The 57671-nt window shown below is 42.9% G+C and carries 55 protein-coding genes and 1 other RNA gene (2 of these 56 only partly in view); 47 read left to right on the forward strand and 9 right to left on the reverse strand.

Features of this window, described 5'->3' with window-relative positions:
- From aroA to MHZ92_RS02815, 9 genes are all read left to right on the forward strand, one after another.
- A protein-coding gene (aroA, locus tag MHZ92_RS02775; RefSeq protein WP_239429990.1) for a 3-phosphoshikimate 1-carboxyvinyltransferase crosses the window boundary here: on the forward strand, positions 1-843 show its 3' portion. The gene continues 456 nt to the left of window position 1, outside the view; only the last 843 of its 1299 coding nucleotides appear in the window; the start codon falls outside the window, past its left edge; its stop codon occupies positions 841-843.
- 42 nt (positions 844-885) lie between these two features.
- Positions 886-2148, forward strand: a complete 1263-nt coding sequence (locus MHZ92_RS02780) for a tetratricopeptide repeat protein (protein ID WP_239429991.1) — start codon at positions 886-888, stop codon at positions 2146-2148.
- Position 2149: 1 nt separating this feature from the next.
- A complete protein-coding gene (locus MHZ92_RS02785; protein ID WP_239429992.1) occupies positions 2150-2701 on the forward strand; it encodes a ReoY family proteolytic degradation factor in 552 nt (183 codons plus the stop codon).
- A gap of 57 nt (positions 2702-2758) precedes the next feature.
- Entirely contained in the window at positions 2759-3208 is a 450-nt protein-coding gene (locus tag MHZ92_RS02790) for a DUF2487 family protein (RefSeq protein ID WP_239429993.1), read from the forward strand.
- Positions 3209-3424: 216 nt separating this feature from the next.
- The gene (locus MHZ92_RS02795; RefSeq protein WP_304649556.1) at positions 3425-3931 is read left to right on the forward strand and encodes a ubiquinol-cytochrome c reductase iron-sulfur subunit; all 507 of its coding nucleotides are present in this window, start codon (positions 3425-3427) and stop codon (positions 3929-3931) included.
- A gap of 22 nt (positions 3932-3953) precedes the next feature.
- Positions 3954-4628, forward strand: coding sequence for a menaquinol-cytochrome c reductase cytochrome b subunit (gene qcrB / locus MHZ92_RS02800; protein WP_239429995.1), 675 nt, complete (start codon positions 3954-3956; stop codon positions 4626-4628).
- 49 nt (positions 4629-4677) lie between these two features.
- Positions 4678-5448, forward strand: coding sequence for a menaquinol-cytochrome c reductase cytochrome b/c subunit (locus MHZ92_RS02805; protein WP_239429996.1), 771 nt, complete (start codon positions 4678-4680; stop codon positions 5446-5448).
- Between the two features lie 88 nt (positions 5449-5536).
- On the forward strand, positions 5537-6148 hold the full coding sequence (locus MHZ92_RS02810) for a DUF1405 domain-containing protein (RefSeq protein ID WP_239429997.1): 612 nt from the start codon (positions 5537-5539) through the stop codon (positions 6146-6148).
- A gap of 70 nt (positions 6149-6218) precedes the next feature.
- Positions 6219-6887, forward strand: a complete 669-nt coding sequence (locus tag MHZ92_RS02815; protein WP_239429998.1) for a zinc metallopeptidase — start codon at positions 6219-6221, stop codon at positions 6885-6887.
- A 53-nt stretch (positions 6888-6940) separates the two neighbouring features.
- Here MHZ92_RS02815 and MHZ92_RS02820 read toward each other — a convergent pair whose 3' ends face one another.
- Positions 6941-7813 (reverse strand): YitT family protein, encoded by an 873-nt coding sequence (locus MHZ92_RS02820; RefSeq protein WP_239429999.1) that lies wholly within the window; start codon positions 7811-7813, stop codon positions 6941-6943.
- Between the two features lie 89 nt (positions 7814-7902).
- On the opposite strand from MHZ92_RS02820, the gene MHZ92_RS02825 reads away from it, so the two are divergent.
- The 15 genes from MHZ92_RS02825 (at position 7903) to MHZ92_RS02895 (ending at position 23255) form a co-directional block, all read left to right on the forward strand.
- Complete coding sequence (locus MHZ92_RS02825; protein WP_239430000.1) at positions 7903-8247, forward strand: nucleotide pyrophosphohydrolase; 345 nt, start codon at positions 7903-7905, stop codon at positions 8245-8247.
- Positions 8237-9037 (forward strand): 4-hydroxy-tetrahydrodipicolinate reductase, encoded by an 801-nt coding sequence (gene dapB, locus MHZ92_RS02830; protein ID WP_304649553.1) that lies wholly within the window; start codon positions 8237-8239, stop codon positions 9035-9037. Before MHZ92_RS02825 ends, dapB begins: the two co-directional genes overlap by 11 nt.
- 24 nt (positions 9038-9061) lie before the next feature.
- On the forward strand, positions 9062-10204 hold the full coding sequence (bshA, locus tag MHZ92_RS02835) for an N-acetyl-alpha-D-glucosaminyl L-malate synthase BshA (RefSeq protein ID WP_239430002.1): 1143 nt from the start codon (positions 9062-9064) through the stop codon (positions 10202-10204).
- Entirely contained in the window at positions 10201-11394 is a 1194-nt protein-coding gene (locus MHZ92_RS02840) for a CCA tRNA nucleotidyltransferase (protein ID WP_239430003.1), read from the forward strand. The genes bshA and MHZ92_RS02840 overlap by 4 nt, the downstream gene beginning before the upstream one ends.
- Positions 11369-12355 (forward strand): biotin--[acetyl-CoA-carboxylase] ligase, encoded by a 987-nt coding sequence (locus tag MHZ92_RS02845; protein ID WP_239430004.1) that lies wholly within the window; start codon positions 11369-11371, stop codon positions 12353-12355. The genes MHZ92_RS02840 and MHZ92_RS02845 overlap by 26 nt, the downstream gene beginning before the upstream one ends.
- Before the next feature lie 239 nt (positions 12356-12594).
- Complete coding sequence (gene panB, locus MHZ92_RS02850; RefSeq protein WP_239430005.1) at positions 12595-13440, forward strand: 3-methyl-2-oxobutanoate hydroxymethyltransferase; 846 nt, start codon at positions 12595-12597, stop codon at positions 13438-13440.
- The gene (panC, locus tag MHZ92_RS02855; RefSeq protein ID WP_239430006.1) at positions 13430-14329 is read left to right on the forward strand and encodes a pantoate--beta-alanine ligase; all 900 of its coding nucleotides are present in this window, start codon (positions 13430-13432) and stop codon (positions 14327-14329) included. The genes panB and panC overlap by 11 nt, the downstream gene beginning before the upstream one ends.
- Positions 14304-14684, forward strand: a complete 381-nt coding sequence (panD, locus tag MHZ92_RS02860) for an aspartate 1-decarboxylase (RefSeq protein WP_239430007.1) — start codon at positions 14304-14306, stop codon at positions 14682-14684. Before panC ends, panD begins: the two co-directional genes overlap by 26 nt.
- Positions 14685-15640: 956 nt before the next feature.
- A complete protein-coding gene (gene dinG, locus MHZ92_RS02865) occupies positions 15641-18418 on the forward strand; it encodes an ATP-dependent DNA helicase DinG (RefSeq protein ID WP_239430008.1) in 2778 nt (925 codons plus the stop codon).
- 69 nt (positions 18419-18487) lie between these two features.
- Entirely contained in the window at positions 18488-18964 is a 477-nt protein-coding gene (locus MHZ92_RS02870) for a cell wall elongation regulator TseB-like domain-containing protein (protein ID WP_239430009.1), read from the forward strand.
- A 36-nt stretch (positions 18965-19000) separates the two neighbouring features.
- Entirely contained in the window at positions 19001-20194 is a 1194-nt protein-coding gene (locus MHZ92_RS02875; protein ID WP_239430010.1) for a pyridoxal phosphate-dependent aminotransferase, read from the forward strand.
- A 23-nt stretch (positions 20195-20217) separates the two neighbouring features.
- Positions 20218-21513, forward strand: coding sequence for an asparagine--tRNA ligase (gene asnS / locus MHZ92_RS02880; protein WP_239430011.1), 1296 nt, complete (start codon positions 20218-20220; stop codon positions 21511-21513).
- Between the two features lie 36 nt (positions 21514-21549).
- A complete protein-coding gene (locus MHZ92_RS02885) occupies positions 21550-22257 on the forward strand; it encodes a DnaD domain-containing protein (protein ID WP_239430012.1) in 708 nt (235 codons plus the stop codon).
- A 10-nt stretch (positions 22258-22267) separates the two neighbouring features.
- Complete coding sequence (gene nth, locus MHZ92_RS02890) at positions 22268-22918, forward strand: endonuclease III (RefSeq protein ID WP_239430013.1); 651 nt, start codon at positions 22268-22270, stop codon at positions 22916-22918.
- A gap of 7 nt (positions 22919-22925) precedes the next feature.
- Positions 22926-23255 carry a YpoC family protein gene (locus tag MHZ92_RS02895; protein ID WP_239430014.1) on the forward strand — a complete coding sequence of 110 codons (330 nt, stop codon included), beginning with the start codon at positions 22926-22928 and terminating at the stop codon, positions 23253-23255.
- Between the two features lie 42 nt (positions 23256-23297).
- Here the strand turns inward: MHZ92_RS02895 and MHZ92_RS02900 are convergent, their stop codons facing one another.
- Together MHZ92_RS02900 and recU are read right to left on the reverse strand one after the other, a co-directional pair.
- Positions 23298-25958, reverse strand: coding sequence for a PBP1A family penicillin-binding protein (locus tag MHZ92_RS02900; protein WP_239430015.1), 2661 nt, complete (start codon positions 25956-25958; stop codon positions 23298-23300).
- A gap of 22 nt (positions 25959-25980) precedes the next feature.
- Positions 25981-26589, reverse strand: a complete 609-nt coding sequence (gene recU / locus MHZ92_RS02905; RefSeq protein WP_239430016.1) for a Holliday junction resolvase RecU — start codon at positions 26587-26589, stop codon at positions 25981-25983.
- A 174-nt stretch (positions 26590-26763) separates the two neighbouring features.
- On the opposite strand from recU, the gene MHZ92_RS02910 reads away from it, so the two are divergent.
- The 10 genes from MHZ92_RS02910 (at position 26764) to MHZ92_RS02955 (ending at position 40280) form a co-directional block, all read left to right on the forward strand.
- A complete protein-coding gene (locus MHZ92_RS02910) occupies positions 26764-27132 on the forward strand; it encodes a YppE family protein (protein WP_239430017.1) in 369 nt (122 codons plus the stop codon).
- Positions 27132-29411: a DEAD/DEAH box helicase gene (locus tag MHZ92_RS02915; RefSeq protein ID WP_239430018.1), complete on the forward strand. Its 2280-nt coding sequence runs from the start codon at positions 27132-27134 to the stop codon at positions 29409-29411. Before MHZ92_RS02910 ends, MHZ92_RS02915 begins: the two co-directional genes overlap by 1 nt.
- A complete protein-coding gene (locus tag MHZ92_RS02920) occupies positions 29401-30669 on the forward strand; it encodes a ribonuclease H-like domain-containing protein (RefSeq protein ID WP_239430019.1) in 1269 nt (422 codons plus the stop codon). Before MHZ92_RS02915 ends, MHZ92_RS02920 begins: the two co-directional genes overlap by 11 nt.
- A gap of 98 nt (positions 30670-30767) precedes the next feature.
- Positions 30768-31064: a cell division regulator GpsB gene (gene gpsB / locus MHZ92_RS02925; RefSeq protein ID WP_239430020.1), complete on the forward strand. Its 297-nt coding sequence runs from the start codon at positions 30768-30770 to the stop codon at positions 31062-31064.
- Between the two features lie 75 nt (positions 31065-31139).
- Positions 31140-31525: RNase P RNA component class B (gene rnpB / locus MHZ92_RS02930), an RNA gene on the forward strand.
- Positions 31526-31952: 427 nt separating this feature from the next.
- Positions 31953-33080, forward strand: a complete 1128-nt coding sequence (locus MHZ92_RS02935; RefSeq protein ID WP_239430021.1) for a THUMP domain-containing class I SAM-dependent RNA methyltransferase — start codon at positions 31953-31955, stop codon at positions 33078-33080.
- 67 nt (positions 33081-33147) lie between these two features.
- A complete protein-coding gene (locus tag MHZ92_RS02940) occupies positions 33148-35064 on the forward strand; it encodes an ATP-dependent DNA helicase (protein WP_239430022.1) in 1917 nt (638 codons plus the stop codon).
- Between the two features lie 174 nt (positions 35065-35238).
- On the forward strand, positions 35239-38847 hold the full coding sequence (locus MHZ92_RS02945; protein ID WP_239430023.1) for a dynamin family protein: 3609 nt from the start codon (positions 35239-35241) through the stop codon (positions 38845-38847).
- Complete coding sequence (locus tag MHZ92_RS02950; RefSeq protein ID WP_239430024.1) at positions 38844-39665, forward strand: sulfurtransferase; 822 nt, start codon at positions 38844-38846, stop codon at positions 39663-39665. The genes MHZ92_RS02945 and MHZ92_RS02950 overlap by 4 nt, the downstream gene beginning before the upstream one ends.
- 21 nt (positions 39666-39686) lie before the next feature.
- Entirely contained in the window at positions 39687-40280 is a 594-nt protein-coding gene (locus MHZ92_RS02955; RefSeq protein WP_239430025.1) for a metallophosphoesterase family protein, read from the forward strand.
- 31 nt (positions 40281-40311) lie between these two features.
- Here MHZ92_RS02955 and MHZ92_RS02960 read toward each other — a convergent pair whose 3' ends face one another.
- Complete coding sequence (locus MHZ92_RS02960; protein ID WP_239430026.1) at positions 40312-40725, reverse strand: ribonuclease HI family protein; 414 nt, start codon at positions 40723-40725, stop codon at positions 40312-40314.
- A gap of 74 nt (positions 40726-40799) precedes the next feature.
- Here MHZ92_RS02960 and MHZ92_RS02965 point away from each other — a divergent pair, with 74 nt between their 5' ends.
- Positions 40800-40988, forward strand: coding sequence for a zinc-finger domain-containing protein (locus MHZ92_RS02965; protein ID WP_239430027.1), 189 nt, complete (start codon positions 40800-40802; stop codon positions 40986-40988).
- 52 nt (positions 40989-41040) lie between these two features.
- Here MHZ92_RS02965 and MHZ92_RS02970 read toward each other — a convergent pair whose 3' ends face one another.
- Complete coding sequence (locus tag MHZ92_RS02970; RefSeq protein WP_239430028.1) at positions 41041-41244, reverse strand: cold-shock protein; 204 nt, start codon at positions 41242-41244, stop codon at positions 41041-41043.
- 145 nt (positions 41245-41389) lie between these two features.
- Between MHZ92_RS02970 and MHZ92_RS02975 the strand changes: the two genes are divergently transcribed.
- A complete protein-coding gene (locus tag MHZ92_RS02975) occupies positions 41390-42034 on the forward strand; it encodes an HD domain-containing protein (RefSeq protein WP_239430029.1) in 645 nt (214 codons plus the stop codon).
- Between the two features lie 56 nt (positions 42035-42090).
- On the opposite strand, the gene MHZ92_RS02980 is transcribed toward MHZ92_RS02975, so the two are convergent.
- The 3 genes from MHZ92_RS02980 to MHZ92_RS02990 form a co-directional block, all read right to left on the reverse strand.
- Positions 42091-42474 carry a YmaF family protein gene (locus MHZ92_RS02980; RefSeq protein WP_239430030.1) on the reverse strand — a complete coding sequence of 128 codons (384 nt, stop codon included), beginning with the start codon at positions 42472-42474 and terminating at the stop codon, positions 42091-42093.
- A 204-nt stretch (positions 42475-42678) separates the two neighbouring features.
- Positions 42679-44097, reverse strand: coding sequence for a PQQ-dependent sugar dehydrogenase (locus tag MHZ92_RS02985; RefSeq protein WP_239430031.1), 1419 nt, complete (start codon positions 44095-44097; stop codon positions 42679-42681).
- A 195-nt stretch (positions 44098-44292) separates the two neighbouring features.
- Positions 44293-44832, reverse strand: a complete 540-nt coding sequence (locus MHZ92_RS02990) for a transcription repressor NadR (protein WP_239430032.1) — start codon at positions 44830-44832, stop codon at positions 44293-44295.
- Between the two features lie 89 nt (positions 44833-44921).
- On the opposite strand from MHZ92_RS02990, the gene MHZ92_RS02995 reads away from it, so the two are divergent.
- From MHZ92_RS02995 to MHZ92_RS03030, 8 genes are all read left to right on the forward strand, one after another.
- Positions 44922-45998 (forward strand): branched-chain amino acid aminotransferase, encoded by a 1077-nt coding sequence (locus MHZ92_RS02995; RefSeq protein ID WP_239430033.1) that lies wholly within the window; start codon positions 44922-44924, stop codon positions 45996-45998.
- Between the two features lie 75 nt (positions 45999-46073).
- Positions 46074-47186, forward strand: coding sequence for an o-succinylbenzoate synthase (gene menC / locus MHZ92_RS03000; protein WP_239430078.1), 1113 nt, complete (start codon positions 46074-46076; stop codon positions 47184-47186).
- A gap of 115 nt (positions 47187-47301) precedes the next feature.
- Complete coding sequence (locus tag MHZ92_RS03005) at positions 47302-48102, forward strand: DUF6612 family protein (protein ID WP_239430034.1); 801 nt, start codon at positions 47302-47304, stop codon at positions 48100-48102.
- 350 nt (positions 48103-48452) lie between these two features.
- Positions 48453-49055 (forward strand): TetR/AcrR family transcriptional regulator, encoded by a 603-nt coding sequence (locus tag MHZ92_RS03010; RefSeq protein ID WP_239430035.1) that lies wholly within the window; start codon positions 48453-48455, stop codon positions 49053-49055.
- 54 nt (positions 49056-49109) lie between these two features.
- On the forward strand, positions 49110-49982 hold the full coding sequence (locus MHZ92_RS03015) for an alpha/beta hydrolase (protein ID WP_239430036.1): 873 nt from the start codon (positions 49110-49112) through the stop codon (positions 49980-49982).
- Positions 49969-51363: a dihydrolipoyl dehydrogenase gene (gene lpdA, locus MHZ92_RS03020; protein ID WP_239430037.1), complete on the forward strand. Its 1395-nt coding sequence runs from the start codon at positions 49969-49971 to the stop codon at positions 51361-51363. The genes MHZ92_RS03015 and lpdA overlap by 14 nt, the downstream gene beginning before the upstream one ends.
- An 80-nt stretch (positions 51364-51443) precedes the next feature.
- Positions 51444-51878 carry a lipocalin-like domain-containing protein gene (locus tag MHZ92_RS03025; RefSeq protein WP_239430038.1) on the forward strand — a complete coding sequence of 145 codons (435 nt, stop codon included), beginning with the start codon at positions 51444-51446 and terminating at the stop codon, positions 51876-51878.
- Between the two features lie 352 nt (positions 51879-52230).
- Positions 52231-53412: an acetyl-CoA C-acetyltransferase gene (locus tag MHZ92_RS03030; protein WP_239430079.1), complete on the forward strand. Its 1182-nt coding sequence runs from the start codon at positions 52231-52233 to the stop codon at positions 53410-53412.
- 40 nt (positions 53413-53452) lie between these two features.
- Here MHZ92_RS03030 and MHZ92_RS21545 read toward each other — a convergent pair whose 3' ends face one another.
- Positions 53453-53845 (reverse strand): DinB/UmuC family translesion DNA polymerase, encoded by a 393-nt coding sequence (locus tag MHZ92_RS21545; protein WP_370644598.1) that lies wholly within the window; start codon positions 53843-53845, stop codon positions 53453-53455.
- A 488-nt stretch (positions 53846-54333) separates the two neighbouring features.
- Between MHZ92_RS21545 and MHZ92_RS03035 the strand changes: the two genes are divergently transcribed.
- The 3 genes from MHZ92_RS03035 to MHZ92_RS03045 form a co-directional block, all read left to right on the forward strand.
- Positions 54334-55587 carry a Y-family DNA polymerase gene (locus MHZ92_RS03035; protein ID WP_239430039.1) on the forward strand — a complete coding sequence of 418 codons (1254 nt, stop codon included), beginning with the start codon at positions 54334-54336 and terminating at the stop codon, positions 55585-55587.
- Positions 55588-55755: 168 nt separating this feature from the next.
- Positions 55756-56088, forward strand: coding sequence for a YolD-like family protein (locus MHZ92_RS03040; protein ID WP_239430040.1), 333 nt, complete (start codon positions 55756-55758; stop codon positions 56086-56088).
- Positions 56089-56163: 75 nt separating this feature from the next.
- Positions 56164-57671, forward strand: partial view of an ABC transporter ATP-binding protein gene (locus MHZ92_RS03045; RefSeq protein ID WP_239430041.1) — the 5' portion only. Its footprint extends 247 nt past the window's final position; the window shows 1508 of its 1755 coding nt (coding positions 1-1508); its start codon is at positions 56164-56166; its stop codon lies beyond the right edge, outside the window.

Below are 57671 nucleotides of genomic sequence, written 5' to 3' on the forward strand. Positions count from 1 at the left end.
TCAATGCTTAAAGGGATTGACTATACGATGCCTGTAGCAAGTGCACAAGTGAAATCTGCCATCCTGTTTGCAGGGCTTGGCGCAGATGGGAAGACCTCCGTTAGGGAAACTGCCGTTTCGAGGGATCATACTGAACGGATGCTTAAACAGTTTGGAGCAACGGTTGAGCAGGATAAAGGCACTGTCAGCATACAAGGCGGGCAAGTTCTTAAGGGAACAAACGTCACAGTTCCAGGTGACATTTCCTCTGCTGCATTTTTTATGGCAGCCGCTGCAATGATTGAAGGAAGCGAAGTCGAATTTGTAGATGTCGGTCTAAATCCAACGAGAACAGGAATTATTGAAGTACTGAGAAAAATGGGTGCTAAAGTGGAGATTGTTGAACAAAACGGTGAAATAGGCGAACCTTATGGCATCGTTAAAGTATCGCATGCACCGTTGAAGGGAATTGAGATTAGCGGGGATATCATCCCGACGCTTATCGATGAAATTCCAATCATCGCACTGCTAGCTACACAAGCGAAAGGAACGACAATAATTAAGGATGCTGAGGAACTTCGTGTCAAGGAAACCGACCGTATTGCGGCTGTCACGGAAGAATTGACGAAACTTGGAGCCGATGTGGAAGCAACGGAAGATGGAATGATTATTAAGGGACCTACGGTTTTATCAGGTGCAGAACTGAAATCGTATGGTGACCACAGAATAGGTATGATGGCTGCCATTGCAGCTTTGCTTACGGATGGTCCAGTCCAAGTTGAAGACACTTCATGCATCGCCATTTCCTATCCAAACTTTTTTGATCATTTGACAAAACTCGTTCTCAATGGCGATCAAGAATAATTTTCCTAGTGTATACAACATGAAGGATCAGGTGAAAATATGATGCAGTTACATGAATTTGAAAAAGCAGTACTCGATGGGGATATCGGCCAAGTGAACGATTTGATTGATCGAGCGGAAAAGGCCGGGGATTTCGATCTCTTATATGAAGCTGCAAGTTTTTTGGTCGATTTTGGGTATGTTGGTCAAGCAGATCATATTTACGAGACATTAATCTCCTATATGCCTGATGAGCCCCAATTAAAAATTGACCGTGCAAGTACATTAATGGAGCTAGGCGATGAGGACGATGCATTGCTGTTGCTCTCGGAAGTGACGCCCGACCAAGAGGAATATACCCAAGCACTTTTAGCCCTTGCCGATTATTATCAGATGATCGGCATGGCGGAGGCGGCTCTTGGAAAAGTGAAAGAAGCGCTTGCAAGATCGCCTCACGAGCCAGTCATCCGTTTTGCAAATGCCGAACTATTGTTGGATGCTGGAAGGTATCTCGAAGCCGCGAAGCATTATTCAGAGCTTTACGATGAAGGTTATCATGAAATTGCGGGAACGAGTATTCCTTTCCGTCTTGCAGAGACGTATAGCGCGGGTGCAGCTTTCGAAGATGCGCTCCCTTATTACGAAGAGCTATTGAAAGATGAGCAGCTTCCGGACACGATTTTCGGTGCAGCGTATGCTTATTATCAAAGCAATCAACCTGAAAGGTCGATACATTTACTTGAAGATTTGATTGCGATGGACCCTGATTATTTTTCCGCTTATATGCTCGTTGGTCAGGCTTATTCCCAACTGGGGAATGATGAAAAAGCATATGAACTATTCGAACAAGGCATTGCACGTGATGAATTTGACAAGGAACTTCGTCTGTCAGCGGGTAAATCAGCACTGAAGCTCGGACTGCCCCTAGAGGCAGAGGAACACTTGCAACAAGCGATTGCACTTGATCCCGAATATATAGATGCCATTATTACACTCGCATCTCTCTATAATGAAAGGAAAGAGGACGAGAAATTAATAAGGCTGCTCACAGATCTAGATGATGGAAATTTAGATATTCCGCTTTTGTCCGCATTTAAAGCATATGCTTTAGAAAGAGAGGAACAATATGCACATGCATACGTATCTTACAGTAAGGCATATGTTGGAATGAAGGATGATCCATCATTTTTGGATAAGTACGCAAGATTCCTTTTGGATGAAGGAAAACGGGATGAAGCTATCGAAGTAGTTAAGACATTGGTAAACCTTACACAACAAGAGGAATGGACCGCTTTTCTTGAAACGTTGAATGACGAGGAGGTGTGATATGACAGCCATGATTCCTGTCGCTGCCAAAAAAGACTTCGTACGGTGGTTTTTAAAGCGCTATAAATTAAAGCGCCGGGAATGTGTGTGGATTCTGAACTATCTGTTAAGCCATGAGCAACTTCTTCAAAACGTCCATTTTACGGATGAAGCACATTACTGTCCGAGGGCGATGGTGATTTCAACAATAAATTCGGAAAGTATCCCTTTCCGTTTTTACAAAGGCAATCTGATGACTGCTGATGCGGAAAAATCATTTCATGATCTACGTCTCCATCCGGAAGAAAAAATGTACATTCAACTAAACTTCCCGAACAGCCATGCATGCCCTCAATATGCGAGTGTACGCGAGGAAAATCCATTCCTTCCCGCAGAACTCCAAGTGAGTGCAAGAGATCGAAAGATTGCTGAGCAGCTGCTTGAGGAAAGTGTTGCTTCATTGTCTCTTGAACTTCTTATGAAGAGGGTTGATGAGGCACTAGATGCCAATGATCGGGAACGATTTCTCGTTTTGTCAGCAATGTTGAACGATATGAAAATCACAAAAGACTAATGACTCCGTCTTCCAGATGGAGTCATTTGCATGACTATTTTTAAGGGGCTGGTTTTAATGAATTGGACAGGCAAGGATATGGATACATATTTGCTTCAAAAAGAATATATCGATACACTAGTAGTACCGCTTGTAAAAATAGAAACGAAGATTGATAATATGAAGACTAGTGCATCATCAACAGAATTCATTATGCATCTAGCTTCTCTCATTGAGACACAGTTCAAAGGAAGGATGATGTTTGCGCCGCCATTTTCCTACACAACAACGACGGATTCATTACATATGGCACAAACGACCTTAAGGGAGTTTTCCGACACGAGTTTTAAACATGTTTTCTTCCTGACAACCGATCATGCTTGGACTTCAATTGAGTTGCCTGGACAAGTTATTTGGATGCCTTCGATTCCACTTGAAAACATGGAGGCCTCTTTACGGCAATCGATTCTGGAAGATCAACTTCGTCAAGTATTGCCAAAATTCACTGAGCAATGGTCAAAGCAATAAGTACACCAAAGAAAGTTGATTTTCACATATGCATTTAGTCAATGGTAGTGGATATGGTTGGAACATGTGTAAAATTCATGAATTGTTCACAATCTACAAGTACAGCAGAAAGCATGATTGAATTTACACTAATATTGATATATCATAGATATGTCCTAGTTTTACAATTAGCAATAGTATGTCCGTTGGACTGATTTCGGAGTAAGAGGAGGGAAACTGATGAGCAGCAAAGTGTCAAGACGCCAATTCCTAAGCTATACCTTGATGGGTGTCGGTGGATTCATGGCTTCAGCAATGTTGATGCCAATGGTTCGCTTTGCGGTCGATCCAGTATTGCAACCGAAAGGTGAAGGTGAGTTCGTTCCAACTCCACAAAAAGTGGACGAGTTGACTGAAGTGCCTGTACGCGTTGACTTTACTATTAAAGATCGTAAGGATGGATGGTACAAATCCGATGTATCGAATACCGCTTGGGTTTATAAAGAAGGCGATACGGTCATCGCACTTTCTCCTGTCTGTAAGCACCTTGGATGCACGGTGAACTGGGAAGGCGACGAGAAACATAAGAACGAATTCTTCTGCCCTTGCCATAATGGACGATACGAGAAAAACGGTAAAAACATACCAGGATCTCCACCACTCGGACCACTCGATGAGTATGTAGTCGAAATCGTGGATGGATATGTCCACCTTGGAAAAACGGTTCCAAACACATTAGTTTAAAATGTAAGGGGGTACGACCGAAGTGCTAAATAAAATTTATGATTGGGTTGACGAACGGTTGGATATCACCCCGATTTGGCGGGATATCGCTGACCACGAAGTACCTGAGCACGTAAACCCTGCACACCATTTTTCTGCATTCATTTATTGTTTCGGAGGTTTAACGTTTTTCGTAACGGTCATCCAGATTCTTTCAGGTATGTTCCTTACAATGTACTACACCCCGGATATTGAAAATGCATGGAAATCCGTTTACTATCTTCAAAATGAAGTAGCATTCGGTGAGATTGTGCGTGGAATGCACCACTGGGGAGCATCTCTAGTTATCGTAATGATGTTCCTGCATACATTGCGTGTATTCTTTACTGGCTCATATAAAAAACCTCGTGAATTGAACTGGATCGTCGGAGTATTGATTTTCATTACGATGCTAGGTCTTGGTTTCACAGGTTACTTATTGCCTTGGGATATGAAAGCGTTGTTCGCGACTAAAGTAGGTATTGAAATTGCAGCATCGGTTCCTTTCATCGGTGAGCAGATCAAAGTCCTTCTGGCGGGCGATTCCACAATCCTTGGTGCTCAAACATTAACAAGGTTCTTTGCGATTCATGTATTTTTCCTACCTGCTGCTTTGCTTGGGTTGCTTGCAGCGCACTTTATCATGATCAGAAGACAAGGTATTTCCGGACCGCTATAAGATCTATATCGATAGTGATTGTCTGAAATTAGAATAAGGAGGGGACATCATGCAACGCGGAAAAGGGATGAAATTTGTCGGAGATTCGCGCATTAAGGCAACGAATAAAATGCCGAACGTCCCGAAAGATTACTCAGAATACCCTGGTAAAACGGAAGCATTCTGGCCAAACTTCCTCTTGAAAGAGTGGATCATCGGCGCCGTCTTCCTTGTCGGGTATCTAATACTGACAGTTGCCCATCCGTCACCGCTTGAGCGTCAAGCAGATCCGACGGATACAACATACATACCGGTTCCAGACTGGTATTTCTTATCCATGTATCAATTGCTTAAATATGAATTCGCATCCGGACCATACAACGTCATCGGTGCGATCGTAATGCCTGGATTAGCTATCGGTGCTTTGCTGCTGATGCCTTTCTTGGATACATCGAAAGAGCGTCGTCCATCTAAACGCCCTCTTCCGACTGCTTTCATGCTTCTAGCGTTCGCAGCTCTTTTCTATCTAACATGGGAATCCGTTGTGAACCATGACTGGGAAAAAGCGAAAGCGCAAGGTGCGATTGTTGAAGAAGTTCAATTCGACCCTGAGTCGGAAGGATACCAGATTTACGCTGGATCATCATGTATCGGCTGTCACGGTGACGCATTCCAAGGCGGATTAGGACCAGCATTGAGCAACACTGGACTTACTGCTGATGAAATTGTAGACATCGCACATAACGGTATTGGAACAATGCCAGCAAACCAGTGGACAGGTTCCGAGGAAGATTTGCAAGTACTTGCAGAATTCCTTGAAAGCCTAGGAACAGAAAAGTAATACAACTCGAAAAAGAGTCAGGTGACTGACTCTTTTTTTTTACAAACTATTATACATATTTATTACTGACATACTTCTTTTTAGGGAGATGGTCGTGATTACTATTGTCAATCGTATTTGGTTTCTGCTGTCGCATAAGTCATTTTTGTGGATCTTGCTCTTCGTTAATTTACTCGGAACTGTATACGGCTATGATTGGTACATGTGGCAGTTGGAAATAACAGAACCGAAATTTTGGATTTTTGTACCCGACAGCCCGACGGCTAGCCTTTTCTTTACACTTGCGATCATCGGTTGGCTTCTCAATAGGAATTTCAAATTAATCGAGGCATTAGCGTTCATAACGCTTGTCAAATATGGATTATGGGCGGTCGTCATGAATTTGCTCACACTGCTTGAAACGGGTTCCATCGGATGGGTCGGATGGATGCTTGTCGGCTCTCATTTTGCAATGGCAGTGCAAGCGTTCCTCTATAGTCCATTGTACCGATTTGGCTTCGGACATATTGTCATCGCTGCCATTTGGACATTGCATAATGATGTGATTGATTACGTATTCGGCCAAATGCCGATTTACCACGATTTAATGAAACATATGCAACAAATTGGATATTTTACATTTTGGCTTTCCATTGGGTGTATACTTTTAGCATTTATCCTATGGAGAAAAAGGGAAAAACGGGCAACTGTTATAGCATAATAGCAAATAGTTGCGGATATAAAGTGTACGTTATAAAATAAAGAGAGATAGAAAAAGGGAGGGAAACACTTTGTTTTTGATCTATTTGGGGATTATCATATTGCTTCCATTGTATGCCCAATTCAAAGTTAAGAATACGTATACGAAGTACGCAAAAGTTCGTTCAACGTCAGGCATGACAGGAGCACAAGTGGCGAGGCTCATCCTTGATCGCAATGGTTTGCAAGATGTGAAAGTTGTTGAAAGCCAAGGAGTTTTGACTGATCATTATAATCCATTGACCAAAACAGTGGCATTGTCGACCCAAAACTATCATGAAGCGTCTGTTGCGGGCACTGCGGTTGCTGCACACGAAGTCGGACACGCCATCCAAGACGCGGAAGCCTATTCGTTCTTGCGTTTCCGCCATCGTTTAGCACCAGTAGCCAACATTACGTCAAATGCTTCATGGATTTTCATCATTATCGGTATACTTGCCTCAAGCATGAACTACATGCTCGGAATAGGGATTGCCTTGATGGCAGTAGGTGTCCTTTTCCAAATCGTGACATTGCCTGTGGAATTCAATGCATCTACTCGTGCAATGAATCAAATTGTTGAGCATGGAATTATCCGTAACGAAGAAGAACCGCATGCGAAGAAAGTATTGAGTGCTGCTGCGATGACATATGTCGCTGCCACAGCGGTTGCTGTTATGGAACTAGTTCGTCTTTTGTTGATTTTTACGAACAGAGAATAATTCAAAACCCGACCGCTTTAAAATGGTCGGGTTTTTATATGGTTTCGTTATTGTTAACGTTCCAAAGGGCGTTTCTGGTCATCGAGCGTGAAGCCTTCACCTAATACATCATGGACGTCAGTGACAGAGACGAACGCATGCGGATCGATAGAAGTGACAATGTTTTTCAAACGCATCATCTCATTTTTACCGACGACGCAATATAATATTTCACGGTCTGATTTCGTGAAGTGGCCGTATCCCTTGAAAACAGTGACACCCCGATCCATTTCCAATGAAATTTTGGAAGCGATCGTATCTTGAGCTTCCGAAATGATGAAAGCTCCCCGTGCTGCATAAGCACCTTCCTGAACAAAATCGATGACTCGTGCGCCTACGAAGAGGGCGACCAACGTATACATCATGGACCGATGATCCAAGTAGACTGCCCACGAAACCAAAATGACGAATGCGTCGAACAAAAACATTGTCTTTCCCATGCTCCAGCCTATGTACTTATGCGCCAAACGTGCGATAATATCTACACCGCCTGTTGTTCCACCATATCTGAAAATAATACCGAGCCCTATACCGATAAAAACACCTGCGAATAAGGCAACAAGGAACATGTCCCCTTCGAGGTGAATATTAAACTGATATTTCATGAACACTTTCAGGAAGACAGAAACAGCGACCGTACCGATAACCGTGTATATAAAAACCTTTCTTCCTAACAGCTTCCAACCGATGATGAACATCGGAATGTTCAGTACTAAGTTCATGATGGCGGGATCCCAGTTGAAGGCAAATAGGAGGATAAGCGTAATTCCTGTAAATCCGCCTTCGGCAAGTTCGTGTTGAATATTAAAATGCACAAGACCAAAACTGAATATCGCAGCACCCAGTATGATAAAGAATATATTTTTGAGTTTTATTCCACGAAACAATAGAAGACCACCTTTCTTGATGAAAACAACTGATTTTTGACATTAGTCCTATGAATGAATACGATATCAAATGAAGGGTAAGGAAGCAAATGGAACAAGCGAAAACAATGAAAAATTTACAAGAAGAAGTCCATGCATACATATCAGGTTTTGAAGAAGGATATTTTCCTCCGATGGAATTGATGGCCCGGCTTACAGAAGAGCTAGGCGAGTTATCGAGGGAAGTGCAACATGTTTATGGCATGAAAAAGAAAAAATCAAGTGAGGAAATCAAGTCTTTGGAAGAAGAGACAGGTGACTTGCTTTTTGTTCTCATCTGTTTCGCCAATGCACAAGGAATCAATTTAGAGGATGCGTTACTGAGGGTCATGAATAAATTCAAGGATCGTGACGCCGACCGTTGGAAAAAAAGGAGGAGCAATGATGAAAATTAAAGTAGCTATAGCAGGTGCCCGAGGAAGAATGGGAACGACTGCAATCGAAACGATCGAGGCAGCAAATGATGCAGAAGTTGTTGCAGCACTTGATTATAAATATGATGGTTTACATTTACATAACGGTTCCATAAATGATGGGAAACATGGAATACCTATCTATACATCGCTTTCTAAGTTATATGAGGAGCACACGCCTGCTGTTTTGTTGGATGTGACAGATCCAGATGCAGTGTTCAATAACGTGAAGGCCGCATTGTCAATTGGCGTTCACCCTGTAGTCGGTACGTCTGGATTGTCAAACGAGGAGTTGCAGGCAATTTCTGATTTAGTGGAGTCAACACAAGTTGGTGGAATCATCGCACCGAATTTTTCAATTGGAGCCGTACTTATGATGAAATTCGCCGCACAGGCAGCCCGCTATTTAGGAGATGTCGAGATTATTGAAATGCATCATGATCGTAAACTGGATGCTCCGTCTGGAACAGCTGTTAAAACAGCCGAAATGATTAAGGAAAACAGACCGTCACATATTCAAGGACATCCATTGGAGCAAGTCCATTTGGAAGGCGCTCGTGGAGCGGATGTAGAAGGAATGAAGATCCATAGTGTCCGGTTGCCTGGTCTGCTGGCGCACCAACAAGTCCTTCTTGGAGGAGAAGGCGAGCTATTAACTTTACGACATGATTCATTTGACAGAAAAAGCTTTATGCCAGGAATCATGATGGCGATCCGGGAAGTGATCGGCCGAAACGATTTAGTGTATGGGTTGGAAAATATTATCGATTAACGTTGGTCGGAAGAGGTGCGTTCTATGAGAAAATTGAAGGTCGGTGTAATTTGCTATCCCACATTAGGGGGCTCTGGAGTAGTTGCGACAGAACTCGGATTGAAAATGGCGGAGAAAGGACATGAAATGCATTTTATCACGTCGAGTCGCCCTTTCCGTTTTCCCGATATCCATCCTAATATATTATTCCATGAAGTGAAAATTGATGGTTATGCTGTTTTTAAATATCCGCCTTACGATATCGCATTGGCGAATCGAATTGCACAAGTGATTGAAGAAGAAGAGCTTGATCTGCTGCACGTGCATTATGCTGTCCCGCACGCTATTTCCGCAGCACTTGCAAAAGATATGGCGAAATCGGATATTGGTGTCATCACAACTTTACATGGAACCGATGTGACTGTTCTAGGGCATGATCCCGCTTTGAAAAACACTGTTCGTTACGGAGTAGACAAATCCGATTTAACGACCGCGGTTTCCGAATCGCTAAGGCAAGAAACACTATCGTTAATCGAGCCAGAAAAAGAAATATTGACAATTTATAATTTCATTGACGAGGAAAAGTACAAGCCAGTAGATCCGGGTACGTTAAAAACAGATTTGGGAATTCGGGAAGATGAAAAAGTCATCATTCATATTTCAAATTTCAGAAGCATTAAAAGGATTGGAGATATTATCGATAGCTTCAAACTTATTCGGGAGGAAATCGATTCCAAATTATTATTAGTCGGTACAGGACCGGAAAAAATAGAAATGAAGAAGAAGGCAAGCGAAGAAGGTTTGGAAGATGATATTATCTTTACGGGTAAGCGAGATGATCTTCCAGAATTATTGGCAATTAGTGATATTATGTTCTTATTATCGGAAAAGGAATCATTTGGTCTTGTCCTACTAGAAGGGTTTGCTTGTGGAGTGCCAGCAATTGCGACAAATATCGGTGGCATACCTGAAGTAATCGAGGACGGAAAGAACGGATTTCTCATCGAACTTGGGGATGTGGAATCAGCTGCCGAGAAGGCGAAACTGCTACTTTCAGATCCAATTTTGCATCAAAACTTCCGGGAAAGTGCAATAAGAACAGTCGTTGATAAATTCGATTCGGAATCGATCGTACAACAATACGAAGAGCTTTATTACGAGATCGCGAAAGTGGCTGACATCCGATGACTTCAGAATTTGGAACTGCGTCAAGCCGGAAAGTCGTCCGCCTATTGGAAGAAGCAGGGTATGAGGCGGTATTTGTAGGGGGAGCAGTTCGGGATCATTTACTAGGCAAGGAAGCATCAGATTTCGATATTGCAACGTCTGCCTTTCCAGGTGAAGTGAAGCAAGTATTCCCTCATACAATCGATGTTGGAATTGCACACGGAACTGTTATGGTCATCATGGATGATGAACCGATTGAAGTGACAACGTATCGAACAGAAAGTACATATACGGACCACCGGAGGCCCGATGAAGTGAATTTCGTCAGATCCTTGAAAGACGATCTGCAGCGCAGGGATTTTACGATAAATGCAATAGCATTAACGCTTACCGGTGAATTAATTGATCCATATGGAGGTATAGAGGATCTAAAAAACCGGAAAATCCGGGCGGTCGGCAATGCTAGCGATCGATTTCATGAGGATGCGTTACGTATGATTCGTGCAGTTCGATTTTCATCTGTTTTAGCATTTGAGATAGAAAGTAAAACCTTTCTGGCGATTGAAGAAAATGCTGAAAGTATTAAACATGTCTCAGTGGAACGTATTAAAGCAGAAATGGATAAGCTATGGAGAGGCGTCAATCCCGCCAAGGCGATAGCGGCGTTAAGGGAAACCGGGTTATCGGATCATTTGCCTCTTTTCCCTTCGTATGTCCAATTGTTAATGGACTGTGCTCCTTTTACGACTACTGACCAAGGCTGGTCCGCTTTAATGCTTACAGGGCATTATTCCGCATCTGATCTTGCAAAGGCTTATAAGCTTTCAAATCGAGAAAAAGCATTTCTATCGGACGTACTAAGCGCATTTGGCAGAAGACAAACGAGTCCATTTACAATTGATGATTATTATCGGTTCACGCTTGAAGTACTCGTTGCGACAGAAAAGGTTTGGCAAGCGATGCATCCTGAAGAAACCGGTATACCCGTACACGAAATGAAACGAATGCAAGAAAGTTTGCCGATTCGCTCCAAAGATGATTTGAAAGTGAATGGAAAAGACTTGCTCGCTTGGACTGGCCAAAGAGGCGGTAGATGGGTCGGCGAATGGATGGAAAGAATCGAATATGCGGTGCTGCATCGACATTGCCCGAATGATTTGGATAAAATAAAGGAATGGTTTTTCAATGAATGTAAAAAACGCAAGAGATGAATTGTTGAAAAAGCTTTTTGAAGCCCAAGGAAATCCGGTATCCGGACAAGAGTTTGCAGAAGAATACGGTCTTTCAAGAACTGCAATCTGGAAATATATTAAGGAATTTGAAGAGGATGGCTATGAAATCGCTTCAATCAAAAAAAAGGGATATGTACTGATCGACATTCCAGACATTGTGAACGCTGCTAATATCCGAAGATTTTTACAGACGAAAACTTATGGGACAACGATCGATTACTATAAAAGTTGTGATTCGACACAGAACCTCGCGCATGATTTTGCACAAGCTGGAGCACTGGACGGAACCCTTATCATTTCGGAGGAGCAGACAGCAGGGAAGGGAAGGCTGTCCCGTCCATGGAATTCGACAGCCCATAAAGGAATCTGGATGAGTTTGATCATTCGACCATCGTTAATGCCACAGCAGGCACCACAAATGACGCTCGTTGCAGCTGTTGCAATCGTTCGGGCGATTGAAAACGTCAGCGGAATTGAGGCTACGATCAAATGGCCGAATGATATTATGATCAACGGCAAAAAAATGACTGGTATTCTAACAGAGCTTCAATCTGAACCTGACCGCGTGAAGGCAATTATTCTTGGAATTGGCATGAATGTTAATCACGAAGAGGAAGATTTTCCAAAAGAACTAAGAGATATTGCAACTTCTCTAAAAATTGCATGCGGCAAAAAAATCGATCGGGCGAAATTGATTGCTGAAATTCTTGGTTTTCTTGAATTGTATACGAAGATGTATGAAAAGCATGGATTCGGTCCGATCAAACTGCTCTGGGAAAGTTATTCAAACACGGCAGGAAAACAGATCCGAGCAGTTATGTTGAATGAAACGATCGAAGGGACTGCTCTAGGTATTTCAGAAGACGGTCTATTAGAACTTAAACTTGATGATGGCACAGTAAGAGGCATCTACTCTGCGGATATTGTTATTAAAGATTGAATCTATACAAATATCAATAGATTTGCTATAGTATGGTCGAAGGGCAATATCGACAGGAATTGCACCTTTATCGGCTAGAAAATTGAAAATCGAAAAAACCTAATAAGTTCTGCCTTGATCTTGCATAAGACAGGGACGGAGGAAACCCAAAATAGTAAACCTACAATCCTTCTGCCCTTTTTTAGGCTGGAAGGATTTTTTGGTTTTCTCCACTTTGATAAAAAAGGGAGAGGATACGGATGAAAAGCACTACGGACTTCACGAAAATGAAACAGCTTGGTGAAAAAATTGTCATGTTGACTGCTTATGATCACCCATCTGCACAATTGGCTGAGGAGGCAGGAGTCGATGTACTTCTTGTAGGGGACTCTCTTGGCATGGTCGTCTTAGGATACGACTCGACAGCTGCTGTCACTGTCGATGATATGATCCATCACGGAAAAGCGGTCAGAAGAGGTGCGAAGGACACGTTTGTCGTCGTAGATATGCCTTTCGCTTCCTACCATGGTTCCGAAGATCGGACATTGGATTCTGCGGTACGCATCTATCAAGAGACGGGTGCAAACGCCCTAAAACTGGAAGGTGGAGGACGGGTGATCGATACAATCCGGCTATTGACGGAGACGGGAATTCCTGTAGTTGCTCATCTAGGACTACTCCCACAGTCAGCAGCTGTCGTAGGGGGTTACAAAGTACAAGGGAAGACTGCAGAAGCCGCAGAGCGACTAATCCAAGACGCTGTTGCTTGTGAAGCGGCAGGCGCCTGTATGATTGTTCTTGAATGCATTCCTTATCAGTTGGCGGAGCAAGTTTCGAAAGCAGTCACTGTTCCAACAATCGGAATAGGCGCAGGAGCAGAGACAGACGGTCAAGTGCTCGTTTTTCACGATACGGTCAAATACGGAAACCATCATATTCCTAAATTCGTAGAAGCGTTTGCAGATATTGGAACGGATATCCGTAACGGTTTAAAAGAGTATGCAGCAGCTGTCAAAAAGGGTGAATTTCCGGCTGAAGCACACCGTTTTACAATGAAGGAAGATGAATTAGTCGCGTTATATGGGGGATTGAAGGATGGTCATTGAAAGTACCAGCATCGAAGTTATTGAGACGATCGAGGAACTACAACAAAGGCTGAATCGAAATGAACGGAAAAATGCAACAGTCGGTTTTGTTCCTACAATGGGCTTTTTGCATGAAGGGCATTTATCACTTGTAAAGCATGCTAAAGAACAAAACGACATTGTTGTCATGAGTATTTTCGTCAATCCAGCACAGTTTGGTCCTGGAGAAGATTTCGAATCCTATCCGCGTGATCGTGAGAGGGACTTACGACTTGCAAGCTCTGCAGGTGTCGATATTGTATTTATTCCTTCAGTTGAGGAAATGTATCCGTCTGACGGTGGTATCCGAATCTTGCCGGGAGTGCAAGCAAATATGCTTTGCGGTGCTTCAAGGCCTGGACATTTTGATGGCGTACTCAAAGTGGTCTTGAAACTATTCAATATTGTTGATCCGGACCGTTCGTATTTCGGTTTGAAAGATGCCCAGCAATTGGCGATCATCGAGACGTTTGTTCGGGACTTCAATTTGAGGACAGCTATCGTGAGAGTTCCAATTGTCAGGGAAGAGGATGGCTTGGCAAAAAGTTCACGTAATGTGAATTTGACCGCTGCAGAGCGCTCTGAAGCTCCGGCAATCTATCGGGCATTGCAAATAGGATCCGATTTATTTGCCAGTGGTTTTGATCCAGAAACGATCGAACAGCGGGTCGGTGAATCAATAGTCTCCAATAGTTCAGGGACGATTGATTATGTTAAGATGCTATCGTATCCTGATTTGGGCCCAGTCACTCAGCATTCCTCCGAAGTGATTTTAGCATGTGCCGTAAAGTTTTCAACAACAAGGTTAATAGATAATATTATTATGTCAACAAAGGATGGTACTTATGTTCAGAATGATGATGAACAGTAAATTGCATCGCGCCACTGTAACGGAAGCGAATTTGAATTATGTAGGAAGCATTACGATCGACAGCGACTTGCTTGATGCGGCAGGCATGCTTCCTAACGAGAAAGTCCATATTGTCAATAATAATAATGGGGCAAGGTTTGAAACGTATATTATTGCAGGCGAGCGTGGCAGCGGAGTCATTTGTGTTAATGGTGCGGCGGCCAGATTGGTTCAACAAGGTGACATCGTCATTATCATTTCCTATGTGTATGTATCTGAAGAAGAGGCACGTAACCACCAACCTACAGTTCTCCTCGTGGATGAACAGAATCGTATTAAAGAAGTAATCAAAGAGGCACCAGGCATCATTGCCTGATAAAATAAGTAGCTGATGGAGGATAGATCTTCCTTCATCAGCATTTTTATTGTCATAACCATGTATGAGTAAAATGTTTGTGAGTAGATCAGAAAGTTTCTAGCATGCTACTTATAACATTATTTCCGTTCCGATCGGACGCTTTCCGCGGGCACGGCTTCAGCCTCCTCACTACGCTTTGCTTCGTTGCGGGGTCTTCAGCTCGTGCTGTTCCCGCAGGAGTCGCCGATCTCCACTTCAATCAATTGGAATATACATGGAATCGTACTGGTAACTGTAAAGGCATGAAAAAGGAGTCCACTTCTTGTATAGTAAAGTTGCAAGCTAAACACTACAATGTACGAATCCTTATTAAATTAGTTTCATTCAAAGAATTGAAACAGATTTATTCAGGAGACTTCAACAATCTTATACAGATGTGTTTCTACAGTTCCTGATCAATCTTGATAAGCAGCTTGCCGTATATCGTAATAAGGCGTAACAAGTTTAAAACAGCCAATGAAACCCTGTCTATAAAGGATTAAAAGGATTAAAAATTACGAAAATCATTCTAATAACGAATTACAATAATTTCGAATGTGCTTTACGTTGGAATTTAAATGTTTCCAAAGAGGACACATACTTAGAAGTTGTCTCTGTTGATTGGAGCGGAAGGCGCCGACTCCTGTGGGATCAGCTGGACAGGTAAGACCCCGCAGTGGAGTGAAGCGACCGAGGAGGCTCACCGCCAGCCCCACGGAAAGCGTGCGCCTGAAGTGGAAATCAACACGTCCAAATTTGAACTTTTATAAAAATAATGTTAGCACAAAAAAACTTTAACTATATAAGAAATGTAATACGGTCTTAAAACAGTACCCACAAAAACTTGACTCATACATAAACACCTAATAGCGCAATCGGCCCGCTGAATATGATACAATCTGCTGTAGTATTCAATACAGGAAGTTGATGATTGAATGGATAATCGTACATATGCAGTCGTTGACTTGGAGACGACTGGACATTCCCCGTCCAGGGGTGACCGGATCATACAAATCGCGATCGTTTTCATTGAAAACGGAATCATAACGAACAAGTATGCTCGTTTTGTCAATCCAGAACGTGAAATACCTGCGTTCATCCAACAACTGACAGCCATTACGGATGTAGAAGTAAATTCTGCTCCGACGTTCGATATGATTGCGCAAGAAGTCTCTGAATTGCTTCAAGGGACTGTCTTTGTCGCGCATAATACCGATTTTGACCTGTCATTTTTACAAAGCGAACTTAAGCGTTGCAAAGTGGCTGGATGGTCGGGAAAGAAAATTGATACCGTGGAGCTATCTAAAATTCTTTTCCCGTCTTCCTCAAGCTATCGTTTGCAAGACATTGCAGAGGAACTGAATATAGAACTTCCTGCTGCGCATCGGGCAGATGACGATGCGGAAGCAACGGCGAATTTATTTTTGACCGCAATAGCAAAGCTTAGGACTTTGCCGGAAGAGACATTGAACTTATTGCATAGACGTTCATTCTCTTTACGGTCTGATATTTCAACACTTATATACGAAGCGTTGAAGCATGTCCAAAAGACGGGTGGCAGTGGAAAGCTGCCTTTATTTAGAGGGATTCCTTATCGGGTTGGCGGGAAGTCATCTTCAGTGTTAGCAACCAGTTGTCCGTATCCGAAATTGGAAAAGGAGAAAATTGCTATTTTGAAGAAAGGCTATCCTTCTTTTGAATTCCGAAAATCCCAATTGACATTCATGGACACGGTGTGGGAAACAATTACATTACATTCCGAAATCGTGGCCGAAGTTCCTACGGGGGTAGGAAAAACAGTCGGCTATTTGCTCCCTGCAACGATCCATTCATTGCAGACAGGAAAGCCTGTCGTCATCAGTACGTTCACTAACCATCTTGTCGACCGGATCATAGAAGATGAAGTAGAGCGTATTCGAAAAATGTTAGGCATCGAATGCACTGCAACCGTCCTGAAAGGAAGGGAGCAGTATATTTCGCTTGGCAAATTCGAAGAATTATTACGAATTACCGATGAATCGTATGATGAGACATTTACAATTATGCAGATTCTCGTTTGGCTGACAGATACGGAAACGGGAGATGTCAATGAATTGAATGTATCCGGCGGCGGCCAATTATTTGTCGACAGAATCCGAAAACGGAGTAATCAATTGACAGAAGATGAAAAATCAGCTGATTACCATCAGAGGATGATGAACGAATGCAGCCGATCAAACCTCATTATCACGAACCATTCCATGTTGTTATCAGATTCCAACCGTGAACAAAGGATATTCCAAAATATTTCTGGCCTGATCATTGATGAAGCTCATCAGTTCGTTTACACAGCGGCTAATTCCAAAGAGACGGTCCTTTCCTATATGAATTGGAAATATGTTATGGGTCAGCTAAGTTCAGATGCCGATGGACAGCTACTCCAACAAATCATGAAACTTTATAGGAAATTCGGCAATTACGGAAATCAAGCATTTGAACAACTTACGGATTCCTTTGAACAATTCACAAATCTTTTTGACGACGTTGCAAACCTATTGTCGAATCATCGTCCGCAAGCAAAAGGTGGACAGCAGGGAAACCGAGTAATTTTCGCTTTAGATGAATTGGAGGATAATGGAGCTCTCTTTTCGCAAATGGCTGAAAAGATGAACAACTATGTTCAACATGTGCAAACAATAAGCTCTCGATTGGCTATTCACAAAGATAATATGTCGAAGAAAGAGCAGGCATTTTTATCCGAATGGGATTATTGGCTTAGAGAATTAAAAATAAAAGCAGGAGAATGGGTAGAAATCTTTTTGGACAACGAAACTGATCATTTCACAGTCTGGATCGAAAAGGATAAAAGAAGCTTGCCTGGCAGCCTGAACGTTGTGAAAAGTCCTGTAGACTCTGCATTGATTATGAAAGACTTTATTAGGGGTCTACAACAACAAATGATTGGAATCGTCTGGACATCAGCAACAATGACGATCGATCAAGATGAACGTTTTGTTGCAAGACAATTAGGCATAGCGGAAAATGTACGTGTTTTGACTTTTGATGCTCCGGCTCAATTCTATGATAATGCTGGGATATTCATCGTCGAAGACATGCCATCCATTCAACATGTATCACAAAGTGATTACATTGAAGCAGTCGCGGATGCCGTTGTCCAGACTGTCATTGCGACAGGGGGCAGGCTATTCGTCCTGTTTACTTCACAAGATATGCTCCGCAAAACATATGAATTAATTTTGGAAAGTGAATTATTGAGTGATTATGCCCTCATTGCACAAGGGGTAAGCTCAGGTAGTCGAATGAAATTATTGAAGTCGTTCCGACAGTTTGGTAAATCAGTTCTGTTCGGTACAAACAGTTTCTGGGAAGGCGTCGATGTTCCTGGAGAGGCTTTGTCTGCCGTCATCATTGTCCGGCTGCCGTTCTCATCGCCTGATGAAGTCGTTTTCAAAGCGAGAGCTGCTAAACTCCTCGCGAGCGGTTCAAATCCATTTACTCAATTGTCATTGCCAGAAGCAATATTGAGATTTAGACAAGGATTCGGACGACTGATCCGTTCATCTGGAGACAAAGGTTTTTTCATTATTTTGGATCGACGCGTTGAAACAAAATCATATGGGAGGCGTTTTTTAGATGCACTCCCTTCGGTTCCTATTCAGAAAGTGTCATTAGAACATATGGTGAATAAGCTCGAAGATTGTTATAATAAGTAGGAATCCAACAATAACGGAATGCAGAAAGCTTTCCAAATTGCAGTTTGAATAGAGGAAGTGAGACTAATGATGAATTGGGTCAAATTCATCGCAGCTTTCCTTTTGGCATTATCACTTATCATTACTGTCATTGTTTTTTATAATGCCAATGCACCCTTTTCGGCCGCACAGCAAAAGGCGGAAGCGGATGCATTGAAATCTGGTGCCTTGCAATCCGTAGAGCGAACCGAAATCTACAATGGTACCAATTCGATGGTGACTGTTATTGGCAAAGACGACGAAGGAAATGATAAAGCGGTTTTCATCGAAGAGAAAACAGGAGAAATTCTCGATGAAGTGGCAATGAAAGATGGAATTGGAGCTCAAACTGCAATTGATACGGTCAAAGCGGAGCTGTCTGTAACGAAAATCCTCCATGTTTCCCTCGGTTTGGAAGAAGGTCATCCCGTCTGGGAAGTCGCATTTAAAAGCGAAAATGGCAAATTGAATTATGTTTATGTCTTTTTCGAAAACGGCGAATGGTGGAAGAGGATTTTAAATCTATAATAAGACAGATGTAAGGCATTAAAGGGAGTGATTCAATTGACAAAGAAGTTAGCGGCTAGAGTAAGTACATTATCACCGTCTACAACCCTTGCCATAACGGCCAAAGCAAAAGAGATGAAAGAGTCAGGAATTGACGTTATCGGTCTAGGGGCAGGGGAGCCTGATTACAATACACCGGATAACATCTTGGATGCTGCTTATCAATCGATGAAAGAAGGCAAGACGAAGTATACCCCTTCTGGTGGACTTCCCGCACTGAAAGATGCGATCATCTCAAAATTGAAAAACGATCAGCAGCTCGATTATTCAAGACAGGAAATTATGATCGGGATAGGTGCGAAACATGTTCTTTATACGCTGTTTCAAGTCCTACTTGACCCGGGAGATGAAGTGATCATTCCGACTCCCTATTGGGTGAGCTATCCTGAGCAAGTGAAGCTTGCTGGCGGCGCTCCCGTTTTCATCGAAAGTACAGCGGATTCTAGTTTTAAAGTGACCGCACACCAAATTAAGGAAGCAATCACTTCAAAAACGAAAGCTGTTATTATTAACTCCCCGGGTAATCCGACAGGAATGATCTATTCACGCGATGAGCTCCAACAAATAGCGGAAGTTTGTCAAGAGAAGGATATTTGGATCATTTCAGACGAGATTTATGAAAAATTGATATACGGTGGAGAGAAGCATATTTCAATTGCACAGCTTTCGGATGATGCGAAAAGTCGGACGTTTATCATTAATGGAGTTTCCAAATCACATTCGATGACTGGCTGGAGAATCGGATACATCGCAGGTGACGCTCAGGTTGTCGGAGCAATGACGAATTTGGCAAGTCATTCGACATCAAATCCGACGACGACATCACAATATGCGGCAATTGAAGCTTATGTTGGCCCTCAAGACGCAGTTGAAATTATGCGTAAAGATTTCGAGTCGAGACTCGAGCGTATTTATCCTCAACTAGCGGCCATTCCGGGCTTTACGGTCGTTAAACCACAAGGTGCTTTCTATTTGCTGCCCGAAGTTTCGGAAGCAATGAAAAAGACTGGTTTTACGAATGTGGATGAATTTGCATCTGCCTTGTTAACAGAAGCAAAAGTTGCAGTTATACCTGGTTCCGGTTTCGGTTCACCCAATACGATCCGATTGTCTTATGCGACATCAATCGAACAGCTTGAAGAAGCAGTGAAACGAATCCATTCATATGTAGAAGCGAACTGGAAAGAATAATAGTCATACTCACGGAGGTACTTATGAAAACAATTATGATTCACGAAATGCCCGATCACGTAGGTGAAACTGTCAGGATCGGAGCTTGGCTAGCAAATAAAAGATCAAGCGGTAAAATCGCTTTCCTACAACTTCGCGATGGATCAGGTTTTGTCCAAGGCGTTGTCGTCAAGGAAGTTGTTGGGGAAGATGTATTCGCGAAAGCGAAATCAATCAATCAGGAATCGTCTCTTTACGTCACTGCAGAAGTGACAGAAGACGAACGTTCTTCATTCGGAGTCGAACTGCAAGTGAAAGATATTGAAATTATTCACGAGGCGGTTGATTACCCAATTACTCCAAAAGAGCATGGAACTGAATTCCTAATGGATAACCGTCATTTGTGGTTACGGTCCCGCAAACAGCATGCAGTCATGAAAATTCGGAATGAAATCATCCGCTCCACATATGAATTTTTCCATATGAATGGTTTTGTTAAAATAGATCCTCCAATATTGACGGGCTCTTCACCTGAAGGAACTACCGAACTATTCCACACGAAATACTTCGATGAAGACGCTTATTTATCCCAATCTGGGCAACTCTACATGGAAGCTGCAGCAATGGCTCTTGGGAAAGTGTTTTCCTTCGGACCGACATTCCGTGCAGAAAAGTCGAAAACACGCCGTCATTTAATTGAATTCTGGATGATTGAACCGGAAATGGCGTTCGTGCAACACGAGGAAAGCTTGGAAATCCAAGAGCAATATGTATCGCATATCGTGCAGTCTGTTTTGCAAAACTGCCCATTAGAGTTGGAGCGACTTGGCAGGGACGTTTCGAAACTAGAAAAAATCCAGGCTCCATTCCCACGAATCACTTATGATGATGCTATTAAATTCCTTCACGAGAAAGGCTTTGATGATATCGAGTGGGGAGATGATTTCGGTGCTCCGCACGAAACAGCGATTGCCGAAAGCTTTGATATGCCTGTATTCATTGTTAATTATCCTAAAGATATTAAATCATTCTATATGCAGCCACACCCAGATCGAGACGATGTCGTCCTATGCGCTGATTTGATTGCCCCTGAAGGATACGGGGAAATTATCGGCGGTTCAGAACGCATTTATGATTATGAATTGATGAAGCAACGGATCCAAGAGCATAATCTCGATGAATCTGCCTATGAATGGTATTTGGAGTTAAGTAAATATGGAGCTGTTCCACATTCAGGCTTTGGTCTTGGTTTGGAACGGACAGTGGCATGGATTTCCGGAGTTGAACACGTCCGGGAAACGATTCCATTCCCTCGTCTTTTGAATCGTCTATATCCTTAAAACACATGAATTCTTATAAATAGTGAGGTGTTCGGCATGCATGATGAAGAACGGCTCCAAATTTGGATTAAGCAGGGAAATGTCACCATTTCCCAGCTTTTTTTTCAGCACTATAAAGCTTTAGATATAAAAGATGTCGATGCAATGCTTCTACTCCATATGTTTGCATTCCAGACGGAAGGCTCACAATTTCCAACACCTTCTGATCTAGCAGCACGTATGCATCTATCTGAGAACCAAGTGTCAGAAATTCTCCAACGTCTCATGCAACGAGGCTTATTGGAGATCCAGCAGAGTCAGGATGAAAACGGGGTACTGTACGAACAATTTTCGATGCTGCCTTTATGGAATCGGCTTGTAAACATCGTTTTAGCTGAAAAGAACGTAAAGGAAGAGCAGAAGGAAAAAGATGAAGAAGGAGAAATCTTCACATTGTTTGAACAAGAGTTCGGCCGTCTATTATCTCCAATGGAATGTGAAACGATTACAATGTGGTTGGATGAAGATGGACATGCTGTCCAAATTATTAGGGCTGCATTGAAAGAGGCTGTTCTTGCGCAAAAACTAAGTTTACGCTATATTGACCGTATTTTGTTTGAATGGAAGAAAAAAAGAGTGAAAACGTTGAATGATGTTGAGAAGCAATCTAAATCATTTAGGACAGCAATAATGCGTCCAGCTCAAAATCAGGAATCCGTCGTTAAAAAGGTTCCTTTTTATAATTGGCTGGAAGAACGGGAATAGGTGATAGTCTATGTTGACGAAGAAACAATGGGAAATCTGTCTCGAAGAATTCGGCAGGATGTTTCCAGATGCTCATTGTGAATTGGTGCACGACAACGCTTTTGAGCTGCTTGTCGCCACATTACTCTCCGCTCAATGTACAGATGTACTTGTGAACCGAGTGACCGCGGATTTATTCAAAAAATATAAAAAACCCGAAGACTATTTGGCAGTAGATATCGAGGAGCTACAAAATGATATTCGTTCAATTGGCTTATATCGAAATAAGGCAAAAAACATTCAAGCATTGAGCGCTCTTCTAATTGAAAAATTTGACGGTGAGGTACCAGCCGACCGGGATACGCTCACTACTTTTCCTGGTGTCGGCAGGAAAACGGCAAATGTCGTCGTTTCCAACGCATTCGGTATCCCAGCAATGGCCGTTGACACGCATGTTGAGCGTGTTGCGAAACGGCTCGGCATGAATCGATGGAAAGACACACCTCTCATGGTCGAAGAAAAAATCATGAGATGGACGCCTATGGAAAAATGGACGGACACACACCATCAAATCATTTTCTTTGGACGATATCATTGCAAAGCCCAAAATCCTGCTTGCCCTGAATGTCCACTGCTACCGTTGTGCAGGGAAGGTAAGAAGCGGATGAAAGGCATTGCGTAATCCGAACATGGATAGAAAAGAAATGCTTTATTCTTTCTGGAACAACTGGTTAGACTTGAAAGAGGAGATTGAGGGAGCTTATAAGCGTAAAGACCCTGCCGTTTCGATCATGATGGAAACGGCTATAGAAAATTACTTGATGATGCTTGAATTATTTTTACTTGTCAATCCTTCCGATTCATCCAGTTCGAGATTTTCAATTGAACCTTTGAATGGAAAAGAGCGGCTTGAATTCATTCGCGGCAAGATAGCCGGGCATTATGCGTACGTTCAATTGGATGCTTTATATACGGAAGCAATGAAAAAAGCGGTGAGCCGATTGGCAATGAAAAAATAAAAAGCCTGAAGGGATTATTCCTATCCCTTCAGGCTTTTTTGATTAGCTATTGCTTCCGTCATCGGTACCGCTGTCAGCACCGTCATTTCCACCGGTACCAGGGTCGGTTGTTTCATCACCTGGATTGTCGGAACCGTCATCAGTAGATTCATCTCTTCCGTTGTTTCCACCATTATTCCCGTTGTTTCCATTATTACCGCTGTTTCCGTTGTTGCCGTTATTTCCATTGTTCCAGTTTCCATTGTTATTCCCGTTATTGTTTTGATCATCGCCGTCACTATTATTTTCACTTCCGTCATCCATCCAAGAGTCATCTTCATTCTGATCTTCAATGAGCAGGGAAGTGGAGGCAGGACTGCTTTGGATTTCTCCTGAAATCGCTGTAACATAGAAGACGTAAGTGCGACCGATTTCTACTCCGGAGAATGTAACAGCATGCTCGGAAGTCGTCGTCATGCTCTGTGGCTCGCTGCCGTCTACTGCGACGGAAACATTGAACTGTACTGGCTCAGGAAGAAGATACTCATCAGGATTGTCGTATGACCAATTCAATGAGACTGAGTTCGTCGCTTCGTCATATTGAGCAGATAATCCGCTTGGCGCTTCCAGTTCAGTAATATACTCTTCATCCATTTCTGTTGGCACAGTTCCTCTAACAAATAGTTCTGTGCTCTTCAGCGCATCAGGTGTTGAATTGCTCGCGAGAATCGGAGGGTTTGAGCCCTTCACGATGACCGCCTCTTCAACAGAGCTCGGTTGCTTAAACCGTGGAGTAGTCTTTCCTGCAACCAGATCGGTCATGACATTCCTGAAGAGGATTTGTGGCACATATCGGCCGCGATCATATGTTGTAATCGGGGTTTTAAAGTCTTTATAGCCGCCCCAAACGGAAATTGTATATTCTGTCGTATAACCGGTGAACCAGCTATCCGGTACATCGGTATTTTTCATTCCTCTTTCGTTCATCGTTTTTGCATCATAGTTTGTTGTACCTGTCTTACCGGCCATATCCAGTCCGGATACGCCCGCCGTTTTCCCGGTTCCATAAGAGATGACATCACGTAAAATATCAGTCACCATATAGGCGGTGGAATCCTTCATGACAGTTACAGGATCTGGTGCCAAGCTACGCTCGGTTTTTCCATCACGGAAAATGATTTTCTTGACGGCATGAGGTTTCGTATAAATGCCGCCATTGCCGAACGGAGCAAAGGCGCCTGCCATTTCAATTGTAGAGAATTGATATTCCCCTCCGCCGATAGCAAGCGTGGAAGTCATATCTCCATATTTCAGCCCAAGCTTTCCTGCAAATTCACGGGCCCGTTTCGTTCCAACCTCCTCGAATACTTTGATGGCTGGAATATTTCTCGAACGGTACAAAGCTTCCCTTGCCGTAATCGGTCCAAGGTATTTCCCGTCAACGTTACGAATCGAAATATCGGTGCCTTTGTACTTATAAGGTTCATCGACAACAACATGTGCAGTTGACCAGCTTTCATGTTCGATAATCGGACCGTATGACAAAATTGGTTTTATAACCGAACCTGGTTGTCTAGGGTTATCACCGGAAGCGAAGTTCAAATTACGCCCAGTGTAATTCCGTCCACCACCGATCGCAACGATTTCACCTGTTTTCGTATCAAGGACAGTCATACCAGCCTGCATTTCATCTGATTCATAAATCGGAGAATTAATCGCTTTTTCAACCGATTGCTGGGCTGCAGGGTCAAGTGCTGTTTGAATGGTCACTCCTTCTGAAAGGACGTCCATCATACCAGCCTCTTCCAATTCATCCAGCACGATATCGACATAAGCTTGATATTTTGTGTTCTTATTTTCTTGACGTCTTTCCTCAGGAAGTAATGTTTCTGTCACAGGAATGGCTTTGGCCTTTTCCATCTGTTCCTTAGTTATTTTATCATGTTTGTACATAAGACTAAGCACGGTATTCCGACGTTGTTCAGCCCGCTCAGGGTTTTTAAACGGATTGTATCTGTTCGGGGATTGGGGCATTCCAGCCAACAACGCCATTTCATGCAACTCGAGTTCATCGAGTTCTTTACCATAGAAATCTTTTGCAGCTGTTCCAATTCCATAAATGTTTCCTGACATGAGGATTTTATTGAAATACATCTCAAAAATCTCATCTTTTTCATATTCCTGTTCCAGCTTGAACGCAAGCCATGCTTCTTGAGCTTTTCTCTTCAACGTCTTTTCATTCGAAAGAAAGGAGTTCTTTATGACTTGCTGTGTGAGGGTGGAAGCTCCTTGTGAGCCGAATCCACTACGGAAGTTTGCTAAGACAGCACCGCCCAAACGCCAGAAATCCATACCGTGGTGTTTATAGAAACGGACGTCCTCGGTTGCAAGTACGGCGTCTTTCATTAGCTGTGGTATCTCCTCGTAAGGGACGAACTCTCGTTTTTCCGCACCAAATTTCATAAATACATTTCCATTACGATCGACAAAATTAGACGTAAGCGGATCTTTCAAAAGGCTTTCATCTAAATCGGGTGCACTACTTGCATAGAAAGCAAAAAGCCCAGCTCCGCCAATCAATACCGCAACGCCTAATGCAATGGTGGCAAGGATAATTTTTTTGATGATATTGCCACCAGTCTTCTTCTTTTTATTTTTTCCGCGCTTTCTCTCCGTCTCCATTTGTTGGCGACGTGCTGCACGGGATTTAGTTTGATCACTCATATGTTTACCTGCCTTTCAATCGTTAGTAAGGTTTCTTCCAATGTGAATCCAAAGCAGCTAAATAATCAAGCCGTGGATTGAAACCTGCATGAATTTCTATGGATATCTCTTCCATTTCAGAGAGTGTAATAGATTTCCTTCCGCCTGCTATCATTCTTTCCCACTTTTTTTCGAAATACTCATAGGGAACTATAAAATAGCGGTCAAGAACTGTGAATTTGACTAATAGAAAAGCAATCCCCGCTTGCTCAGTCACTCTTTTCATATGCTCGACCTGATGCTCATGGATGTTTTGTAACGGGAATGAGGTCGTATTCTTTGTTTCCTTCGCTTCAAAATCAATGTATCTTCCATTCCAGACTCCATTATAGTCGGTAGTGGAAGGTGATCTGAAGTATGCTTCGGTTATAACAGCTGCGCTTCTGGCAGGATATTTCACATGTACGATTTGGATAGGGACCGGCTTTTTATGGATGACTGCTTTATTGTTGGCCAAATAATATTCATTTGTTTCATTTAGTTCATCCTCTAATGTTTTCCCACGGTTGCTAAATGAAAGGTTTTTTTTATTCACTCGCGTTGAGCGTTGTGCCGGAACGTATTTTTTTCCGTTTGGGTATCGAATTGTCATGCCTACCACCTCGCAATTCCTATCATACCATAATGATTGGACGGATTATCGCTGTAAAAGTTCCATAAAAATTGATAGGTAACATGTGCCAAGGAATGCACGTTCGTTAGGACTTGGTGTCCACGTGCAGTATTTGATAGACTATAGGAAAGACTTCGGAGAGGAAGAGATCGCTTGTTAACCTTAATAGAGAAAACGGAACAGCTCCTTTCTGTATGTGAAGAGTGCTTGAATAGACTGCCAGCCATGCGTGAATTGGATCGGGAGCCCGATTTTTTTTCAGAAGTGAAACCATATGCAGATACAAACCATAGATTGCTTGACGACTGGACCGAGGAAATTAGAATGTGGATTCAGAATGAAAAGCCGAAGTATATCCATCTTCATCAAATTGAATTGTTAAACGATTCGATGAAACAATTCATTGTACAATCTTTTTACGCGAAGACAGGGAAGAAACGTTTTGTCCTTTCCATCAATTCCGCGACATACACATTGAGAACAGTTTTAGATGAATTGCGAAGTGAAGGAGGGGAGCATTGATGATAAAGACAAGCGTTCGGGAAACTGTTGATCGTATTTTATCCGACTCTGAACTATCTCCCAATATACGTCACTATGAAAAGATTGAAGGGAAATCTGCCGTATATGCCCCGTTTCCGGAACAACTTCATCCTTCCATTGTGAAGGCGTTAGCGGAAAAAGGTATTGAACGCTTATACAGTCATCAGCGAGAAGCATTCGATTTTGCGACAACAGGAAATTCAATAACAGCTGTAACGCCTACTGCTTCCGGGAAATCACTATGCTATCACTTGCCTGTCTTGCAAAGTATTTTAGAGGATGATTCATCACGTGCACTTTATCTGTTTCCAACGAAAGCACTCGCACAAGATCAGTTGGCAGATTTACATGAATTAATAGAAGCGAGCGGTGAAACAATTCTAAGCTACACATATGATGGTGATACAGCCCCTGGACTGCGTACGAAAGTGCGGAAATCAGGGCATATCGTTTTGACCAACCCCGATATGCTGCATTCCGGCATCTTGCCACATCATACGAAATGGGTATCCTTATTCGAAAATTTGAAGTATATCATCGTAGACGAATTGCATACGTATAAAGGAGTTTTCGGAAGCCATGTTGCACATGTTTTGAGAAGATTGAAGCGCATTTGCAATTATTATGGATGCGACCCGACTTTCATCTGTACATCCGCAACAATTGCAAATCCGAAAGAGCTTGCCGAGACGTTGACAAATACTCCAATGCGTCTCATCTCCAATAACGGTGCTCCTTCAGGAGTTAAGCATTTTATTTTCTATAATCCACCGGTCGTCCATAAGACGTTTGGCATCCGGCGCAGCGCAATTCTTGAAGTGCGGGATATCGCTTCATTCTTATACCGGGAGGGCATCCAAACGATCATCTTTGCAAAAAGCAGAGTGCGCGTCGAGATGCTAGTTACGTATATGAAGGAATTGACGAAGAAAAAACTGTTTGACGAGACGATCATGGGCTATCGTGGCGGCTATTTACCATCCGAAAGACGAAAAATCGAAAAAAGGTTGCGGGACGGTGAAATTAGAACGGTCGTCAGCACGAACGCACTAGAGCTAGGAATTGATATCGGCCAATTACAAGCTTGTATTATGACCGGTTACCCTGGAAATATCGCTAGCGCGTATCAACAGGCTGGCAGAGCAGGAAGAAGACAGGATGACGCTTTAATCATTTACGTTGCACAATCGATGGCGCTCGACCAATACATTATCGAACATCCTGAATACTTGTTGGGACAAACACCTGAAGAAGCTCGTATTCATCCAGATAATATGCTTATCCTGATGGATCATTTGAAATGTGCATCATTTGAATTGCCCTTTACGATGACGGAAACATATGGGGAGTTCGAAGTACAGGAACTGCTTGCCTTTTTGGAGAGCGAGGGCGTACTTGTCAAAACGTCCGATAAGTGGCATTGGATGACGGACAGATTCCCCGCAAGCGAAATCAGTTTACGCTCCGCTTCACAGGAAAATGTCGTCATTATCGACAAAACGATTCCGAAAGGGACAGTCGTAATCGGTGAGATGGATCGATATAGTGCCATGACGTTGTTGCACGAAGAGGCGATCTATATCCATCAAGGGAAGCAATATCAAGTCGAGATGCTAGATTGGGAAGAAAAAAAGGCGTACGTGACAGAAGTAGACGTAGATTATTATACCGATGCTAATTTAGCGGTTGAATTGAAAGTGATTAGTGAAGATGATTTCAAGCATGTAGGGGATGCTTCTGTCGCTTACGGAGATATTGCAGTGTTGGCGATTCCTACTATTTTCAAGAAGATCCGTTTCGATACGCACGACAATATCGGATCCGGTCCAATTTCGCTGCCCGCAGAGGAGCTGCATACTTCATCGACTTGGTATTCGTTCGACACACCGGTCGGGTGGAAGGAATCCGATTTGACGGATGCGCTGACAGGCGCTGCATATGCAATTCAATCATTCATTCCGTTATTTGTGCGATGTGATCGGTCGGATATCCATGTCGTCCCACAAGTGAAGGCGATTCATACAGGAAAACCAACACTGTTCATATATGACAGTTATCCTGGAGGCATTGGCTTAAGTGAGAAGATTTTTAGTCGTTGGGATGAATTACTACGAAAGGCTGCCGAACATGTACGCGGTTGCCATTGTGAAAACGGATGTCCCGTCTGTATAGGCGCGCAGGAAGAAGGAATCCGGATGAAACAGGATGTCATAACCCTTCTGCAAGCTCTTGTTGGGGGGAAAACCGATGTCATATGAAGCTAAAATGATGGCTATGAAGAAGCTATTGAAAAAGAAAGCTCCTGAAGCCGAAAAAAAAGCTAATGATTCACCGAAACGTCAAACGCCACCACCCCCGCCTTATGAAAAAAAATGGCTCGCTGCGGGATTAACAAAAGAGGAAAATGAATACGGCGTCGTCTATAAGCGGACAGTCGTCTATGAACCGCACCATCAACATGGGAAGTACACACTTTCCGGGTTATTGGATACAGTGGAAAGATGGCGCGAGTCTCAGGAAATACATCCCCTCGCCCCGGACTTTAAACAGCCACTCGTTTTTTTTGATACAGAGACAACTGGACTAAAAGGCACCGGCACACTCATCTTTCTTATGGGCTTTATTGAATATACGGAAGATGCATTTACATTGACGCAATATGTATTGCCTGGACCGGATCACGAAGCCGCATTCTTGTATGCTTCAAAACTATGGAAAACACCGATGTCGATTGTCATGTATAATGGAAAGAGTTTCGATATGCCACAAGTACAAACGAGATGGACTATGAACAAGGATTCCTTACCTAAGTTGCTGAAGCATACGGAAATCGATCTGCTACATGGATCGAAAAGAATTTGGAAAAATGAAATGGATACATTCAAATTGACTGCAGTCGAGGAAGAGCAGCTCGGTTTTTACCGTGAAGGTGATATTCCCGGCCACATGGCGCCAATTATTTATCAGGACGCTGTAAAAAACGGTCGAGCTGAATTGCTCATGAAAGTCCTACTTCATAATGAATGGGATATTCTTTCCCTTGTCACTCTTTATATTCGTTCAACGGACCTTCTATTGCAAGGTGATGCGTTTTCATCCGCGAATGCGCAAACGAATATTGGGAAATGGTATACGGATTTGAAATCTTTTAGCCGCAGTAAAGATGTCCTCATGGATGTCATTGCAGAATACGGGACTGAGGAGCCGAGGGCACATTTTCATATCGGATTCCTTTTGAAGAAGGAAGGACGGTATACAGAAGCAATTGAATCATTTACAATTGCCGCTGCCGGTTTGAAAGGAAGAGAAAGAATCATTGCCTTTGAGGAATTAGCGAAGCTGTTCGAACATAAAATGAAGGAGCCGAAAAAAGCTCTTCATTATACAAAAGAGGCGATTCGGTATTTGAAGCACGAAACAGATGTGACAAACCGTTTCAAAGCCCGAATGGGAAATGAATTCACTCATAGGGAAATAAGATTGCAAAAGAAGCTATTTCCCGGGGAAGCGCAGTAACCGACAAAATCCGGCTTTACCGGCAAAATAGTAAGACAAGGTTGTACAAAATATGCTATACTTGCGACATGTAAACATTGATGGAAGGGCGTCATTTTATGGAAATAAAACTTGATTCGAAAACAATTCTTGAAAAAGAGTTCAAAACAGGTTTACGCGGGTATAATCAAGAAGACGTAGATCTTTTTCTCGATCAGGTCATTCAGGATTACGAAGCGTTTAAGAAAATAATTTCTGAATTGCGAATGGAAAATGAAAAGCTGAAGGATGAACTCGCTTCTGCGGCCAAACGTCCAGTTACAACGAATGCAAATACAACAAACTTTGATTTGTTGAAACGGATTTCCAATTTGGAAAAGCACGTATTCGGCAGCAAACTGTACGATCACGAATAAGTGGGTCCGTTGATTACTTCAAAGAAATCATTGATTTTTGTCGAAAAATGAAGTATACTAATAAGACCATAGCGTGAATTCAGGTAATCGCTGCAACGTCAAGTTGTAGAGGAAAGTCCATGCTCGCACGGTTCTGAGATGACCGTAGTGTTCGTGCTCGGCGAAAAAATAAGCCGGGGCTTTGCGCAATGCGCATTGACGGCGGGGATAAATCCTAAGTGTGCGTCGCACATATGGATGAGGTCCCCTGAAAAGTGCCACAGTGACGTAGCTAATCCGGAAACGGATTAGATGGAACGCGGTAAACCCCACGAGCGAGAAACCCAAATTATGGTAGGGGCACTCTTCTGAAGGAATTGAACAGATGAAGGGACAGACAATGTCTGTAGATAGATGATTACCACCCTAAGTACGAGGCGCAAGCCGTTTGAGTACACGGGAACAAAACATGGCTTATCGAATTTACGATGGTTACAACACATAACAATCAATGCTCTCCTTCACGTTTGGAGAGCATTTCTTCATTGTTGGGGAAATTAATTGATAATAATCACACAGACTACATAAAAGTATGCAACTTGTAGGGGTTAAAGATTAAGGATTACGTCTAGGATTGAAGCGAAAGGCGGCGACTCCTGCGAACGCCGTCACGAAGAACGGCGTTTGCGAGTAAAAGCGTAGCGTTACGAGCACATCTTGAACTAGCCGTCACGCAGAACGGCGTTTGCGAGCAGGCTGCGAGCAGGCTGCCTTAATTTCTGCAAAGAGCGCAGAAATTAAGGCAAATCGAACCCTTCGCTGTTCGATTGGCTCAGCGCTCGCCCGCGGAAAGCGTCCGCCTGTAGCGGAAATCCGGGTATCCCATCCTAGAATTGGAGTTGAAACTACATGACGAACTATAAATTAGTCGCCACATCCGCCATGGGGCTCGAATCAATCGTTGCGGATGAAGTGAAAGAACTGGGCTTCGAGACGAAAACCGACAACGGAAAAATCTACTTTGAAGGCGACGAAACAGCAATTGCCAAAACAAATATGTGGCTACGGGTTGCGGATCGAGTCCGTATCATCGTCGGCGAATTCACGGCCACAACATTCGATGAACTTTTTGAACAGACGAAGTCCCTTCCGTGGGAACAATACTTGCCAGTCGATGCAAAATTCCCAGTCGCAGGAAAATCGGTAAAATCTACTTTATACAGCACTCCCGATTGCCAGGCCATTGTGAAAAAAGCAATCGTGGAACGACTAAAATCGGCTTATGGCCGTATCGGATTTTTAGACGAAACAGGACCTCTATTTAAACTAGAAGTATCCATATTAAAGGATAAAGTAACGTTGACGATCGATTCGAGCGGTGCGGGCTTGCATAAGCGTGGCTATCGAGTCGGACAGGGGGAAGCACCGCTCAAGGAGACAATGGCTGCTGCCCTCGTCAAATTGACACGTTGGAATCCTGATCGGCCGTTTGTCGATCCGTTTTGTGGGTCAGGTACAATCGCAATTGAAGCCGCAATGATCGGCCAGCAAATAGCGCCCGGCTATAACCGTGATTTCAGCAGCGAGCAATGGCCATGGTTGAAGCAGTCCATCTGGGACCGGATCAGGGAAGAGGCTGAAGACCTTGCAAATTATGATCAACCGCTTGACATTACAGGATTCGATGTAGACCCTCGGATGATCAAAGTTGCCCAGCAAAATGCGGTTGAAGCAGGCTTCATGGATTTGATCCATTTCGAGCAACGGGATGTTAGAAATTTGACCGTCGAAGGTTTGAACGGTGTTCTTGTCGGCAATCCTCCTTATGGAGAACGTCTAGGAGAAATCGAAGAAGCTGAGGAACTTGCCCGGGTCATCGGCCATATAATGGAAAGGTATCCTTCATGGTCCGTCTACATGCTCTCTTCATTGGAAAACTTTGAGACAATGTATGGAAGAAAAGCTACAAAAAAAAGAAAATTGTTTAACGGATTTATTCGAACGGACTTTTATCAATATTGGGGTCAACGTGTATAAGACCTAACTAGACGGAAGAGGTTCTACCTCTTCCGTTTCCATGTGCAAAAATGAAAGGGGAGCGCAAATGAAAAGAAAGATGCCATTTTCATTGACAAAAGAAAAATCATTTTATGAATCCTTAAATGACTGGATTGGCGATACATTATATGACGATTTAACAGAAAAGGGATTCGAATGCAGAGACGAACAAATCTATATGGCATTTCAAATTGAACAAGCGCTGAAAGAGAAGAAAGTCCTTCTCGCGGAAGCTGGTGTCGGGACAGGAAAGACGATCGCATATCTATTGCCCGCGATTGCCTATGCGAGATACACGGGAAAACCGGCCCTCATTTCTTGTGCGGATGAAACGTTAATTGATCAGCTTGTCAAAGAAGAAGGAGATATACGCAAAATAAGCGATGCCCTCCAAATTGATATTGACGTCCGACTCGCCAAAGCGAGGGATCAATATTTATGTCTGAAAAGGTTAGATGAAGCTGTAGATGCCTCGACAGAAGACTTTGCGGAAAATGTACAGAGAGGCTTGCCAGACTTTGTCCACGGCAATGCATCACTACAATCGATCTTCCCATATGGGGAACGTTCGGATTATCCTTATTTGAACGATGAGCAATGGAAAATGATGAATTTCCATCCTGTCCAACAATGTGCAGCTTGTGATATACGAAATCGATGTGGGCAGACGATTCACCGGAATCATTATCGCGAAGCGGCTGACTTGATCATTTGCTCACATGATTTCTATATGGAACATATTTGGACGAAAGAATCGCGGAAGCGTCAAGGTCAAATGCCACTTCTTCCTGAAGTATCAATGATCGTGTTTGATGAAGGGCATCTCCTTGAATATTCTGCCCAGCGTGCACTCACGTACGAAGTCCAAAATAATACGTTGCTGAATTTACTTGAAAGAATCATGGTAGACGGTGTCCGGGAAGAGACGTTGCAATTGATGGAGCGCTTAATAGATATCCATGAACATTTCTTCCGTCTTCTGCGTACAGCAACGAAAGATAATGAGGATGAGCGAAAAGCGATCCGCAAAAACGGGGAAATCCTTTCCGCTGGAAGAGAAGCAATATCCATCTCAACCTCTTTACTGGAAGAGTTCGTATTTGAAGGTGAATTGTATATCATTCCCGAATATGAGTTAAAAATGGTTGAGGAGTATTTGGAACAATATATTTATTCCATGGAACTATTTGTGTCTGAAAATGACGCAGTCGACTGGCTTGAAGATACCGAAGACGGCATGACGCTCATTATTATGCCTCGCCTCGTCACTGATATATTGAAAGAGAAGCTATTTTCTTCCAATATTCCAATCGTCTTTTCATCTGCAACTCTATCGGTCGCTCAAGATTTTTCGTATTTATTGGATAGTCTTGGCATCGAGGATTTTCTCTCGTTTTCAGTGGAATCGCCTTTCGATTATGAAGAAAAGATGGAAGTCATCGTGGCCGATTTGGATGAAGGAGGAAAACCGGGATTTGTTCTGGAACTGTTGGAGGATCCGCAACAAACATTGTTGCTGTTCAAATCGGAACAGTCGATGAAGAGATTTATGGCGGAATTAAACGAAGAGCAGAGAAAAGGAATCGCTTTTGAGGGAGAACGTGAACTGTCATCGATCATTCGAGATTTCCAGCAGAAAGAAATTCCAGTCCTTTGCTCGTATCATTTATGGGAAGGGCTTGATATTCCTCAAGACGCGCTAACTCGGGTCATCATTTACGATCTGCCATTCCCACCCCACGATCCGCTATTCGACGCGCGTAGGAAGCATGCAGAAAATCCGTTTGAGGAAGTGGAATTGCCGTTTATGCTCCTACGATTAAGGCAAGGTGCCGGGCGTCTCATCCGGACATCAGAAGATTCGGGGACTGTTCATATCCTTTTGGAAGGTTTCGAGCAGGAAATGAAGGATCTCATTTCAGGGGTTTTTCCTGTGGAAGTCCAGACATTCGTTAAAAAATAACTATGATAAGCTGTCTTTAAGTGGGGAAACTCGATTAAAGACAGCTTTTACTTTTTACCGGTACTATTTGGTTGACGTGTATTCTTAATGCATAAACTCCGAATTTTCAATATAAATCGTTTGATAAAAGAAGATGGTATAGTAGATACAGAATAAGAGGAAGGATCGAATGCAATGTTTGAAAATGATATTCTGAAACGCACTGCTATTTACGGTCATTTATTTCATAAAAATCACGATGAAGAACGTGTTAAGAAAGCGACGTCGTTAGCTCGAAAACTAATGGATGAAGAGTTTGTCATCGCTTTTGCCGGCCATTTCTCAGCTGGTAAATCTTCCATGATCAATGCATTGACGGGCGAGGACCTTTTGCCTTCCAGTCCAATTCCAACGAGCGCTAATATTGTAAAAGTGAAGAAAACTGATGAAGAATATGCAATTATCCACCGGACGGACGGTTCAGTCGTCAAGTTAAAAGGTAACCGTTTCTTTGATGCAATCAAGTCATTTAGTAAAGACGGCTCGGAAATTTCCCTTATCGAAATCGGTCATCCGGCATCAAGCTTACCGGAAGCGTTAACGGTTATGGATACGCCAGGAGTCGATTCAACGGATGATGCCCACCGATTATCGACTGAATCAGCCCTTCATCTAGCTGATTTCGTTTTCTATACGATGGACTATAATCACGTCCAATCGGAACTGAATTTCAAATTCACGAAAGAATTATTGCGTTATAATGCGAATGTTTATTTGATTATTAACCAAATTGACAAGCATCGGGAGAATGAGTTGCCTTTTGAGGAATTCCAGCGATCTGTTGAAGATTCTTTTAAATTATGGGGAGTAGAATCAAAAGGAATCTTTTATACGTCTTTAAAATCTAATGATCTTCCATTTAATGATTTTGAAAAGGTAAAAGGCATAGTTGAAGGTTCGATTGTGAATTGGAAAGATCACTTTTTGGAAAACGCTGAGCAATCGCTTCTGAAATTAAAGGAAGAACACTTGGCATTTCTGGAAAGCGAAAAAGCTGAATGCAAATCCGCATATGACGAAATCGTTTCGGAGGAAGAGTGGAACCAGTCTGAAGAACTTTCACTTGAATTGGAAGAGCTGAAAAAACGAGCTTCTCTTCTGTCGGGAGATGAGTTTTATGCGACTTTCGAACGGGAACGAAACGATTTATTGCGAAATGCTTCGATTAGCCCCTTTGAAACACGGGAGTTATTGAAGGACTATTTGGAGTCGAAATCACCGAGGTTCAAGGTTGGTTTATTATTTAGTGCAAAAAAGACAGCAGAGGAAAAAGACAAACGAAAGAATTCATTGGCTTCCAACTTGTCAAAACTCATACATACTCAGATTGAAGTCCATTTAAAGGCACTTATGAAAAAGACGCTTAAAGATGCGGGACTGATGACCGATGAGCGATCCATTGAAATTGACGGAATGGATATGTCGGTACCGTTTGAGGAAATTGACGAACATTTAAATGTTTCGGATGTCGTCACAGGAGATACCGTTTTAAATATGGCGGAACAGATGAAAACCGCTATCATCCAAGTCTTCCGCAGACGGACAGACGATTGGAAACGAGAAATGTCGACAATCGCTGCTTCTGCGGGCAATGAACAAACGGAGCTGCTCCTTCAGTCGATCAAAGATTTGGAGCAAAAGTTGGCAGCTATTGCACAAGTGAATAAGATCGATCGACAACGTACCGAATTTATTGAAAGCATCACCTCTCCTTCGGCATCGCTCAAATCGTCAAGCGAAACATTACTCGGGCAATGGGGAAAATCGTCAGAAATCGAAACTGTGGAACTTGACGGGTCGGAAACAATCGAAAACGAGACTGTATCGGAAGTTGTTGAGCAAGAACAGGCAAATGACGATGACGTGCAAGCAAATCATATCGATGCAGATAAAACAATCGAACAGGCGTTACATATTTCGCAAGCCATCATGAATATCCCAGGTTTTCTGGAGACGGCCAATTATTTGAAAAACAAAGCGGATCGTCTTACGGACCAAGAATTCACTGTCGCTTTATTTGGAGCGTTCAGCGCTGGGAAATCGTCTTTTTCCAACGCATTGATCGGCGACCGTGTATTGCCGGTTTCACCTAATCCGACAACCGCTGCCATCAACCGAATTAGACCGATTTCAGACGGCAAAAAGGATAGGACGGCGGATGTTCATTTGAAAACTGTTCGTCAGATGACCGAAGATGTCGCATTTTCATTCGAAGCGCTCGGAATGCCGATTTCCACATTGGAGGAGGCATTCGACAGAGTAAATGAAGTCATCAATAAAGAACTAGATGACGAAAGCCTGCATATCCATAAAACATTCATCCGTGCGTTTGAGGCGGGCTACCCGGTTTATAAAGAAAAATTAGGGTCTGTCATGAATGTCGATCAAACTGAATTTACCCGATTCGTGGCAGAGGAGGAGCGAAGCTGTTTCGTCGATTCCATCGATTTGTTTATTGACAGTCCGTTAACGAGGCAAGGCATTACTCTCGTAGATACGCCGGGAGCTGACTCCATTAATGCGCGGCATACAGACGTTGCTTTCGACTATATAAGGAATGCTGATGCAATTCTTTTCATCACATATTATAATCACGCCTTTGCCCGTGCTGATCGTGAATTCTTGATCCAACTCGGCCGCGTAAAAGACGCTTTCGAATTGGATAAAATGTTCTTTATCGTCAATGCAATCGATTTAGCCAATAATGCGGAAGAAGCAGACGCGGTTCTCTCATTCGTTGAGCAGGAACTGGCAACATTCGGTATTCGCCATCCACGAGTACATGGGATTTCAAGCTTGCAAGCGTTGGAAGCAAAACTTGATGGTCGTGAAGATGAATCAATGAAAGCATTTGAAAAGCATTTCAGCCATTTCTTAAGAGAAGATTTGAAAGGGCTTGCCGTTAAAGCCTTGGAGGAAGAGGCGGCTAAAACGGTTAATAGGCTTTCCATTTTGATTGAACGTGCGGAAGTGAATAGGTCACGCAAAGCGGAGCGAATGTTGGAGCTTGACCGTTTTGAACAGGAAGTTCGAGCTCGCTATGCAAACAGTTTTGCAGAAGTGATCCGCAAAGCTGCAAGCAATGAATTAAACGAATTAGTTTATTATATTTTACAACGGGTATTTCTCCGCTTTGGAGACTTCTTCAAGGAAGGTTATAGTCCGTCGACGTTTGCGAATCATTCCGCAGAAAGGGCATTGACGTTAGCGCTCACTGAAACAGTGCAGATGGTCGGCTTCGACTTGACACAAGAATTGAAAGTGACCAATTTACGAATGCTCAATTTCATGAAAAAACTATTGATAGAGCGGGAGCGTGCTGAAATGCGGTTCCTTTCTGAAAAGGACAGTTCCATCGCGCCATCGCCTTACGAAGCGGATGATGCCGAGATGCTTTCGTTCGTCGCACCTTTTGAGAATCCTTCTATTTATAAAGATGTGAATCGTTTATTCAAAAACCAGAAATCATTTTTCGAAAAAGGAGAACGTCTCGTTTTGAAAAACCGACTGGAAGAACGGTTGAAAGAGGATGCCTCGACTTATTTAGGCAAGGAAAAAGAACGTATTGAAATTTGGGCGGAGCAGTGGGTCGAAGCGGAAGCGGAAGGGCTGCGCCTCCATTTATTGAACCAAAGCATCAAACAGATTGAATCCGAGCGTTTTCTCTTGCATGATACGGAGCAATTAGAGGAATGGCGCAAGGTTCATGAGAAAATCCAACTGACAGGAGCTGGGTTGAAATGAGTGAAGTATTCAAGTCGATCAAAGATGTGAATGGGGACGATGTAAAATGGATCGACGCCCGTTTTTCGTTGCAGGACAACAAGGCAGGGAGAAAAAAGTTCGAAGAAGGGCATATTAAGGGTGCTTTGTACTGGGATCTCGAGGAAGATCTTTCCGATATGACAGTGAAATCGGGAAGGCATCCATTGCCCGACAAGGAGAAATTGACGGCGTTATTTCGGAAAAGCGGTCTAGAGCTCGATAATCGGATTCTCGTATATGATGACGGCGGCAGCCCTTTTGCGGCAAGAGCGTGGTGGATTTTACAATACGGAGGATTCAAAAATTCGTTCATCATCCAAGAAGGTTTCGAGGAGCTTCAAAATTTTGGAGTTGCTGTTTCCAAAAATGAATATATACCTGAACAATCCAATGTAAATCCTGTTTGGAATGAAACAATTTTCGCATCTCGTGACTTGGTTGAACAAACAGTCGAAGGGAATACAGGCAACGTACTGCTGGATGCTCGTTCAGCAGAGCGATATCGCGGCGAAGTTGAACCCATCGATCCAATTGCGGGGCGTATCCCGGGGGCGTTGAATTTTGATTGGGAACAATTGAAGAAAGATGGATCCTTCAATTTGAATGGAGACGTAAAAAATCAGCTGGCACAAGTTGTCAACGATGACGATGAAGTGATCGTGTATTGCGGGAGCGGTGTTACGGCCGCTCTGTTATTTGCAATGCTTAAGCAAAGCGGGTACGAACACGTCAAGCTCTATGTCGGCAGTTATAGCGACTGGATTTCAAGGGAAGTTGTTGAAGTGGAAAAAGGCTAATGTAATCGAGGTGCAATAAAAATGAGATATGCGATTATAGGAGATGTTCACTCCTCCAAAAAGGACTTGGAGGATGTCCTTGCTCATATTAACGAACAGGCACCTGATTCCATTTTAGTAGGAACCGGGGATTTGTACGAATGTATCATTAGCAAGCGCTATGTGAATGATCGCTCGTTTACAAGCCTTGAAGAAGTAATGCTTCTACCCGATGGTTTTGAAGAGCTGCTAACTTTCCCTTCCGTGATAGGGAACCAGGAAGAACGAATTTTGTTTATTACGAGAACGGATGATCCATTGCTCGAAAAACTATCTGCAATGCCCGAAACAATGGAACTAGGCGTTGCAGAAGTAATCCATGGCCATCAATGGAAATGGGGCGGAGAACCTTGGTCACTTATTGAAGCTGATACGTCAAAAAATTTGACGTTCTACGGCCATAGCCATCGTTCGGGGTTGATTCGCAACGATTGTGAGGAGAAGATCGCTTTCAATCAACCGTATGATGTGAAAGGGGACAAAACGCTTGTGAATGTGGGAGCTGTTGTCTCTGATAAGGAATGGGTGCTGTACGACGATGTACAACATACTGTTACCTTCAAGAAAGTGAAGTAAGATAGAAGCGTTTGCCAATCCGCGAACGCTTCTATCTTTTTCCTCCATCGTCCACATCTGCTTGTCGATGGATCGCTTCCCGGGCGAGAGCATCTGCGGCTCGATTTTCAGTGTCCGGAATCCATTTAATGAAGAAAAAATCAAACGTCTTTGCAATCGATAAGATTTTCTGTAAATACTCCTTATGTACATCGTTTTTCACGAACTCTTTTTCCACAGCCAAGACGACAGCCTTCGAATCAGAGCGGGCTGATACAATTCCGGTCGTCAATTTTGCGGCTTCTTCCATTCCGCGAAGAAGGGCAAGAAATTCTGCAGTGTGATTGTTCGTCGGTTCGATTGGTTCAGAGAGCTTGACGATTTGGCCTTCTCCTTTGATGAATATTCCGATGCCGCTTTTGCCCGGATTTCCAGCACTGGCGCCATCTACGTATAATTCGAGCATTTTCCATCTCTCCTTTGTTGCAACAGGCTGAAAAGCATATTAAAATGAATAAATGACTTGACTTGGAGGTTGCTATGGATAAATTGACAGTCATGAATGAAATAAATGAAGTGCTTGATACGTATTGTGAAGGATGTTTTGTCAAAAGGCAACAAGTGAAGGACAATGGGAAAACAGGGGCGCACCAGTTTTGCATTAAAACTTGCACAATCGGGGAGCAACTTCAATTTTTAGGAAATGAAATGAATAAATTAACAAAATAATATCCCGCCAGGATTTTCTCGGCGGGATATTGCATGTGTAGTCATTCATTATTCATGTTATAGTCAAGACATTTGCCGCTTGGGGTCCGCGGTTACCTTCTACGATTTCGAATGATACGGTCTGTCCTTCATCCAATGTCTTGAAGCCATCTGACATTATACCAGTATAGTGGACAAACACATCTTCACCGTTATCCGCTTCAATGAAACCATATCCTTTTTCATTGCTGAACCATTTTACTTTACCTTGGTACATGTTTATTCCTCCCTCGGCATTTCAATGTCTCCCCATTATTAAACATGGTTGCATTAACTATACATGAATCGACAATATACGTCAACGACATGCCTAAATTTTCAGTCGAATTGTTTTAAATAATCACATGAAAGAGGTTGAGAAGATGGAAACGATTGTAGCGAACGTAACAGAGAGAGTCATTGAAATTTATCGGCAGTTTGACGCAAGCCATGATTTTAATCATATTTTGCGTGTAATGAAAAACGCGGAGGATATTGCAAGGACATTGCCGGAAGCAAATCTTTCAATAATTAGGCTAGCCGTCCTCCTTCATGATATCGATGATCCGAAATATAATTCAGTTAGCAATGTATCGGCTCGTGAGCTGCTTCATACAGCCGGGGTTGAGGATGAGTTGGCAATTCAAGTTTTGGAAACGATCAACAGTGTTTCATTTAATGGCGGAAACGAAGAAGAGATTGTTTCAATTGAAGGTGCGATTGTCAGGGATGCAGATCGGCTCGACGCAATCGGTGCAATCGGCATCGCACGGACTTTCGCATTCGGAGGTGCGAGAGGGAGGAAATTATATGATACGGATGAAATTGCAAGAGGGAAAATGTCCGAGGAAGAATACCGATCCAAGGATACAGCCTCGGTTACCCATTTTTATGAGAAACTGCTTTTATTGAAAAATTTAATGGTGACTGAGGAAGGAAAACGCCTTGCTGAGGAGCGCCATGCCTTCATGATTTCTTTCTTGGAACAATTAAAGGCGGAAACCGGGTTTGATGCAAACGGCAAATAAGATAATAGTACAGAGGCAAACCCTTTGGAGATCCAAAGGGTTTGAGTTAGAAAACACTATGTTAAACTTGTTCGTCCGCTATAACCGTGTCTATGGGGATTAGCACCACTTACTGTAGTAAAACCACTAAACTCATGGTAATGACCGCCGTTAGGAAAGGTAATAGACGGACCAGTAACTCCATGAATCTCATGTCGATGTCGATCATCGATAGATGTAAATGTAAAGTATCTATGAGTGTGAGGTACTCCACTTGGGGCTGGTTCAGTAGTTCCGGCATATCTGTGCGAATGACCATCTTCAAAAGAAGTGACACCTCTAAATTCGTGTACATGAGCAGGCACGGGTCTTCCATCCCATTGAGTAATGAAAAGCTGATGCGAATGCATAGGATCAGAATCATCTGAATGATACATGAATCCGGAAACTGGTATTTCCAAAAATCTAACTCCTTTTTGCTTTTTCAATACTATATGTGTGAGAGTTGTAAAATATTTTGAACTTATGTCAATCAAGTAGATTATAGGGAACCTTATTTCATCTTGACAGAATGTCAATCTTGTTTCGGGTGTTCAGCTTTTAATAAATGGTATAAAACAAAAAAGAAGCCCGTTCGCTCTCCTTTCTGTTCATTCGATATTAAATCACTGAACAATTTCAAAAACAGTGCCTTTATTAAAATCGGTTACATTCATAGAGCCATAAACCCCTAAATAGAGTCTGGTTTGATCCAGATTCGTTCCTAAGCTAACATAATGAGCTGATTGTGACTCGAAATTATAATCGGTTTGAATAACACGATAATCATTTAACTGACCATCTATTCTTCCTCTAGTATAAGCTAACACCCCTCTCCCCGGAGTTGGAGATCCCTTATCCGCGATGTCCGTAAATACAACGCTTCCCATTAAATCGGGGATTCCATTCCCCATATAGGCTTGCACTCCTGTAAGTGCAGTTCCTCCAAACTTATCGAGGCGGGGATCTTGATGGAAATAACTAGTTAACGGCGGAAGACGTCTTGATGAAGTTTCTACTGCTTCATTGTAATAAGCAATTGTTTTCTTATCCAAAGCAGGATTTGCGGAGCAGCCCTCTATAAACGAAGTTGGAAAAGCACCTTCCCACCCCCGCCACCCAAAGTTAATAAGCCCTTTTTGGTCCCGTTCAGATTCCGACAAGAAAGCTTGAACAAGCTGAGTAACCGGTATAGGTTTATAATGAACGAATGAAAAAATCGACTCGACCAAATCCTGTCCGACATTGCCTACATATTTAATATACAGATTATAAAATCTTTGATATGAAATGCCTGGTATATTTCGGACACCCTTGGCAATTACTGTAAGTGTATCTTGAATAGGTACGGGGAGCTCGTTAAAACGTGTGACTACGGGTGGATTATTGATAAATGTGTTCTTACCTACATCAATTTCAATTATTTTACCGGCTATTTCCATATCATCCTGACTTAGATTAAATGGATCATAGGCCGATCCACCGTCTCCGGTTGTTAAAACAAGTTTTCCTGTTTCAGGTGAAAAGTTTAAGCTATTGACGCCATTATGATTTAAAAATGGCCTTCTAATATTAAGCAGTGTCCGTCGTTTTTGAGGTTGACTTTTTTGTTGGTAAACCCATTCTTCAACAGTATCAATATGGTCATATTGAGTTTCTCTATTATTCCATCTTAGGTTTAAAGTTCCAGAATCACATGGATTAGGTTTAAAACCTTCAGGAAGAGGACTTGGACTTTGACCTTGTGTTCCAGCTACTGAATAGTGAAGGTAAAATAAGCCGTTATAATAAAAATTGGGATGAAACGCTAGACCCAGCAATCCCCGTTCATCATATCCACCACTCGAACCACCTAGCTTTATGATTCGTGATCGAATATCTAAAAACATTCTTACTTCTCCGTCTCCTATGTAAAAAATCTCTCCTACCTGAGTGGCTATAAATAATCTTTCAATTGAGTCACCCGGAAGTATAGTTGTTTTCAATACAGTAGGTAAATTTACCTTGTTTAGAACAGGGCGCAAGTTAACCTTTACCTTTTTCAACTAACTTTACACTCCTTCAATTTGTTTTCTTTTTAAGACTATGATTCCATTTGTTTTGCTAGTACCTGTGCTGCTTATACCAACGTTTCACATCACTTTTTATCAAAAACAAAAACATCATCCAGAAAAAGATGATGTTAGGATTGTGTATGAAGTTTTTAAGTAACATAAAATTTTCTTCCGAATAAATATTCTTCATTCGACGAGGATACCCGCTTTTCTCAATGCGATTTCTGCATTGTCGATTTGATGTTGTTCGTCTGCAATGACGGTATGTAGATGGATGCCGCCTTCTGCAAGCTTTGATAAGTACACTGCATTGGCTTCATGGATACGCCGCATGAATTCCTTCACTTCCAAACGGTTTGAGACCATGATTGACGCACTTAAGTCACCATAGACAGGGTGCTCGATTTTGACATCCTTGACAGTCAATCCGTGATCAACCAGGATGTTTAGTTCTTCTTCCGTTTGTTCTGAAGTGTGGTGGCAGACGAGTACTTTCTCAATTTTTTCAGGCCCCGTGGATGCATGAACATATATATACCCTTGACTTGTTGCTAGAATGGGCTCTTTTTTTGCTTTTAACAAAGTGATATCTCCGACAATTACTTGGCGGCTGACATTTGTCAATTCACCAAGTTCTTTGCCTGTCAATGGGGAGTCGGCTTTCCGCAATGTTTCTAAAATCAATTGCCGGCGTTCATCTCCGAGCATTTTTTCAGTTCCAGTCAATGTCATCCCTCCATTGCTTCCATTTTACCATACTGTCTTGACCGTTTCGTGTATAATGAAAAAATACATAATACGAAGGGGGATTTACGATGTCGAACTTAGTAGTTAGTGTTGAAAAGACCTTACATCCGAAAACGAAGCCTGCGTTCGATCAGCTTTCATTCGGCACGGTTTTTACAGATCATATGTTTACGATGGAGTATACCGAAGAACAAGGCTGGCATAGCCCGAAAATTGTTCCTTATGAACCGATACTTCTTGATCCAGCGGCAATGGTATTCCACTACGGTCAAACAGTGTTCGAAGGATTGAAAGCTTATGTGACGGATGATGATGAAGTTCTTCTTTTTAGACCTGAGGAGAATATGAAAAGATTAAACCGTTCAAATGACAGGCTTTGCATCCCTGCATTTGACGAAGAGCTCGCTCTTACCGGTCTTCGGAAGCTAATTCAAGTCGATAAAGATTGGATTCCAAATATTGAAGGGACGTCCCTTTACATTCGACCATTCATTTTTGCAACGCAGCCATATTTAGGGGTGGCTCCTTCAAAAACGTACCGTTTCATGATCATTCTTTCACCGGTTGGTGCCTATTACAAGGAAGGCATCAACCCTGTCAAAATAGCCGTCGAATCTGAATTTGTCCGTGCAGTGACGGGTGGGACAGGCAGTGCGAAAACGGCAGGAAATTATGCAGGCGCGATGAAAGCCCAGGAAATGGCGGAAGCGAAAGGCTATTCACAAGTGCTATGGCTCGATGGAAAAGAGCATCGATACATTGAGGAAGTCGGTGCGATGAACGTCTTCTTCAAATTGAACGGAGAAGTTGTCACACCTGAGCTTAATGGAAGCATTTTAGAGGGGATCACACGAAAATCTGTTATTGAATTACTCCAGCATTGGGACATCCCGATTACCGAACGGAAGATTTCGATGGAGGAGCTTTACGAGGCTCATCAGTCCGGGATACTAGAAGAAGCGTTTGGGACGGGCACCGCAGCGGTCATTTCTCCTATTGGGGAACTATATTGGAATGAAAAGAATATCACTATCAACAATGGGGAAATCGGTGCTTTATCGCAAAGGATCTATGACACGATGACCGGCATCCAGACCGGTCGACTAGAAGATCCGTTCGGATGGCGGATGACAGTGGACATTTAACTTCATTTCAGTAGGAATCGGGGCATCCTGTCAGTGGCAGGGTGTCTCTTAGTCATTGAAGGAAGGTGAATGATTTTGCAAATTACAGAAGTGAAGATCCGAAAGATGAAAATGAGAATGAAGGAACCTTTTTCAACAAGTTTTGGGACAATGCAGGATAAGCATTTTATGCTGCTGGAAGTACATGATGAGATGGGAAACATAGGCTGGGGCGAATCGGTTGCTTTTGATGCCCCGTGGTATACGGAAGAAACTGTGGAAACGAGCTTGCATATGCTCCGTGATTTCCTCATCCCTTTGTTGCTCGGCGAAAAAATCGAACATCCCGATCAAGTAGGGAGCTTGTTTTCTCCCATCCGCGGCAATAATATGGCGAAAGCTGCCATTGAATGCGCCGTCTGGGATCTTTACGCGAAACGAAACAGGATTTCATTGGCCGAAGCGCTCGGCGGGCAACGTCAACGAATCGAAGTTGGCATTAGCATAGGGATACAAAAGGACTTCAATCAGCTGGTCGAAAAAATTCAACATTATTTGGATGAGGGCTACAAGCGGATCAAAGTGAAAGTTAAGCCTGGCGCTGATATTGACGTTCTTCGTAGGCTACGAGACGTTTTTCCCGAAGTCCCGCTTATGGCGGACGCGAATTCGGCATATTCATTGGCCGATATTGACTTGTTAAAGCAATTGGATGAGTTCAGCCTTCTCATGATCGAGCAGCCACTCGCGCATGATGACATTATCGACCACGCCATTTTGCAAAAACAGTTGAAAACGCCGATTTGCCTTGATGAAAGCATCCATTCATTGGAAGACGCACGCAAAGCGATCGAGCTTGGAAGCACGAAAGTCATCAACGTTAAAATAGGGAGGGTCGGAGGTTTATCTGAAGCGAAGCGGATCCATGATTATTGCATGGAGAAAGGTGTTCCTGTCTGGTGCGGCGGCATGCTGGAGGCGGGAATCGGGCGCGCCCATAATATTGCCTTGACATCCCTCCCAAACTTCATTTTTCCTGGCGATACGGCAGGCTCATCCCGATATTGGGAAAAGGATATCATCGAGCCCGAAGTAGTTGTAGAAGATGGATACATAACGGTACCAACCGCCCCGGGAATAGGATTTACGCCCGATCTCGATGCTATTGAGAAATTCACGACCGATCTATGGCCATTTCGGGAAGAGTGATTTTCATCGTTCGTCCTACATGCAACTTCTTTTAGGCAATATCCGTCTAATGGATTGATGAAGTGTGCAGTTTCCAGTAAAATGAACGTAGGTTTCGTAGAGAGGAAGTTTACATGTGAAAAAAATAATTAGTGCCCTTGCTGTCGGTGCGTTCGTTCTTCTATTAGCCGCTTGCAGCAGTTCGGAAGAGGCTCAAAAGAAAATGACTGCTGGAGATTTGTTGGACAAATCACAGGAAGCGATGGACAACTCATTGAAAGCTGTCCGCTCGCAAATTGTCTTTGATGATTATGCGGTGACAGTTTATGACGGCGATATTGAAAATCCGGAGAAAGCCGGCGTGAAATTCGATATGAAGGTCGAAGCCTTCCTTGACCCGAAAAAGATTCATATTCAATCGAATGTCATTCCGCGTGGCGTGAAAGCTTGGAATATGGATGTGTACCAGGTGGGAGATCAGGTGTTTACAAACGATGAACGTCAAAACGAATGGGAAGAATTGCAGTCCGGTTCGATTGAAGAACTATATGGTTCATTAGCATCTGTAGCATACCCGATTCTTGATTTGTCCAAGTTCAAAGAATTCGAGGACGAATTTATCCTGAAGCCGATCGAGTACGGATATGCATTGAACTTGACGTTGGACCGCGATGGGGTCAAGCGTTTTAAGGAGATTTTCCCGGACTTCGGACCGCGTGAAGACGGGTTCACCATCGTTGATAAAATGGATGTAGCAATTACGTTCAATAAAAGCACATCGTACGTGACGAGCTTCAAGTTGTCATCGGATATGAGAAATTACAGAGATGGGAACTCTTACCGATCCCGCCAAAAGTTGAACTCCACATACAGTTATTTCAACGACATCGAGGATTTCAACTTACCGAAGGAAGTTAGTAATATGGCAGTAGAATGAAATGAAGAGGCATCTATCCTTGAATGGGATGGATGCCTTTTTTGCTTTTTTACTGGCGCCCTCTGCTTTTAATTAGTAATAAGAACCATTTTTAATATGAATATTCCGTCGACGAAATCTTCATTGACTTAGGAGGGACGGAGCGGCTATGGGGCCCTCCACTTTCCGGAGTTTACACAGGTCTATCCAAACTTCGGGAAGATGGCGTTCGCTACACTCGAGAAAACACCATTGCCAATGTACATTGTAGGAAAACGGCTAAATTTAATTTTTGTTAAAAGGGCTCTTGACTTTGTATCTGACTTCCTTCATATTAAAAGAGACTGGATGGTATCTTTTGGAGGATGTAAATGAAAAAAGGAGAGTTAACTAGACGTAATATTATTCGAAAATCCGCTACGATATTTAACAGAAAAGGTTACATGACAACAACGATGAGTGAGATTATTCAGGAAACAAATATTCAAAAAGGGGGGATATATCGACACTTTAAGGATAAAGAGCAGTTGATGGTCGAGTCTTTTCATTTTTCTACTGAAATAATGCGAAATCATTTAGTGACGAGTGTTTCACAACACGAGCATGCAATGGATAAATTAATCGCATTTGTGGAGGCCTTTTTACAATTAAGTGAAGGGGAACCGATTGTAGGTGGGTGTCCTATTTTTAACGCAGCCATAGAAATGGATGATTTAGAAGGAAGTGCGTTACTGCCATCAATTAATGAAGCAATGGATATGTTGATAAAATGGATGGTGAAAATTATTGAGGATGGTATTAGGCATCAGGAGTTGAAGCAATCATTACAGCCATACGACACTGCGATATATATCGTTTCAACACTTGAGGGTGGACTCGTATTAGACAGATTAAAGAAAGATGGGCAATTAACTAAGATCATTATAAATAATTTGAGGCAATATATTTCAATGATTGCTACAGAGCGGCGATAAAGCCGTCTTTTTTTCAATTAAAAAGAGACCGTTCGGTATCTTCAGGAGGGTATTATGGAATATTTAATATTCATTGCTTTCATAGTAATTATCTTGTTTTTGAGGAGCTATATCATTCGTTTTATTTTCACACCGAAACTAAAAGAGGATAAAAAATACCCGAATTCGACTTATGAAAACATTGAAATTGAGCTTGGCATTGGGACAATTCGAGGATGGCTTATAAAAAGTGAGAAGGCAAGAGGTTGCTTTCTACTGGTGCACGGATGGAGCTCTACAAAATCAGACATGTTACGGTATGTTGATCCCCTTGTAGCTAGCGATTATGACGTAATAATTGTGGATGTTCTTGGTCATGGGCAAAGTGATTTAATACAAAAACAAGTGAGTATTGAAACGTTTGTCCAAAGTATAACAACAACGATTGATTATGTGGGGGAGAGGCCAGATATTAATAGTCGTGCAATCTATGTTTTAGGGCATTCAATGGGAGGAATAGCTGCAAGTATTGTGAACTCCACAGATTCGAGGTTACAAGCACTTATTACCGATTCAATGCCAACATCATTAAATAGTATTGGCAAATCGATGGCTGAAAATGTAAAACTGCCTTATATTCCTTTTGGTTGGCTATTTATCAGTTGGTTTTTATTACGAGGAGGTGTTTTTTTAAAAGCTAGAAGAGAATGGCATCTAGAAAAAATATTGAAAAACCAAAAGTCCCCAGCTCTTGCCATACACTCTATTCTGGATAAGAAAGTGCCGATTTCAAATGTGGATGTCCTATTAAGTGATAGTAACTTTAAACAAGTAATTAAAGTTGTAACAAAAGGTCACCATAATTGTGTGAAAGATAAATATTTTTGGAATAACGTTTTTCAATTTATAGCAAACAGTGAGGGGGATATAGGAAATGAAGTATATTGATACACTTGTGATTGGTGCAGGTCCAGGAGGATATGTGGCGGCAATTCGCGCTTCTCAAATGGGTCAAAATGTAACAATTGTAGAGAGGGAGTATTTAGGAGGAGTTTGCTCAAATGTGGGTTGTATCCCATCAAAAGTGCTGATCTCAGTGGGTCATCGTTTTGAGCAAGCAAAGCATTCAGATGATATGGGTGTTGTTGCACAAGAAGTAAAACTCGACTGGAGAAAAGTGCAAGAATTCAAAAACGGCGTAGTATCTAGATTAGTAGGCGGTGTTGGAAGTCTATTAAAAGGCAATAAAATAGACATCGTGAACGGTGAAGCATACTTCCTAGATGCAAACACTGTACGTGTAATCGCTGGAGATAGCGCACAAACCTACACATTCAAAAATGCAATACTTGCAACAGGTTCTCGTCCAGTTGAAATTCCAGCATTCAAATTCACTGAACGCGTAATCAACTCAACTGATGCACTTTCTTTACCAGAAGTACCAGAAAAGTTAGTTGTTATCGGTGGTGGTTACATCGGTACTGAGCTAGGTTCTGCTTATGCTAACTTAGGTTCTCACGTCACAATCATTGAAGGTGGCAAAGATATCTTAGCCGGTTTCGAAAAGCAAATGACACAAGTTGTGAAAAAAGGCTTAAAGAAAAAGGGTGTAGAGGTCATTGTTGGCGCAGCAGCTAAAGGTGTAAAAGAATTTGATAACAGCGTAGTATTAACGTATGAAACAGGCGGAGAAGAAAAAACAGTTGAAGCTAATTATGTATTAGTAACTGTAGGTCGTCTTCCAAATACAGATGAAATGGGTCTTGAAGCAGCAGGCATCGAATTCGCAGAACGCGGTTTATTAAAAGTAGACGTACAATGCCGTACTTCAGTACCAAACATTTATGCAATTGGTGATATCGTATCTGGTCCACAACTTGCGCATAAAGCTTCATATGAAGGTAAAGTAGCAGCAGAAGCAATCGCTGGTGAAAAATCAAGTGTAGATTACTTAGCAATCCCAGCTGTATGCTTCACAGATCCAGAACTTGCCACTGTTGGTTACAATGAAGAGCAAGCAAAAGCAGAAAGTATCGAAGTGAAAGCTACAAAATTTCCATTCGCGGCAAACGGTCGTGCATTAGCTTTAAACGCATCAGATGGTTTTGTGAAACTTGTTGCACGTAAAGAAGATGGCTTATTAATCGGTGCTCAAATCGTAGGATCTGGTGCATCTGAAATGATTGCTGAATTGGGTCTTGCAATCGAATCAGGTATGACTACAGAAGATATCGCATTAACAATCCACGCTCACCCAACTTTAGGTGAGATGACAATGGAAGCTGCTGAGGTAATCTTGGGGAGACCAATTCATGTTGCGAAAGCATAATGGATAAAAACGGAGATATAGACTTATGAAAAGTTTTTAGTCCATAACATTATAATAGACTTTTTTAGGAGGTATTCTGATTGACAACATTAAAAGAACAGATTGTTGGTGTTTGGTCACTGGTATCTTTTCAAGATCAAGATCAGAACGGAAACACTTTTAATAAATTAGGAGAAAATGCAACGGGGTTTATCATGTACCATCCGGAGGGTTATATGTCTGCCCAACTTATGCAACAGGGTCGTGCACCGTATCAATCTAGGGATATGCTTAAAGGGACGACCAAAGAAATGGCTGAAGCAGCGCTTGGTTATTTGGCTTATGCTGGAAAATTTGATGTTAATGAAGAAGAGCGTACGCTAATCCACCATATGGAGGTAAGTATGAATCCGACCTGGTTAGGCCAGCTACAACCACGACTAGCTTCAATTGAAGGAGATTTACTCACTATTCATAACGGCTTGAATCCAAATCAAAAGTTGATCTGGAAACGTGTTAAAGCGTACGAATTTTAATTTGGTAGATGTGGTGTGAGTAAAGAATAGGAACGTAATGTCATTTGAATAAATAATTTGAGGCAATATATTTCAATGATTGCTACAGAGCGGCGATAAAGCCGTCTTTTTTACAATTAAAAGAAACCGTTCGGTATCTTTTGGAGGGTATTATGAAATATTGTGAAACTTGTAGCAACTAAAGAAGATGGCTTATTAATTGTTCGATAACAAAAAATGGATTGGATATCCCGATATATTTCCATAACCCACACGATGATATACAGAGAAATCGGGTTTTCTTTCCTCTGTAGAAGCAATCATTTAGAATGAGATAATTAATCGATAGATAATAAAAAGAGAGGACGTTTTTATTATGAAAACAGTAATTGTAAGCGGAGTGAGGACAGCTTTTGGAAAATTTGGCGGTGGATTGAGCAGTATGACAGCATCAGATCTTGGAGCAGTTACCATTAAAGCTGCTTTGGTAAAAGCAGGAGTCACTGCAGAGCAGGTGGACGAAGTCATTATGGGATGCGTTCTTCAAGGGGGACAGGGACAAATTCCCTCCCGGCAAGCGGCTAGAAAAGCAGGTTTACCTTGGGATGTAAAGACAGAAACCATCAACAAAGTTTGTGCATCGGGCATGCGCAGCGTTTCATTAGCAGATCAAATCATTCGAGCCGGGGATGAAGAAATCATCGTAGCCGGTGGTATGGAATCCATGAGTAACGCACCATACTTAATTGAAAAATCAAGATGGGGCATGAAAATGGGTGATGGTGTGGTAAAGGATTTAATGATCCTCGATGGATTAAGCTGCAGCTTTACCGGTGTTCGAATGGGAGTATACGGAGACGAAACAGCAACGGAAATGAACATTAACCGCAAAAAGCAGGATGAATGGGCGTTAAGAAGTCACAAGCGGGCACTCGCAGCCATTGATACAGGAATTTTTGCAGAGGAAATTGCACTAGTAGAAATTCCACAAGGAAAAGGTAGGGTGGTGGTCATCGACAAAGATGAAGTACCAAGAAGAGATACGTCCTTGGAAAAACTTACTGCCTTAAAGCCGGTTTTTAACCAGAATGGAACGATTACTGCAGGGAATGCGCCAGGTGTCAACGACGGTGCAGTAGCCTTAGTACTAATGAGTGGAGAAAGAGCAGCAAAGGAGAGCATGAAGCCAGAAGCTGTTATCTTGGCTCATGCCGAAGTCGCGGTAGAAGGAAAGGATTTTCCGAAAACACCAGGTCTCGTGATCAATAAACTTTTGCAAAAAACAGGCAAGACCGTGGATGAGATTGATTTATTTGAAATTAATGAAGCCTTTGCTGCAGTGCCATTGGCAAGCGCAGAAATCGTTGGATTAGATTTGGAAAAGGTGAATGTGAATGGCGGCGCCGTTGCACTCGGTCATCCAATAGGTGCGAGTGGGGCACGGATTATCATTACGTTAATGCATGAATTAAAAAGAAGAGGTGGAGGCATTGGGGTTGCCGCTATCTGCAGCGGTGGTGGCCAAGGGGATGCGATTATGATTGAAGTTCCATAGTGAGTATATTTTACAAAGTTCCCATATGATAATAAGGAAGTTAGAGAGCAAGCACGTACAAGAGAAGCAGAACCATGAATGGCTCCTGAACAGTCATTGAGCGATTGAACCTATCAACAGCAACATCACGGCTATAGTTTACAGTGATAGATACGATTTTCCCTACAAACTTGTGTAATCGAACTTGTCGCATGGTCTCTTCGTAAAGTTCTAAAAGAATTGTCTTAGCTTCCACAATGGTATAATCCCTTATAAGCGTTTGAACGCGACCATAACCCTTTGTTTTGGATACTTTACCCACATTAGAGTCAACAGAGTTGTAAGGTATGAATAATCCATTAAAGATGCTAGTATCTATACCCCAAGAATGCAAAAACCACTCACGACCTAGGACGCCGAAGCGTTTCTCCAACTTTCCAACAGGGTAATGCATAAATGTTTAGGGCTAATTTAGCGATACGGCAATAGAGTGAAATGAAGAGGCATCTATCCAATAGGATGGATGCCTCAGCCTGTTGACAAACGCTCGCATCCGTTGTTGCTCGTGTCGCTCGTCCGCTCATGAACTTAAGTTCTATTCGCGTCTTCGCTCCACTTCGCGCGGGCTCGCAGGAGGCGAGTCATGCAACCGTTGCCACAGGACGTGGCGATCTTAGGTTGTCTTCCTTGACAAGCGTTTTCAATCAGGCTGAAGGAAATCTCGACTTATCAGTTTTTCCCTTTAATGAGTGTAGACAAAGTCAAAGACCTACTTTGTCTACACTCTGAGGCATCTATCCAATAGGACGGATGCTTTTTTGCGTTTGTACAGGCTATTTCGGCTACCCTCCGCTTTTTAATTAACAATAAGAACCATTGAATATGAACATTTGTTCCGGGTATACTATATAGAACAAGTGTTCTTTACAGGAGGGAATGCGTATGTACGAAAATTTACCGGATCGGAAAATCGTATGCCTCGATATGCGGAGTTTTTACGCTAGCTGCGCGGCCGCAATCGAAGGGCTCGATGTCATGGATACACCTATCGCCATTATCGGCAATAAAGAGCGAAAAGGAGGCATCGTCCTCGCCGCTTCTCCTGCCTTGAAAAAGGAATTCGGCGTGCAGACGGGAATGCGGCTATATGAAATTCCCGATGACCCATCCATACGGCTCATTGAACCGAAAATGCAGTTTTATATCGATGTTTCAATGGAAATCGCGCGCCATTTGAACCGCTATGTGCCGAAGGAGGCAATCCATGTCTATTCCGTCGATGAAAGCTTCATTGACTTAGGAGGGACGGAGCGATTATGGGGCAATCCCGAAGAGACAGTTAAACGGATACAGGATGAACTCGTCGACCAATTTCAACTAAGATCGGCATGTGGCATGGGTCCGAATATGCTGATGTCAAAACTCGCCCTCGACTTGGATGCAAAGAAGACCGGCTTCGCTCGCTGGACGTATGAAGACGTGCCAAAGAGGCTATGGCCGGTAGCGCCGCTCAGCCGCATGTGGGGCATCGGCAGCCGGCTTGAAAGGACGCTGAACAACATGGGGATCTTCTCAGTAGGCGATTTAGCCCGCACACCTCTCGAACGGCTTGAAACGAAATTCGGCGTCATGGGAAACCAATTGTACCATCATGCGCATGGCATCGACTTGTCCGACCTCGGAGCGCCTCTCGTCGAAGGCCAGATCAGCTACGGAAAAGGGCAAATCTTGTATCGCGATTACACGAAGCGGGAAGACATCCTTGCCGTCATCCTTGAAATGTGTGAAGACGTCGCCTTGCGGGCGAGGGAAGCGCGAAAGGCGGGACGGACAGTCCATCTGTCCATCGGGTATTCAAAAAACTCGCTCGGAGGAGGCTTCGGACGTTCACGTTCAATGCACGAAGCAACAAATGACACGATGACCATTTACAGGCTTTGCACAAAGCTTCTCGACGAATTCCACGACGGTCGCCCCGTACGCCGTATCGCCATCAGTCTCGCAAATTTAGAAAATGAATATGCGATGCAGCTCAGCCTTTTCGATCAGCACAAATGGCGCAACCGCCAGCTCGGGGAGGCGATGGATTCATTACGCAAAAAGTACGGCTCCACAGCTATACTACGCGCAGTCTCCTACACGGACGCCGGAACTGCCGTCCATCGGTCAAAGTTGATTGGGGGACATTACAAATAGATGTTATAGTAAGCTCCGTTGATTGGAGCGGAAGGCGGCGACTCCAGCGGGAAAGCGAGACAGGGGAGACCCCGGAGGGAGCGAAGCGACTGAGGAGGCTCACCGCTCGCCCGCGGAAAGCGTCCGCCTGGAGCGGAAATCAACAATTTCGTAAAGGGAGATGATCTGATGATTCGTGACCGAGGACGAATTAAATGGACGGCGATGATGTTGCCGGAGCATGTCGAACAACTGCGGGAATGGCAAAAGGAAGACGGACTGCAAATAAGACAACAGCCCGACGAACAGCAACTTGAACAATGGAACTATCAAATCCACGAAGCAGCGGAAAGGAAATTACAACTATCTGTACAGTACTGGAACGACGCAAAAGTAGCAGAAGGCAAAGGATACATCAAAAAAATTGATGCCTTGGAAGGGACCCTTCATCTCGTTTCCGAAAAAGGTGAAACACACCGTATCCCATTTGTCCACCTAAAAAGTATTTCAGAAACCGAATAATTTAAGTTTCGTACCTTTTCTATTGTTCAGACTTTTGGTAGACTATTCAAGGATAGAGAAAAGAGGGGGAATACTGTGAAAGTCTTACTGCAGCTTGGCTGGTTTTTCAAACAAAGGAAGAAACAATATGGACTCGGTATCGCAGCGCTTATGTTCGTTTCCATATTGCAATTGCTTCCTCCGAAAATCATCGGCTTGATCGTCGACGATATTACGGAAGCCACATTAACAGCTTCCGAACTGACAAAATGGCTCGTCATCTTGGCAGTTGCCGGAATTCTCATGTACGTGTCACGCTATTTTTGGCGCGTCATGATTTTCGGTTCCGCAGTTCTTTTATCACGGACAATGCGTGAAAAATTATTCAATCACTTTACAAGGATGTCACCTTCTTTTTATCAAAAAAGACGGGTCGGGGATTTGATGGCCCACGCGACAAATGACATTAATGCCGTGCAACAAACGGCAGGTATGGGAATTTTGACACTGGTTGACTCCATTTCCACGGGAGGCTTCGTCATTTTGACGATGGCGTTGACGATCAACTGGAAATTGACAATCATTGCGCTAATTCCGTTTCCATTCATGATTTTCCTGACGAGCTATTATGGGAGATTGCTGCGCCGCCGTTTCCGCTTTGCGCAAGAAGCGTTCTCCAATCTGAATGATAAGACACAGGAAAGCATTTCTGGAATCAAGGTAATTAAAACATTTGGACAGCAGAAAGAAGATATTGAAGATTTCACGGATTTATCGACGGATGTCGTCGCAAAAAATATGAGGGTTGCGAAAGTGGATGCTCTTTTTGATCCGACCATTACAGGTATCTTTGCGGTATCTTATATTCTATCTTTCTATTTCGGTACGAAATTCATCATTGCGGGGGATATGTCCATCGGAGACATGGTGGCGTTCAGTACATACCTAGGATTGCTTGTATGGCCAATGCTCGCTTTCGGGTTCCTGTTCAACATCGTGGAACGCGGAAATGCGTCGTACAGCCGGATTACAGAATTGTTGTCCATCACTCCTGATATTAAAGACGTTACAGGAGCAATTGATCGACGTCCGGAAGGCGATCTTCACTTCGATATCGATGAATTCAAATTCCCTGACGATGAAAGTCCGGCGCTTCATAACGTTCACTTCACATTGAAACGCGGGGAGACACTGGGAATTGTCGGAAAGACTGGCTCCGGAAAAACAGCTATCTTGAAATTGCTGTTGAGAGAATTTGAAGGATATAAAGGAAGCATCGTCTATGGCGGGCATCCGATCAAGCAATACAAGCAACAGCGTTTACGGGAGTCAATTGGCTACGTGCCGCAGGACCACTTCCTCTTCTCGACGACGATCGCGGAAAATATCGCGTTCACGAATCCGAAAATCGATCGGGAGAAAATTTACGAAGCAGCGCAGCTTGCCCATATCCACGATGACATTACAGGATTTGCGGAAGGTTATGAAACAGTTGTAGGGGAGCGTGGCGTTTCATTGTCCGGAGGCCAAAAGCAACGGGTATCGATTGCACGTGCTCTTATTATGCAACCTGAATTGCTCATTTTGGACGATTCGTTATCAGC

This window comes from Sporosarcina sp. ACRSL (genome assembly GCF_022346605.1).
Taxonomy (GTDB): Bacteria; Bacillota; Bacilli; order Bacillales_A; family Planococcaceae; genus Sporosarcina.

Excerpts from the sequence above, each read along its gene's own strand:
- MHZ92_RS02780 (WP_239429991.1), top strand. The coding sequence starts at position 886 with ATGCAGTTACATGAATTTGAAAAAGCAGTACTCGATGGGGATATCGGC.
- MHZ92_RS02785 (WP_239429992.1), top strand. The coding sequence starts at position 2,150 with ATGACAGCCATGATTCCTGTCGCTGCCAAAAAAGACTTCGTACGGTGG.
- MHZ92_RS02790 (WP_239429993.1), top strand. The coding sequence starts at position 2,759 with ATGAATTGGACAGGCAAGGATATGGATACATATTTGCTTCAAAAAGAA.
- MHZ92_RS02805 (WP_239429996.1), top strand. The coding sequence starts at position 4,678 with ATGCAACGCGGAAAAGGGATGAAATTTGTCGGAGATTCGCGCATTAAG.
- MHZ92_RS02810 (WP_239429997.1), top strand. The coding sequence starts at position 5,537 with ATGGTCGTGATTACTATTGTCAATCGTATTTGGTTTCTGCTGTCGCAT.
- MHZ92_RS02825 (WP_239430000.1), top strand. The coding sequence starts at position 7,903 with ATGGAACAAGCGAAAACAATGAAAAATTTACAAGAAGAAGTCCATGCA.
- dapB (WP_304649553.1), top strand. The coding sequence starts at position 8,237 with ATGAAAATTAAAGTAGCTATAGCAGGTGCCCGAGGAAGAATGGGAACG.
- bshA (WP_239430002.1), top strand. The coding sequence starts at position 9,062 with ATGAGAAAATTGAAGGTCGGTGTAATTTGCTATCCCACATTAGGGGGC.
- MHZ92_RS02840 (WP_239430003.1), top strand. The coding sequence starts at position 10,201 with ATGACTTCAGAATTTGGAACTGCGTCAAGCCGGAAAGTCGTCCGCCTA.
- MHZ92_RS02845 (WP_239430004.1), top strand. The coding sequence starts at position 11,369 with ATGAATGTAAAAAACGCAAGAGATGAATTGTTGAAAAAGCTTTTTGAA.
- panB (WP_239430005.1), top strand. The coding sequence starts at position 12,595 with ATGAAAAGCACTACGGACTTCACGAAAATGAAACAGCTTGGTGAAAAA.
- panC (WP_239430006.1), top strand. The coding sequence starts at position 13,430 with ATGGTCATTGAAAGTACCAGCATCGAAGTTATTGAGACGATCGAGGAA.
- panD (WP_239430007.1), top strand. The coding sequence starts at position 14,304 with ATGTTCAGAATGATGATGAACAGTAAATTGCATCGCGCCACTGTAACG.
- dinG (WP_239430008.1), top strand. The coding sequence starts at position 15,641 with ATGGATAATCGTACATATGCAGTCGTTGACTTGGAGACGACTGGACAT.
- MHZ92_RS02870 (WP_239430009.1), top strand. The coding sequence starts at position 18,488 with ATGAATTGGGTCAAATTCATCGCAGCTTTCCTTTTGGCATTATCACTT.
- asnS (WP_239430011.1), top strand. The coding sequence starts at position 20,218 with ATGAAAACAATTATGATTCACGAAATGCCCGATCACGTAGGTGAAACT.
- MHZ92_RS02885 (WP_239430012.1), top strand. The coding sequence starts at position 21,550 with ATGCATGATGAAGAACGGCTCCAAATTTGGATTAAGCAGGGAAATGTC.
- nth (WP_239430013.1), top strand. The coding sequence starts at position 22,268 with ATGTTGACGAAGAAACAATGGGAAATCTGTCTCGAAGAATTCGGCAGG.
- MHZ92_RS02895 (WP_239430014.1), top strand. The coding sequence starts at position 22,926 with ATGGATAGAAAAGAAATGCTTTATTCTTTCTGGAACAACTGGTTAGAC.
- MHZ92_RS02900 (WP_239430015.1), bottom strand. The coding sequence starts at position 25,958 with ATGAGTGATCAAACTAAATCCCGTGCAGCACGTCGCCAACAAATGGAG.
- recU (WP_239430016.1), bottom strand. The coding sequence starts at position 26,589 with ATGACAATTCGATACCCAAACGGAAAAAAATACGTTCCGGCACAACGC.
- MHZ92_RS02915 (WP_239430018.1), top strand. The coding sequence starts at position 27,132 with ATGATAAAGACAAGCGTTCGGGAAACTGTTGATCGTATTTTATCCGAC.
- MHZ92_RS02920 (WP_239430019.1), top strand. The coding sequence starts at position 29,401 with ATGTCATATGAAGCTAAAATGATGGCTATGAAGAAGCTATTGAAAAAG.
- gpsB (WP_239430020.1), top strand. The coding sequence starts at position 30,768 with ATGGAAATAAAACTTGATTCGAAAACAATTCTTGAAAAAGAGTTCAAA.
- MHZ92_RS02935 (WP_239430021.1), top strand. The coding sequence starts at position 31,953 with ATGACGAACTATAAATTAGTCGCCACATCCGCCATGGGGCTCGAATCA.
- MHZ92_RS02940 (WP_239430022.1), top strand. The coding sequence starts at position 33,148 with ATGAAAAGAAAGATGCCATTTTCATTGACAAAAGAAAAATCATTTTAT.
- MHZ92_RS02945 (WP_239430023.1), top strand. The coding sequence starts at position 35,239 with ATGTTTGAAAATGATATTCTGAAACGCACTGCTATTTACGGTCATTTA.
- MHZ92_RS02950 (WP_239430024.1), top strand. The coding sequence starts at position 38,844 with ATGAGTGAAGTATTCAAGTCGATCAAAGATGTGAATGGGGACGATGTA.
- MHZ92_RS02955 (WP_239430025.1), top strand. The coding sequence starts at position 39,687 with ATGAGATATGCGATTATAGGAGATGTTCACTCCTCCAAAAAGGACTTG.
- MHZ92_RS02960 (WP_239430026.1), bottom strand. The coding sequence starts at position 40,725 with ATGCTCGAATTATACGTAGATGGCGCCAGTGCTGGAAATCCGGGCAAA.
- MHZ92_RS02965 (WP_239430027.1), top strand. The coding sequence starts at position 40,800 with ATGGATAAATTGACAGTCATGAATGAAATAAATGAAGTGCTTGATACG.
- MHZ92_RS02970 (WP_239430028.1), bottom strand. The coding sequence starts at position 41,244 with ATGTACCAAGGTAAAGTAAAATGGTTCAGCAATGAAAAAGGATATGGT.
- MHZ92_RS02975 (WP_239430029.1), top strand. The coding sequence starts at position 41,390 with ATGGAAACGATTGTAGCGAACGTAACAGAGAGAGTCATTGAAATTTAT.
- MHZ92_RS02995 (WP_239430033.1), top strand. The coding sequence starts at position 44,922 with ATGTCGAACTTAGTAGTTAGTGTTGAAAAGACCTTACATCCGAAAACG.
- MHZ92_RS03010 (WP_239430035.1), top strand. The coding sequence starts at position 48,453 with ATGAAAAAAGGAGAGTTAACTAGACGTAATATTATTCGAAAATCCGCT.
- MHZ92_RS03015 (WP_239430036.1), top strand. The coding sequence starts at position 49,110 with ATGGAATATTTAATATTCATTGCTTTCATAGTAATTATCTTGTTTTTG.
- lpdA (WP_239430037.1), top strand. The coding sequence starts at position 49,969 with ATGAAGTATATTGATACACTTGTGATTGGTGCAGGTCCAGGAGGATAT.
- MHZ92_RS21545 (WP_370644598.1), bottom strand. The coding sequence starts at position 53,845 with ATGCATTACCCTGTTGGAAAGTTGGAGAAACGCTTCGGCGTCCTAGGT.
- MHZ92_RS03035 (WP_239430039.1), top strand. The coding sequence starts at position 54,334 with ATGTACGAAAATTTACCGGATCGGAAAATCGTATGCCTCGATATGCGG.
- MHZ92_RS03040 (WP_239430040.1), top strand. The coding sequence starts at position 55,756 with ATGATTCGTGACCGAGGACGAATTAAATGGACGGCGATGATGTTGCCG.